Here is a 56,158-nt window from a genome sequence, read left to right as displayed (position 1 = left end):
ACGGGCGTCGCCCTGCTGACCTGCGTCCTCGCCGTCGTGGGCGTGCACTCCTACGCCATGGGCAAGGCGCAGCGGCAGGTGCTGGTGGACCGGCTCTCGGCCACCGGCCAGATCCCCGTCGTCGGCCGCCGGCGCCACTTCCACGGCCTGGACCGCCGCCTGCGCCGCACCAGGACCGGCAAGAAACTGGAACTGCGCCTGGCGGCCACCGGTCTGGACATCACCCCGGGCGAGTTCTTCGTCTCCATGCTCGCCACGGTCGCCGGCCTCTGGCTCACCGGCCAGGCCGTGCTGGCCCCCTTCTTCGGCCCGCTCGCCGGACTCCTGGGCATCTGGGCGGCCTTCCAGTTCCTCAACTGGCAACGCCAGAAACGCATCGAGAAGTTCATCAACCAGCTTCCGGAGCTGTCCCGCATCCTCGCCAACGCCACCCAGGCCGGCCTGGCCCTCCGTACCGCGATCGGCATGGCGGCGGAGGAACTGGAGGCCCCGGCCGGCGAGGAACTGGCGAAAGTGGCCGACCAGCTGGCGGTGGGCGCCTCGATGGACGACGCACTGGGCGAACTCACCGACCGCCTTCCCTCCCGCGAGCTGGTCGTCCTGGTCACCACCCTGGTGCTGGCCAACCGGGCCGGCGGCCAGGTGGTGAGCGCGCTGCGCAACCTGACGGAGACGCTGGAGGAGCGCAAGGAGACCCGGCGCGAGGTCCGCACCCAGCTCTCCCAGGTCAGCATGACGTCGTACGCCGTTCCCGTGCTGGGCGTCGGCTCCCTGTTCCTGATGAACGGGGTGAAGGACGGCGCGCTGGAACGCATGACCGGCTCCCCGGTCGGCCAGGCCGCGGTCGTCATCGCCTTCGGGCTCTACGCCGTCGGCTTCGTCCTCATCCGCCGCATGTCCCGCATCGACGTCTGAGCGGAGAGGAGCAACCGACATGGCACTTCTGCTCGCACTGACCATGGCCGTCGGCGTCTGGGGCGTCTTCGCCGGCATCCGCATGTACCGGGCCGAGGCGAAGCTCCCCAGCGACCTGGCCCTCGCCCTGGAGGTCGGCTCCACCCGCACCGGTGCGGTCGACTCCCTGGTCGACCGCCTCGGCATGCGCTACGCCCCGGCCGTACTGCGGGCCATGGGCCCCAAGCAGGTCGCCAAGTACCGCCGCAAGATCGACCTGGCGGGCAACCCCGGCGGCCTCACCATCGACCGCTACGCCGCCCGCCGCGCGGTCTACGGGGCCCTCGGCGGCGTCGGCTTCCTGGTCTTCCTCATGCGGGGCCAGCTCTTCGTGGCCCTGCTGCTGCTCGCCTTCGGCGCGTTCTGGACGGAGGTCGGCATCTGGTCGGCGATGCGCATCCGCAAGGACGAGATCGAGCGCACGCTGCCCGACTTCCTGGACGTCCTCGCGGTCGTGGTGAGCGCGGGCCTCGGATTCCGCCAGGCCCTGGACCGCGTGGCCTCGCGGTACGAGGGCCCCTGGGCGGACGAACTGCGCATCACCCTGCGCCAGATGGACCTCGGCATGAGCCGCCGCCAGGCCTTCGCGGAACTCCGGAAGCGGAACGACTCCGAACAGGTCGCCATGTTCGTCACGGCGCTGCAGCAGGGCGAGGAGCTGGGTGCCCCGATCGTCGACACGCTGGTGGCGCTGGCGAAGGACATGCGCCGCACGGACGCGCAGAACGCCCGCCGCAAGGCCGCCCGCGCGGTCCCCAAGGCCACCATGATGATCACCACGTTCATGGTCCCGGCCACGATGATCCTCCTCGGCGCCGGCCTGATCCTCGGCTCCGGCACCGACTTCGGCTCGATCACGGGCGAGTAGGACGGGGGCAAGGTGCCATGACGATCGAGAGGGAACGCACGGTGCGGCTCCGCCGCCTCCCCAGGGCCGCGGAGATCACCACCCCACCGGCGGGCACGGTCCTCCCGGAGCACGTCCGCACGGGAGCGTCGGACATCCCGGTGACGTCGGTGACGCCGGCGCTGCCACCGGGCTGGGAGCCGACGGCAGCGGGCCGGATGAACGCCCCGGCGGCCGACGCCGACGCCCGGCCCTCCCAGGGACCACCCGCGGCCGACGGCGAAAGCCGCAGAGGTGGTGCGGGTGGGAACGAGATCCCGCCGGCCGGAAACCGGGGCACCCTCCACGCACCCGCACCGGACGTCGACATCCAGATCAACGCCCTTCAGGCCCTGTGCCGACAGGTGTTCGGTTTCCGGCTGGCGATGATCGCACTGGCCACCCCCGCCGCCCTCCTCAACGCGAGCCCCGGCTGGGGCACCCGCCTGGTCGGCATCGCCGTGGTGGTCACCTTCATGGCCTCCTACGTCCTCTTCCGGGACTGGGAACGCTTCGGCCCGCTCCTGCTGCGCCACCCCACGCTGCTCGCGGTGGACACCGCCTTCGGCGCCCTGCTGCTCATCTCGGCCGGCCCGGACACCACCCTCGCCTACGTCAGCGTCTGCACGCCGCTGCTGGCCGGCCTGGTCTACGGCTGGCGGGGCGCGGCCGTCTTCGCGTCCCTCCAGGGCCTGATCCTGCTACTGGTCTACGCGGCCGTGGAGAACCCGCACGCGAGCCTGGCGGAGACCTCGCTCCTGCCCGGCCTCTGCGTGGTCGCGGGGGCGGCCGGCTCCACCCTGCGCGGCCTGATGCTCCGCTTCGGCGCGGCGACCCAGGCCCTCACCACCGTCCAGGCCCGTCTGGCCGTCACCGAGGCGGTCAGCGCGGAACGCGCCCGCCTGGCCCGGGAGATGCACGACTCGGTGGCCAAGACGCTGCACGGGGTCGCCCTGGCGGCGGACGGACTGGCCGGTTCGGCGGGCGCACGGCACATGGGCCCCGAGCTGGTGAAGCAGCAGGCGGAACTCGTCGCACGCTCGGCCCGCCGCGCGGCGGCGGAGTCCCGTGAACTGCTGGCCGACCTGCGCCGCGAGTCGGACCCGGCCCAGGGCACGGACGTCCTGGAGGAACTGGCGGCGCGCACCCATGACTTCAGCACGCGCACCGGTCTGCCGGCGACCTACCGCCCGACCGGCGACCACACGGTGGTCCCACCGGTGCCGCCGGCTGTGGCCCGCCAGATCCTCACCATCGCCTCGGAGGCCATGGAGAACGCCCACCGCCACGCGGAACCGACCCGGGTCGACGTCCGCGCGGGCGTCCACGGCGGCCTGCTCCGCATCAGCGTCCACGACGACGGCCGCGGGCTCCCGTCCGGCACCAGCCTCGAACAGCTCCGCCGGGCAGGCCACTTCGGCCTGGTCGGCATGGTCGAGCGGGCCGCGTCCGTCGGGGCCCGCATCCGCATAGGCCGGGGCACACAGGCCCACGGCACGGAGGTCCGACTGGAACTCCCGCTGGCGGCCGTGACGACGCCGGGCCCGAATCCGGCGGAAGGCAGGGCCGCATGACCGAGCAGACGCCGTACCCGTCCCCCCACTTCCGGACAGGAGGCAGCCCCGTGCAGCCGCCGTCGAACCCCTTCGAGGACGTCCCGCCGCCCGCCGTGCTCCGGGTGGTCGTGGCCGACGACAACCCGGTGGTCCGCGCAGGCCTGACCGCCCTGCTCTCCGGCCGCGAGGACATCTCGGTCGTGGCGGAAGCGGCGGACGGGAGGCAGGCGTACGAGGCGGCCCACGAACACCGCCCCGACGTCGTCCTCCTGGACGTCCGCATGCCGGGCGTGGACGGCATCTCCGCCCTCCCGTACCTGGTGCAGATCGCCCCGGTCGTGATGCTGACGTACAGCAGGGAGTCGGAGATCGTCCAGGAGGCCCTGCGCAGGGGAGCGGGCGGCTACCTGGTCCACGGCGAGTTCACGGCGGACCAGCTGGTGTCGGCGGTACGGGACATCAAGCACGGCAGGCCGCACTTCACCCCGACGGCGGCCGGAGCATTGCTGGCGCAACTGCGTCAGGGGGTTGGTACGGGGCAGGCATTGCCGGAGGAGCTGGGCCGGACTGGGGTCATCCCGCCAAATGCGCAGGCGAGTTCAGGTGAGATCGGACTTCCGCACATCCCGACTCCACCTACTTCTGCAGAAAACCTTTCGCGACTGCAACCGGATGTGGCACAGTCGACGTCTGGGTGGGCAAGCGGCCGCCCGGCCGCTCCCGACAGGTCGAGGTTCCAACTGAGCACCAGGGAAGCGGAGATCATGGACCTCATCGCGTCCGGCATGACCAACCAGCAGATCGCCGCCACGTGCTTCATCAGCGAGAAGACGGTCAAGAACCACATCAACCGCATCTTCGCGAAACTCCACAGCACGAGCCGTTCCGAGGCCGCAGCGAAGTGGCTCGGCACGGCACCGGGTTCGGACCGAGGGACGGGTGACCTGCGGTGACGGTACGGGGGACGAGGAACCGGGCCGGTGATTGGGCCCGGAATTGGGCCCTGGGGCCCTCTGGCGGGCGGGGGAATTCGCCGTACCTTACTGATGTCGAAAGCGGCACTGCGAAGAAAGCGGAAGCCGCAACCGCGTCAGCCGGAGGGGAACACCATGAGCAACTGGATCAACACGACGGTCACGTACCTCCAGTCCCGCGCAGCCCGCAACGACAAGGGCCAGACCGCGGTGGAGTACCTGGGCATCATCGCGGTGGTCGTGGCGATCGTACTGGCGATCACGGGCACGGATCTCGGTCAGTCGATCTACGACGCCATCGTGGAGCAGGTCGACAAGGTCACCGGAACCTGATGCGGCTTCGCAAATTCGGCGACGCAGGGCAGGCTTTCCCCATCTACATCACGGTGGTGGGGGGCCTGCTCTTCCTCGCGTTCGCGTACTTTGCGGTCGGCCAGGCCGCGGCGAACCGGAACGACGCCCAGACAGCCGCTGACGCCGCCGCCCTCGCGGCGGCCCAGGACAGACGGGACAAGCTCGTCGGCGCCTGGGTGGAGAGCCTTCTCGACCCGACCAAATGGCAGGACATCTTCGACGGCAAGGGCCTCGGGCTCGCCCCCTCGTGTTGGAGGGCGGATCAACTCGCGGCGCGGAACGATGCCGTCGTGCTGAGCTGTGCTCCAGACGGCCTACTGGGTTACACGGTTGAAGTCGAGACGAACGACACCGTGGGAGACTCCATCGTGCCCGGCACGGAGGCCAAACGGTCGAAAGAGACCGCCACTGCTGTGATCGAGCCGCGTTGCACGTTCCAGCTTCCCGTTGAGGAAGCGGAGGATGACACCCTGCCCCTGCTCGCCTGCAAGGGGGGCAGGGATTGGGACCTGGACCCGAAGGCGCCCAAGGACCTCCTTCCCAAGCCTGAGGACCTCTTCGATGTTCACCTGGCCGACTGACAAGCGAACGACGAGTCACTAAGGAAGCAGAGTCATGAGCATTCGGTTCACTACGCAGGCCCGCAGGGGGATGGTCGCGCTGACCGTTGTGGCCGGACTGGCCCTCGGAGTGGCCAGCTGCAGTGGAGGCGACGGCGACGACAAGAAGCCGAAGGCATCGGCTTCTGCCTCCAAGGACGGGGGGTCCAACCCGAGTGCTCAAGAAGGGGCGGACGATGTTCTTGCTGAACTCAAAGGCGAGGAAGGTCTGATGCTTAAGATCACCTCAGCCGCGAGGGATGCGGGCGGCTTCGTGACGGTGAGTGGTGAGCTGAAGAACGACGGTTCTGAATCGGCCCGTGTGTCCGTACGAACCGCGGGTGACGAGACGGAGATCATCAGGCATGGGTCCTCGCTCGGCGGCGCGACACTTGTCGACTCGAAGAGTAAGAAGCGCTATTACGTACTGCGTGACACTGACGGCCGCCCTCTGACGACGACGAACATGCCGAGGATCAAGGCGGGCGCATCCATTCCGGTATTCATGCAGTTCCCCTCCCCTCCGTCGGGCACAAGCGAAGTCGCCTTTCAGCTGCCGACGTTCTCCAGCGCCACGATCATGATCTCCGGGTGAGGCGCTCCATGACCATCACGCACACGTCGACTCAATCGGGTGCGCCCTGCCTTGTCAGGGCTCTGACCGCAACTACCGTCCTCGTCGTAACGAGTATTTTCGGCGCCGCAGTGGCCTCAGCTGACGACGGCCCCAGCGTCCCCCCAGGCACCGAAGCCACCGCCTCCGCCCCCGTGGAACTCGACCCCAACGACCCGGACCTCAAGCTTCCGGACGGCGCCACCCTCGCGGAGCCCAAGGTCCTGGACATCAAGCAAGTCGTCGAAGACCAGAGTGGCGACGAACGTCGCGAGGACACCAACTCGGACGTGAAGTTCGCGCTCCAGGCCGAAGTCCTGTTCGGCAAGGACAGCGCCAAGCTGAGCGCGCAGGCGAAGTCCCGTATCTCCACGATCGCCGAGGAGATCAAGACGCAGAACGCGACGAAGATCCGCGTCTTCGGCTTCACGGACAACCTCGGCTCCTCCGCGCACGGCGACGTCCTGTCCCGCCGGCGCGCGAACGCCGTACACGGTGTCCTCGAGCAGGAGCTGAACGACTCCGACCTCACGTACGAGGTGCGCGGCTACGGCGAGCAGTACCCGATCGCCGACAACTCGACGGAGGCCGGCCGCAAGAAGAACCGCAGGGTGGAGATCTCCTTCCCCCGCACGGAGAGCTGACTACAGCAGATGATCGGCCTTGCCCGCCTTGATCTCGAGGATCAGGGTGCGCAGGGCCTCTCTGCTGTCGGTCAACGGGTGCTCCTCCTGCCCGGCGACGGCGATGCAGGCGTTGCCTTCGGTGGCGGATGAGATCTCGCGAGGCCGCCGGAGGCAGCGCCGCATACGTGGACGGAAAGCCGTAGCGGCTCCGTCACTCCCCTTCCCGCACCACCTCTACCCGCACCCCCGCCCGCAGGCTCCACCCCGCCATGGCCCCGGCCTCCGCCTCGATCACATGCCGCGCCCGGATCCTCGGCAGCCCGAGCCGCCCCGGCGGCATGGTGCGCACGGCGATGACGCGGAGACGCCGGTCGAGGTAGGCGACGTCGATGGGCATGCGCATACGGAAGGTGTGGATGCTGTTGGCGGGGGAGAGGAGCAGCGCGCCGTCGAGGGTGCCCCGCCCCAACAGCCCCTTGGTGCGCGCCCGATAGGAGCCGGCGATCTCCAGCGGCACGCGCACGGCAGGCCGGTCGTCGTCGCCGGGGACGACCAACTCCCCACGCCCGTCGTGCCAGCGCGCCATCAGCGATCCACCCCACCTCTTCGCTCCATCACCGAACGATCAACCGTTCCCACCGAACCTATCCCCGCCAGGCCCCGGAAGTCAGCTCCCGAGCGCTTGCGGGCAGGGGGACGACCGGGACCACCCCGGCGGTCGCGACGGACGACCGAGACATTCACACACGCGCCACAAATCGCTCCAGTGTTTGCCGCCTCTCCATAAGTGGCGGAATTCCTTCAGCAGGAGCGTGATCATCAAACCGAATCGTGATCCAAGTGGTCTCGCCGATGCCCTCGAATGTCCGGACAAGAGAGATGGGTGGGCGATATTCATCGCTTGGCGCAACTGGCCGCGTGCTGTCAACTGGTCTGCGGGAAAAGCTTCCTGAAGTTGCCCGTGATGCCGGAACAGTGATTGCATCTCGCCTGAACATGGTGACGGAAAGTCGAAGTACGGCGTTGCGCCTGCATTCTGGACTCTTTGAGATCGTCGACCGAACGCAGCCAGGACAAACACCGAGAACGGCGACCGCCCACCCCGAACGGGTGGTGTGCGCCGGTCAGGAGGGAGCGACGTGAGTTGCTCGCACGCCGCAGGATGCCCCCTTTTCCCGCTCCTCAGGGCGAGCTTGCAAGGTTGGCGCGACTACTACTGCGACAGCGTGGGCCAGTGGCACGACTGCGCGCGCTACCAGTTGGCACTCACCGGCGAGCCCGTGCCCATCAGCCTGCTGCCCAACGGAGCCCGTGCCCGGCATCTCGAACCCGCGGCCGACGCGAACGGGCCCGGCGTGGACGGGTCCGGTGCGAACGGGGCCGGCGCGGCCACCCCGAGCCAGGCGCCCCGGCAGACCCCGCCCGCGGCGCCGGGGAGCGTGCCCCCGTTCGAACCGGTACCCCCGCCGGCCCCCGTTCTGCATCACCAACCGTCCCCGTTCGCACAGACACCCCACCCACCGGAGCACGTCGCCCGGCACACGCGGAGAGCCCCCCGCCCGAAGCGCGGCTGGTGGGCGCGGTTCGCCGACTGGATGAGAGGCCCCGCATGAGTACCTACTGGCCCTGGTGGGCAGGCGCTGTCGGACTTGCCCTGGTCACCATCACCTACACCCTCCTCACCGATCGGTCTTTCGGGGTGTCGTCGGCGTGGGACCGCGTGTTGCACTGGCGCAGCGAACGCCGTATCGAGCGGATGGACGAGGAGTTCGCCGACGATCGGGCTCTCGCCGACGCGCTCGCCGCAGCCACCGCGGAGCACTTCGGCACCCGCCCCGGTCCCGGCCCCGTCTCCGGCGTCACCACCTTGCCGCCGGTCGCGTACGGGAAGCCGCAGCCGCTCGAGTCGGACGACGAACCGACGCCGGGTGAGAGCCCGTCGGCCGCGAGCCTGCGTCCGGTCCCGCTGGTCACCCAGGCCGCCCTGCTGGTGTCGATCTTCCTCGGCGGACTGATCGCCGCGGTCACCTCCGGGCGGTTCCAGCTCCGCTTCGACATGGGCCCGGGTTTCAAGGACCTGGTCACCGCCGACTCGGCTGCCATGGTCGGCCTGTTGTTCCTGGGCGGCGTGCTGGTCGGCTTCGGCACCCGGCTGGCCGGCGGGTGCAGCTCCGGCCACGGGCTCAGCGGCTGCGGCCGACTGCGTCCGGTCAGCATCGTGGCGACCGCTGTCTTCTTCGGCACCGCCGTCGCGGTGTCGTTCCTCCTGTGGAAGGTGATCTGATGCGTACCCGGGGCACGATCCTGCTGGCCAACATCATCACCGGACTGGCCCTCGGCTACACCGTCACCAACATCGGCTTCGGGGACTACGCCGAGCTGAACCGCATGTTCACCTTCCAGGACCTGCGCATGTTCTTCTCCTTCGCGGGCGCCGTCGGGATCATCGTGTGCGTGTTCGCCCTGCTGCGGGTCCGCCGCACCCCGGGGCGCATCCACGCCGGTGTGATCCCCGGCGCGGTGCTGTTCGGTACGGGCTGGGCGATCTCGGGTGGCTGCCCGGCGATCCCGATCATCCAGGTCGCCAGCGGATACCTGCCCGCCCTGGTCACCATCGTCGGCGTCGTCGTCGGTATCGGGCTGTGCCGCTGGGCCAACGCCCGGTACTTCCACCTCGACCGAGGCTCCTGCGGGCTGTGACCCAGGGCTCCGGCCGGCGCCGCGTGGTTCGGGCGTAGGCCGTCGGTCGGACGGTGTTCACGTTGCCGCAGTTCACGTGGGCAAAGCTGCGCGGAAGGGGAGCGCGCAGTGGAGGGGACTGCGCGACCCCTCCATCACTCTCACCGCCTCCGGCGCCTCCGCCGTCGTCCACACCTTCGTCCCGTCGCTCCGTCATGGGGGCGGGGTCAAGGGGCGTTCCTGGTGGGGTCACCCGTCGGGGGGACGGCTGGAAGGGTTGATGCGGTGGAGGCCGGTCGCGGATGGGCCGCGCCACGCCGGGCGTGATGTCCGTGTATTGCCTGTTTCTTCCCGGAGGAACGGCTTCATTTCGGCCGTCGAAGTGCCTGGAATGCGGGGTTCCGTGGTCGTCAGGGCGTCGCCGGGCGATTTCGGAGAGTAGTTGTTGCCCGCCGATGTACGCAGCATCACTTACGAAGGGTTATGGTGGAAACCCCCCCTCGGGCCGGTCCGTATCCCCCCCCACGGACCGGCCCGTTTTTCTGGGCCCTCCCCCTGCGGGGGTAGGCTTCGCGTCCGGGGGCTGCCAGAGGGACAGGATTCGCCCGCGGCTGAGAGCGTGCCGCATGCCGTGGATCGCGGCGGGTGCCGCTCCTGTCCGATCCGTACGGAGGGGCTGACGATCACGTGAACCTGCGCGACAAGCTGCGCGGCCTGCTGGTCAGGTTGTACGCACGCCGGGTGGAAGGCCACCTGGACCCCGCTCAGGTGCCCAAGCACATCGGCGTCATCATGGATGGCAACCGCCGTTGGGCGAAGGCCTCCGGCTCCAGCACCGTCCACGGCCACCGGGCCGGCGCGGACAAGATCGGGGAGTTCCTCGGCTGGTGCACCGAGACCGACGTCAAGGTGGTCACGCTCTGGCTGCTGTCGACGGACAACTTCGACCGGCCGGAGGAGGAACTCGTCCCGCTCCTCGGCATCATCGAGGACGTCGTGCGCACCCTCGCCGCCGACGGCCGCTGGCAGGTGCACCATGTCGGCACGCCGGACCTGCTGCCGCCCGGGATGCAGACCACGCTCAAGGAGGCCGAGGAGGCCACCGCGCAGGTCGACGGCATAGTGGTCAACGTCGCCATCGGGTACGGCGGTCGCCAGGAGATCGCCGACGCGGTGCGCTCCATGATGCTCGAGGCCCACGAGAAGGGCACCTCGATGGAGGAGCTCGCCGAGGCCGTCGACGTCGACATGATCGGGCGTCACCTCTACACCAAGGCCCAGCCCGACCCGGACCTCGTCATCCGTACGAGTGGCGAGCAGCGGTTGTCCGGATTCATGCTCTGGCAGACCGCTCACGCGGAGTACTACTTCTGCGAGGTCTTCTGGCCGGCCTTCCGCAAGGTCGACTTCCTGCGGGCCCTGCGTGACTACGCCGCTCGTCACCGGCGTTTCGGCGGCTGAGGCCGTCCCCGCGTAACGGGGAGTTCATCAGGGCGCCGCTGTACGGCCTGGCATGACGGCGATTGTTCGAGGGCATAACTCAGACAGGTCGACACCCGAACCACGGGTGTCGGATCTCAGCGGGCGGCCCGGGGCCGCCCGCCCGGGAGGCCCTTTGCACCAGCCCGACCGTGCGGTCACGGCACGGACGAAGCAGCGGAGGGCCGGTTCTCGGCCCGTGCATCGGCGCCGTCGACCGGTCCAGCTCCGCTCCGTCGCTCCCCGACCTCTTCCGAGGGGGTACGTCCTTCCGTGGTGACCAGCACACAGCGCCACAAGCCCGACCGGCGCACCTATGTCATCGACACCAGCGTTCTGCTGGCCGACCCCAACGCCCTGAGCCGCTTCGACGAGCACGAGGTCGTGCTTCCCGTCGTCGTGGTGACGGAGTTGGAGGCCAAGCGGAACCATCCCGAACTCGGCTACTTCGCCCGGCAGGCGCTGCGCCTGCTCGACGACTACCGGGTGAGGTACGGCCGCCTCGACGCTCCCCTCCCGATCGGAGACCTCGGCGGAACCCTGCGTGTCGAGCTCAACCACTCGGACCCCAGCGTGCTGCCCAGTGGCTACCGCCTGGGGGACAACGACTCCCGCATCCTCGCGGTCGCCCGCAACCTGCAGGCCGAGGGATTCGACGTCACCGTGGTGTCGAAGGACCTCCCGCTCAGGATCAAGGCGTCCTCCGTGGGCCTCCTCGCCGAGGAGTACCGGGCGGAGCTCGCCGTCACGGACGCCTCCGGCTGGACCGGGATGTCCGAACTGAACCTGCCCGCCGAGCAGGTGGACATCCTCTTCGAGGAGGGGCACATCCACGTGCCCGAAGCGGCCGACCTGCCCGTGCACACGGGACTGACCATCCACTCCGAGCGCGGCAAGGCCCTCGGCCGGGTCACGCCCGAGGGCGACGTCCGTCTGGTGCGCGGCGACCGGGAGGCGTTCGGTATCAAGGGCAGGAGCGCCGAGCAGCGGATCGCGCTCGACCTGCTGCTCGACCCGGACGTGGGGATCCTGTCCCTGGGCGGCCGGGCCGGCACCGGCAAGTCGGCGCTGGCGCTGTGCGCGGGTCTGGAGGCGGTGCTGGAGCGCCGGCAGCACCAGAAGGTGATGGTCTTCCGCCCGCTGTACGCGGTGGGCGGGCAGGAGCTCGGTTATCTGCCCGGCAGCGAGGCCGAGAAGATGAGCCCCTGGGCGCAGGCCGTCTTCGACACGCTGTCGGCGGTCACCAGCCGTGAGGTCATCGAGGAGGTCACCGCGCGCGGCATGCTGGAGGTCCTGCCGCTCACGCACATCCGGGGCCGCTCGCTGCACGACGCGTTCGTGATCGTCGACGAGGCGCAGTCACTGGAACGGAACGTACTGCTGACCGTGCTGTCCCGGATCGGCGCCAACTCGCGGGTCGTTCTGACCCACGACGTCGCCCAGCGGGACAACCTCCGGGTGGGCCGGTACGACGGTGTGGTCGCCGTCGTCGAGAAGCTGAAGGGACATCCGCTCTTCGCGCACGTGACCCTGAACCGGTCCGAGAGGTCCCAGATCGCCGCCCTTGTGACCGAAATGCTGGAGGACGGGCAGCTCTGACACCTCCGCTCCGATATGCACCTGATCCGACCCTGATGGGCCGTCCGGGTTGTATCAGGTGCGTCGCGGTCTATCGGGTTCATTGAGGCGATAGGACGGGAGGGTCCTTCAAAAGACCCTGTGGGTCGGATGGGTCCTTTTGGTCCCGCCTCCGAACAGGGTTCGACAGTACGGCAGTTGACGCCGTCCGGAAAGGCGAGGAGCCTAGCCGGGCGGCGTCGGCGCGCGTGCGGCTTTCCGGGAATCTCCAGGGACAAACGAGATGTGAGCTTTCACACGCGCGATGGAATTGCCTCGCGCCTCCGGATTACGGCAGAGTCTCACTCCTGTCAGGCCCCGCATGCGACACAGCCTCACCCCCAGCGGTAGGGCACCCCACAGGCACCAGCGCCAACTGCATAGCGTCGTCGTATGCCGCCCGAGCACCACGCGGCGCTCCCGTTCGGGAGTTGCCCACCGGGCCCGTGCCTTCCGTGACCCGAGTTGGGGAGGCCAGTGCCAGGGGCACGATTGCGTCCGCGAGGGTCACCGAAGCGGTCGATGCTGGAAGGAAACCGTGTGAGCCGGATTTCGGTCCGGGGATTCGCAGTGGCTTCGGCCACGGCGGTCACCGCTGTCGGAAGCGTCGTCGGTGTTGCGTCGGGCAGTACCGCGCAGCCCAACGACGACCTCGAGGCGACGGCAGCCGGCACCACGCTGCTCGCGGACATCCCCGCGGGCCAGCAGGCCCAGGTGCAGACCGCATCCCTGACGCAGCAGGCCGAAACCATGGCCATCGCCGCGGACACGAGTGCCAAGAAGGACGCGGAGGAGGCAGCCCGCAAGGCCGCCGCCGAGACCGCGATCGCCAAGAAGAAGGAAGCCGCCGAGCAGGCGGCCAAGGAAGCCCAGGCCGAGAAGGAGGCCAAGGAGCGCGCGGAGGCCGAGAAGGCCGCCAGCCGCACCAAGACGGCGTCCGCCTCCGCCTCCGCCTCCGACTTCGCGGTCCAGAGCTCGTACACCGTCGCCCAGGTCCAGGCGATGGCCCGGCAGATGATTCCGGGCGACCAGTTCCAGTGCTTCAGCAACATCGTGCAGCGCGAGTCCACCTGGAACTACAAGGCCATGAACCCCTCCTCCGGTGCCTACGGTCTCGTCCAGGCGCTGCCGGGCTCCAAGATGGCCTCGGCCGGCGCCGACTGGCAGACCAACCCGGCCACCCAGATCAAGTGGGGCCTCGGCTACATGAACGAGCGCTACGGCAGCCCCTGCGGCGCCTGGTCGTTCTGGCAGGCCAACCACTGGTACTGAGATCTTCCGGATCGTGCCGGACCCACCGTCCCGCGGTCCCGCTCAACCTCGGCAGAGCCCCACACCGTCCTCAAGGTGTGGGGCTCTCGCCATGTACGGTCGGAGCGACGACTCCAGGGGGAGTGGTGTGCGAAACGGGGGCAAGGGACGGTTCATGTCACGAGTGCCAGGATGGCTCGGCCGGGTCGGAACCCGACTGACCGAAGTGAGCAGGCGGTTGGAAGAGCGCCGCGCCGAGATGGAACGGGAGAGCCGGGACACTCCGGAGCACGCCGAGACGACCGAGCCGGCCGCCGCCCCCGCGCTGCCGAGCGGCCACACCCCCGCAGCCGATTCCGGGCACGCTTTCGCTCCGGCTCATGTCGCTCCCTCCCGTCCCGACCCCGCCCAGGCCGTGCCGTGGGGCGTACGGGTGGCTGCCGAGGCCGGCTGGCGCCTGCTGGTGCTCGCGGGCACGGTCTGGGTGCTCATGCGGGTCATCGGCGCCGTCCAACTGGTGGTGCTGGCCTTCGTCTCCGCGCTGCTGATCACGGCGCTGCTGCAGCCGACGGTGGCCCGACTGCGGCAGCTCGGGCTGCCGCGCGGCCCGGCCACGGCGCTGACCGCGCTGTTCGGGTTCGTCGTCATCGGCCTCATAGGCTGGTTCGTGACCTGGCAGGTCATGGAGAACATCGACACCCTCTCCGACCAGATCCAGGACGGCATCGACGAGCTGCGCAACTGGCTGCTCAACAGCCCCTTCCACGTCACCGACAAGCAGATCAACGAGATCGCCAAGAACCTGCGTGAGGCGGTCGGCGCCAACACCGAGCAGATCACCTCGGCGGGCCTGGAGGGCGTGACCGTCGTCGTCGAGGCGCTCACCGGTATCCTGCTCGCGGTCTTCTCGACGCTGTTCCTGCTCTACGACGGCAAGCGCATCTGGGAGTGGACACTGAAGCTGGTGCCCGCCGCCGCCCGCCCGGGTGTCGCCGGTGCGGGGCCGGCCGCCTGGCGGACGCTGACGGCGTATGTGCGCGGCACGGTGATAGTGGCGCTGATCGACGCGATCTTCATCGGCCTGGGCATCTACTTCCTGGACGTGCCGATGGCGGTGCCGCTCGCCGTCTTCATCTTCCTGTTCGCCTTCATCCCGCTCGTCGGTGCGGTGGTGTCGGGGGCGCTGGCCGTCGTCGTCGCGCTGGTCACCCAGGGCGTGTTCACGGCGGTCATGACGCTGGTGGTGGTCCTGGCGGTGCAGCAGATCGAGGGCCACATCCTCCAGCCGTTCATCCTGGGCCGCGCGGTGCGCGTCCACCCGCTCGCGGTGGTGCTGGCGGTCGCGACCGGCGGGATGGTGGCCGGGATCGGCGGTGCGGTGGTCGCCGTACCGCTGGTCGCGGTGACGAACACCGTCGTGGGCTATCTGCGCGCGTACTCCCAGGAGCCGGCCGCACGCCTCGCTCCCAGGCCCCGGGGTGCCACGGCGGTTTCGGCGGCCATGAGCCACCAGGGGCCGCCGGTACCGCAGATGCCGGAGGCGCCCCCGGCACCTCCGGAGCCGCCGGCCCCGCCGGGTCCGGTTCCGCCGGAGGACGCACGGGGGTAGTGCGGGAGCGGTACGGGGCCGGTACGCGACAGCGGGCCCGGTCACCGTCGTGGTGACCGGGCCCGCTGCGGATGAGGAGAGGGGCCGCGGAGTTACGGAGTTACTCCGAGAGAGCCGCCTCCGCGTCCAGCGTGGCGGCGACGGCCTGGACCACCGCGGCGATCTTGAACGCCTCCTGGATGACCTCGCGTTCGACGCCGGCCTTGCGCAGGACCTGCTCGTGGGAGTCGAGGCACTGTCCGCAGCCGTTGATCGCGGACACCGCGAACGACCAGAACTCGAAGTCGACCTTGTCGACGCCCGGGTTGCCGATGACGTTCATCCGCAGGCCGGCGCGGAGCGTGCCGTACTCGTCGTCCGACAGCAGGTGGCGGGTGCGGTAGAAGACGTTGTTCATCGCCATCACCGCGGCGGCGGCCTTCGCCGCCGTGTACGCCTCGGGCGACAGGTTCGCCTTCGCCTCGGGCTCCAGCTCGCGCAGCACGATGGCCGAGCGCGAGGCGATCGCGGTCGACAGCACCGTGCCCCACAGCTGCTGGGCGGGAAGGCCGGAGTTGCCGATGACCGAGCCCAGGTTGAGCTTCAGGTCCTTGGCGTAGTCCGGGAGGCGGGACTTCAGGGAGTCGAGCGACATGTCAGGTCACTCCCCGGCCAGCAGCGCGACCGGGTCCAGGGTCTCGTCGCCCTTGGACCAGTTGCACGGGCAGAGCTCGTCGGTCTGCAGGGCGTCCAGGACCCGCAGGACCTCCTTGGGGTTACGGCCGACGGAGCCGGCGGTCACCATGGTGAACTGGATCTCGTTGTTCTGGTCCACGATGAACACGGCGCGCTTGGCGAAACCGTCCTCGCCCTCGATGCCGAGGTCGCGCATCAGCTCGTGCTTGGAGTCCGCCATCATCGGGAACGGCAGGTCGCGCAGGTCGTCGTGGTCCTTGCGCCAGGCGTGGTGGACGAACTCCGAGTCACCGGAGAAGCCGAGGATCTGGGCGTCGCGGTCGGCGAACTCGTCGTTCAGCTTGCCGAAGGCGGCGATCTCGGTCGGGCACACGAAGGTGAAGTCCTTGGGCCACGCAAAGATGATCTTCCACTTGCCCTCGTAGGTCTTGTGGTTGATCGTGTCGAACTCCTTGCCCTTCTCCAGCGAGACGCAGGCCGTCAGTTCGAACTCGGGGAACTTGTCACCGACAGTGAGCACAGGCTCTCCTTGCAGCGAGGAAACACCCGGATTGCAGGGGTTTCCCATGGGTTGGACATGATTGATGTTGGCACAGGGTGCATTGATTAGTGAAATAGCTACAATCGGTCAGGTTGATCGGAGGGACCTATGAGTGACCGTGGGTAATCGGCGCAGACGGCAGCCCAGTCTGGCGCAGCTGCGCGCGTTCTCCGCGGTGGCCGAGCATCTGCATTTCCGGGACGCCGCCGCGGCCATCGGGATGAGTCAGCCCGCCCTGTCGGGAGCCGTGTCGGCACTGGAGGAGACACTGGGTGTCACCCTCGTGGAGCGTACGACGCGCAAGGTGATGCTCTCGCCCGCCGGCGAGCGCCTCTCGGTGCGGGCCAAGGCGGTGCTGGAGGACGTCGGGGCACTGATCGAGGAGGCGGAGGCGCTGCGGGCGCCGTTCACCGGGGTGTTCCGGCTCGGGGTGATCCCGACGGTGGCGCCGTATCTGCTGCCCACCGTCCTGCGGCAGGTCCGCGCCCGCTATCCGCACCTCGACCTCCAGGTGCACGAGGAGCAGACCGCGAGTCTGCTGGAGGGGCTGGCCGCCGGCCGGCTGGACCTGCTGCTCCTCGCCGTGTCGCCCCCGGCGGCGAAGGACCCTCCGGTGGCGAGTGCGTCTTCGGCGGCGGCTTCCCCGGCCGCGGGCGGGTCCGGGCGGGGGCACTCGTACGGGACGCCGGGCGTGACCGAAATGCCGCTGTTCGACGAGGACTTCGTGCTCGTCACACCGCCGGACCATCCGCTCGGCGGCCGGGTGCGGCTTCCCCGTGCGGTCCTGCGCGAGCTGAACCTGCTGCTGCTCGACGAGGGGCACTGCCTGCGCGACCAGGCCCTCGACATCTGCCGCGAGGCGGGCCGCGCCGGAGTCGCGGCGACCACGACGGCGGCGGGGCTGTCCACGCTGGTGCAACTGGTGGCGGGCGGCCTGGGTGTGACCCTGCTGCCCCGCACCGCCGTCGAGGTCGAGACCAGCCGCGCCGGCCGCCTGCGCACCGCGTGCTTCACCGACCCGGCACCCTCCCGCCGTATCGCCCTCGCCATGCGCACGGGCGCGGCCCGCGCCGCGGAGTACGAGGAACTGGCGGCGGCCCTCCGGGAGGCGATGGCGGACCTGCCGGTACGGATCGTCCCGGACGCCGCCTGACCACCGCCCCGCCCCGCACCACGGGGCGGGGCGGGGTCGGGTCACTCCGTGCGGAGGCCGTCCGGGCGCATCATGCGCAGCAGGGGCGGCAGGCTCAGCAAGGTCACCGCCAGGACGACGCCCGCACCGATGCCCGTCATCCGGAACAGGCTCGCCCAGTCCACCCGTACCGATGTCCCGGCCATCCGCAGCAGGACCGCGCCCAGCGCGACGCCCACCGCCGCGGCCAGCAGCAGCCCCAGGCCGATCGGGACGGCCGTCTGCCACAGCACCGACAGGCTCAGCGTGCGCCGCCGGGTGCCGAAGGCGACCAGCGCCGACAGCAGCTTGCGGCGTTCGCGCAGCTGTTCCAGCTGGGAGACCAGCAGGCTCGCCCCGATCAGCAGCAGGACACAGGCCGCGCCGACGAACAGGCCGGTGCGGATGGACTCGTAGCGGGTGGAGCTCTCGCTCTCGCGCCATGCCATCGGCTCGGACAACGGATCGATCGCGGCGGCCGTGTTGCGCACGTGCTCGCGGGCGTACGGCACCGAGTCGTCGACCGCGATGTAGAGCTTGCCGGAGACCGCGCCCGCCACCTCGGCCGGCACCGCGCCCGGGGTCATCAGGAAGCCGCCGCGTTCGTTGTCCGTCGGGTCCGGGATCGACCGGGCCTGCTTCACACCCTCCGGGACGGTCCAGACGACGTCCTCACCGTAGCTCGAGGGGTCGGCGGGGTCGGGCACCTCCAGGTACAGCTTCCGACCCGGCCTGTTCAGCGCCGGGGTGTCGGTGTCGTGCTCGGCGCCGGAGAGCGCGAACACGTCGCCGTCACGGCAGGAGGGGAGCTCCGCCACCACGCGCAGGCTCGCACAGTCGGCGACGGTCAGGGCGGTGCCGCGCTCCGGTTCCTCTCGCCAGGGAGCGCTGCCGAAGTAGCCCTCGGACAGCGCGTAGACGTGTTGTACCCCTTTGGTTTCCGTCAATTTCTGTGCTGCCGGGGCGAGTTCCGTGCCCTTCGGCACGTTCACCTGCATCTGGGCCCGTGACACGTCGTACCCGGTGGCCCTGGTGTAGTCGTCCTCGACGCCGGCGAACAGCATCTGCAGCGCGATCGCCCCGGCCACCGCCACCGCGATGCCGTTGACCGTGCGGGCCGCCGTGCCGCTGCTCAACTGGAGTCGACGCACCGCCAGTTGCCAGGAGACGCTGCCCTTGCCGAGCCGGGCGACGACCGTCTCCACGACCCACGGCAGCAGCGCGGTGACCCCGATGAGCAGCAGCAGGACGCCGCCGACGACCAGGTACTGGTTGAACTCCCCCTCGTCCCGGCCCTGTCCGACCATGGGGTAGAGCATCACGATCCCGGCCAGCGGCAGCAGCAGCCGCCACCACAGCCGGCGCCGGGCCGGCCGTGCCGTGCGCACCACGCCCAGCGGTTCGATGACGACCCCGCGCAGCGCGAGCAGGGTCACCAGCACCGCGGCGGCCGGAACCGCCACCGCGACCAGCAGCGCCAGCAGCGGCGAGGGGTTCAGATAACTCGGGAACACGCTGACGCCGAACACCTCGAAGGAGGCGGCGACCTCACGCCCGATCAGGAAGAAGACCGTGCCGAGGACCAGCCCGAGCAGTGACCCGGCGAACGCCTCGCCCGCCGCGATCCGCCGGGTGGCCGCGGCGTCGGAGCCGACCAGCCGCAGCGCCGCCAGCCTGCGGTCGCGCCGCTCGCCGCCGAACCGTACGGCGGTCGCGATGAACACGGCGACCGGCGTCAGCAGCACCACGAAGACGACCAGGACCAGCAGCATGAGTACCGGGTCGAGTTCCTCGGGGGTGAGTTGCTCGGGTGAGCCGAGCGCGGTGAGGCGGACCGTGCCCGAGCCGATCCGGTCCGCGAGGCCCGTGCCGCCGGCGTAGTAGGCGAGTTCCTGGGAACCGACGAGTCCCTGCTCGCCGATGGTCCCCACGATGTCGTACGGCAGCCGCTCGCGCAGCAGCCGTGCGTCGTCCGAGGCGAGGAACTCCTCCAGGGCGGGGGAGACGACCATGTCACCGGCTGCCGGGAACTCCGTCAGGCCCGGCGGCAGCGGCGCCTTCGGACCCTCCGGCTCCAGCATCCGGCCGCGGACCCCCCGGTCCCGGAACTGGGTGTCGACACGTGCGACGAGCAGGGTGTTGTCTGAGCCGGACTCGGCCATCTGGCTGTTGAAGGGCCAGTCGAGGCGCGCCTCCTCCCGTCGGTCCCGCTCCTCCAGTGCGGCGGGGACGGCGGCGGTGAGCAGCAGCAGCGCCACCCCGAGGCCCACGCCGACGCCGGTGAGCAGGGCCCGGACCCATCCCTCACGCCCACCGGCCAGGGCGAACCGCAGGCCCATGCCCAGGTCCCGGGCCACGGCCCGGAGCTTGGACTCGGAGCGGACGGCGGGGGCGGGTATGGCGGGGGCGGTCTCCCGGGTCCCGCTCATACGGCGTGCTCCATGTCCCGGGACTTCCCGTCGCGCACGACGATCTCGCGGTCGGAGTACGCGGCCACCCGCGCCTCGTGCGTGACGAGGACGACGGCGGCGTTGGTGGACCGCGCGGCGTCGGTGAGCAGTTCCATCACGCGCTCGCCGTTGAACGAGTCCAGCGCGCCGGTCGGTTCGTCGGCGAACAGCACCCGCGGGCCGGTGACCAGCGACCTGGCCACGGCGACCCGCTGGCCCTGACCGCCGGAGACCTCGCCGGGCCGCTTCCCGCGCACGTCGTCCACCTCGAGACGCTCGAGCCAGGACAGGGCGGCCCGCTCGGCCTCCTTGCGGGGCGTGCCGTTCAGCCGCATCGGCAGGGCGACGTTCTCCACGCAGGTCAGCTCCGGCACGAGCTGACCGAACTGGAAGACGAAGCCGAACTCCGAGCGCCTGAGCCTGCTGCGCTCGGAGTCGTTCATCGCGGTCAGTTCGCGCCCGTCGTACGTGATGGAGCCGGAGTCGGGGGTGACGATCCCGGCGAGGCAGTGCAGCAGGGTCGACTTGCCCGACCCGGAGGGACCCATCACGGCGACGACCTCGCCGGGGTGGATGGAGAACGCGGCGCCGTCCAGCGCGGTGGTCGGGCCGTACGCCTTGCGCAGGTCCCGGGCGGCGAGCAGGGATCCGGCGGGGATCGTCATCGGGTGACCGCCTCACGGAGCTTGTCGAGGCGCGCCGCGGTGAGTTCCAGCCAGCGCAGATCGGCCTCCAGGTGGAAAAGGGCGTGGTCGCAGATGAGCTGGTCGGCCAGGTCGCCCTGGCGTTTGCGCTCGGTGAGGACGCGCATGCCGCGCAGATGCTCGGAACGCTGCGTGTCGAGGATGTCGGCGGCGTCGCGGCTGGTGAGCAGCGCGAGGACCACCTTGGTGTAGAGCGTCGACTGGAGGTACGGCTCCGGCTTCTCCGGTGTGGCGAGCCAGCGCGCGACGTCGGTGACGCCGGCCTCGGTGATCGCGTACCGCTTGCGCTCGGGGCCGTCGCCGGCCTCGATGCCGTCGACTTCGACGAGCCCGTTCTTCAGCAGGCGGGACATCGTCGAGTAGACCTGGCCGTAGTGCAGCGGCCGGTCGTGACCGAACGTCGCGTCGAAGGTCCGCTTCAGGTCGTAACCGTGGCGGGGGCCGGACTCCAGGAGCCCGAGAAGGGTGTGACCGATGGACATGCGGAGGACTCTACACACGGTGTATACGCTCCATGTATACACCGCGTGTGCAGAGCGCCGGGGAGGGTGCGGGGGAGGGGGTGGAGGCCCAGGTGGGGGCCCATTGTCACGGTTCTGTCACTGGGGTGCCGTGGGTCCGGGCGGGGCGTCGCCGGGGGGCTGGGCGGGCGGTTGCGCGCCGGGCGGCCGGGCCGGTGGGCGGCCTCGGCGGGGGAGGGGGCCCGCCTCGCCGGGGAGGCGGCCCGCCTCCGCGAGGGCGCGGCGCAGCAGGAACTCGATCTGCGCGTTGGCCGAGCGCAGCTCGTCGTTGGCCCACCGCGCCAGCGCCTCGTACACCAGCGGGTCCAGCCGCAGCAGCACCTGCTTGCGCTGCTGCGGCCTGCGCCGAGGGGCCTTGCCCTCGGAGGGGTCGGAGGGGGCGGTCACTGGTAGAGGGACCCCGTGTTGAGGACCGGCTGCGCGGCGCGGTCGCCGCAGAGCACCACCATCAGGCTGGACACCATCGCGGCCTTGCGCTCGGGGTCCAGTTCCACGATGTCGTGCTCGGTGATCCGGGCCAAGGCCGTCTCGACCATGCCCACGGCGCCCTCCACGATCAGCTGCCGGGCCGCCACGACCGCGCCCGCCTGCTGCCGCTGGAGCATCGCCGAGGCGATCTCGGGCGCGTAGGCGAGGTGGGTGAAGCGGGACTCGATGATCTCGACGCCGGCCGCCTCCACCCGGGCGCGCAGCTCGACCGCGAGCTTCTCGGTGATCTCCTCGGCGTTGCCGCGCAGTGAGAGGCCGCCCTCCTCGTGGGCGTCGTAGGGGTACTCGATGGCGATGTGCCGGACGGCGGCCTCGGTCTGGGTGGAGACGAACTCGACGTAGTCGTCCACCTCGAAGGTGGCCTGCGCGGTGTCCTCCACCCGCCACACCACGACCGAGGCGAGCTCGATGGGGTTGCCGTAGGCGTCGTTCACCTTGAGGACGGCGGTCTCGTGGTTGCGTACCCGGGTCGAGATCTTGGTGCGCGAGGTGAAGGGGTTCACCCAGCGCAGGCCGTCCTGCCGGATCGTGCCCCGGTACCGCCCGAAGAGCTGGACCACGCGGGCCTCGCCCGGCGCCACCATGTTCAGCCCGCACATCGCGAGGAACGCGGCTATCGCGATCAGGATGCCGCTGATGATCAGCAGGGCCTTCAGCCCGCCCCCGGTGACCGCCGCGGAGCTGATGGCCAGTCCGACGCCGAGCAGCAGCCCGGCCAGTCCGAGGACCAGGGCCAGCCCGCCGCCGATGCTGTGCGCAGCCTTCTCCCGTACGCGCGGTGCGGGCATCTCCGGCACCACGGCCGTGACCTGCGCGTCATGTGTGGACATGGGTGATCCCCCGCCTTTCGGGGCGCCCGCCGCACGGTGCTCGTGCCGCTAGCGCCTGCCTATCTAAGTGATATCACTTTAGCGGGTTACGGCAACCTTGACCACCCTTCGCACGTCGGTTCCAGTGGGGCGGGTGCTGATTGTCACGTCCGTAAAGACCTGATCGGCAGCCGTTTGTCATACCTCTCGGTGTTAGCTTGCGGAGTCGACCCGAGTGGCGAACCCGTGTGGCAGTCGCGCACACATGAACGAAGCGGAGCAGAGCGGACCCATGGGACGAGCGGAAGAACGACGCGCACGACAGCGCGGGGGGCACCGTGCGGCATCCGGGGGCCGTTCGCCGGACGGGCGGGGGCAGGGCCGGATACGCCGCCTGTTCACCTGGAAGAAGATCCTCGGCACGTTCTTCGGGTTCTGCCTGCTCGGCATGGGCGCCTTCATCGTGCTGTACATGGTGATCGACATCCCCGAGGGGAACGCCGACGCCCAGGAGCAGAGCAACGTCTACAAGTACAGCGACGGCTCGATCATGGCCCGCGACGGCAAGGTCAACCGTGAGGTCGTCGAGCTGGCGCAGGTTCCCAAGGAGGTCCAGCGGGCCTTCGTCGCCGCCGAGAACAAGACGTTCTACAAGGACGCCGGCGTCGACCTCAAGGGCACCGCGCGCGGCCTGCTCAACACCGTCTCCGGCAAGGGCGCGCAGGGCGGTTCGACGATCACCCAGCAGTACGTGAAGAACTACTACCTGACCCAGGACCAGACGGTCTCCCGCAAGCTCAAGGAACTCGTCATCTCCCTGAAGCTGGACCAGGAGAAGTCCAAGGACTACATCCTCGCCGGCTACATGAACACCAGCTACTACGGCCGCGGAGCCTACGGTGTCCAGGCTGCCGCGCAGGCCTACTACGGCGTCGACAGCGAGGACCTCGAGGTCGAGCAGGGCGCCTACCTCGCCGCGCTCCTCCAGGCACCGAGCCAGTACGACTGGGCGGTCGCCTCGGAGACCGGCAAGAAGCTGGTCAAGAACCGCTGGAACTACGTGCTGGACAACATGGTTGAGGAGGGCTGGCTGGACGGCTCCGAGCGGTCCGGCATGGAGTTCCCGGTGCCGGAGGACCCCAAGGGCAACCCGGGCATGGCGGGCCAGACCGGCTACCTGGTGAACGCGGCCAACAGCGCCCTGAAGAGGCAGCTGGTCGCCGAGGGCGCCGTCGAGGACGCCAAGCAGGCCGACGCCCTGGTGGACCTCGGCGGCTGGACCATCACGCTCAACATCGACCAGAAGAAGCAGGCGGCGCTGGAGAAGGCGGTCAAGACCCAGCTGACCGACAAGCTGGACCCGAAGGAACGCAAGGTCGACGCCGACGTCCAGGCCGGAGCCGTGTCCGTGGACGCGAAGACGGGCGCGGTCGTGGCGATGTACGGCGGCGTGGACTACCTCAAGCACTACATGAACAACGCCACCCGCCCCGACTACCAGCCCGCCTCCACCTTCAAGCCGGTGATCCTCGCCGCCGCGATCGAGGAGCAGGCCGAGACCCAGGACGGCGAGCCGATCACGGCCAACACCGTCTACGACGGCACCAGCAAGCGCCCCGTCGAGGAGAACGGCAGGAAGGTCGGGTTCACCCCGGAGAACCAGGGCGACGTCGACTACGGAGACATCACCGTCCAGACGGGCATGAACAAGTCCGTCAACTCCGTCTTCGCGCAGATGGGCGTCGACGTCGGGATGGAGAAGGTGATGGAGACCGCCGGCAAGCTCGGCATGGACGTCGAGAAGCTGGAGGCGGTGCCCGCCCAGACCCTGGGCTCGATGGGCGCGAGCCCGCTGGACATGGCCGGCGTCTACGCCACCCTCGACAACCACGGCAAGAAGACCACCCCGACGATCCTCAAGTCGGCGGAGCACCTCGACCGCACCGTCACCGCCCCGGACGCGGTCGGCGAGCAGGTCATCAGCCGCGAGGCCGCCGACACCGTGACCTCGGTCCTGACCGGCGTGGTCGACGACGGCACGGCCCGCGCGGCCGTCCGGGACCATCCGCTGCGCGGCGGCCAGCAGGTCGCCGGCAAGACCGGCACCTCCGACAACAACAAGTCGGCGTGGTTCGCCGGCTACACCCCCGACCTGGTCACCGCGGTCGGTCTGTTCGGCGAGGACGACAAGCCCCCGCACCCGCAGGTCGAGATGTACGGCGCGGGCGGCCAGGACCGGGTCAACGGCGGTGGTTTCCCGGCGCAGATCTGGTCCGCGTACACCTTCGGCGTGATGGAGAAGACCAGCAGGTTCGACCTGGAGACCAGCCAGGGCGCGGCCGTCAAGCCGCCCCCGTCGCCGTCGTCCTCCACCCCGACGCCGTCGGACTCGCCGACCGAGGAGCCGACGACCGAGGCGCCCACCACCGAACCCCCGACCGAGGAGCCGACGACCGAGGCGCCCACCACCGAACCCCCGACCGAGGAGGCGACAACCACGCCGCCGACGTCTCCGCCCTTCACCCCGCCGACGATCGAGGTCCCGGAGGACCCGGACAAGCCGACGGACCGCGCGGAGGAGTAGGCGGGGCGACGAAGAGGGGTGGGGCGCCCGGTGACGACACCGGGCGCCCCACCCCTCTTCGGGCCGTACGGCCGCCGTGCTTCAGCCGCTGTGCTCAGTTGCCGTGGTTCAGCTCGAACCACACCACCTTGCCCGTGCTCAGCCGGGTCGCGCCCCAGCGCCGGGCCAGCCGGTTCACCAGGTACAGGCCGCGTCCGCCCTCGTCCGTGGCGCGCGCCTGCCGGAGCCGGGGCAGCTGCGGCACGTCGTCACCGACCTCGCAGCGCAGTACGTCGGTGCGCAGCAGCCGCAGCGTGACCGGCCGGGAGGCGTACCGCACCGCGTTGGTCACCACCTCGCTGACCAGCAGCTCCACCGAATCGGTCAGCTCCTCCAGGCCCCACCGGGACAGCGCCTTGCGGGCCAGCCGGCGGGCCCGGCCGGGAGCAGCGTCCTCCGGCTCCAGGAACCAGTACGCCACATCGCTCGGCGCGATCCCGTCGAAGCGGGCGGCGAGCAGCGCGATGTCGTCGTCCCGGTCGCCCGGACCGAGCATGTCGAGCACCTCGTCGCACAGCGCCTCCAGCGGCGGCGGATGATCCGGGCCGGTCAACTGCGCGGTCGCGGCGAGCTTGTCGCGCAACTGGTCGATGCCGGTCCACACGTCCCGCAGCCGGGACTCGACCAGCCCGTCGGTGTAGAGCAGCAACGTCGCCCCGGCGGGCGCCTCCAGCTCCACGGCCTCGAAGTCCACGCCGCCGACCCCGATCGGGGCGCCCGCGGGCACCCGCAGCACCTCGGCCCGGCCGCCCAGGGGCAGCAGAATGGGCGGCGGATGACCGGCGTTGGCGATGGTGATGCGGTGCGCGACCGGGTCGTACACCGCGTACAGACAGGTGGCCATGCGGTCCGCGCCGAGCCGCTGCGCCTGCTCGTCCAGGTGGTGCAGCACCTCCTGCGGGGGCAGGTCGAGCCCGGCCAGGGTCTGGGCGGTGGTGCGCAGTTGGCCCATGATCGCGGCGGAGGTCATGGAGTGCCCCATGACGTCGCCGACCACCAGCGCGACCCTGCTGCCGGGCAGCGGGATGGCGTCGTACCAGTCACCGCCCACCCGCGCGGTCTCCGCGGCCGGCAGATAACGGGAGGCCAGCCGCACACCGGTGCAGCGCGGCAGGTTCTCCGGCAGCATGGTGCGCTGCAGCTCGTCGGCGATGTACGCCTCCCGCCCGTACAGCACCGCCTTGTCGATGCCGAGGGCGCTGTGCGTGGCGAGTTGGGCGGCGACCAGCAGGTCGTCGGCCTCGAAGGCGGTGCGCTCGGGGCCGCGCAGGAACAGGGCCGCGCCGATGACCCGGCGCCGGCCGCGCAGCGGCGCGAGGATCGCCCGCTGCCCGTCGGGCACGGCCGACCCGCCCTCCTCTCCGAGGAGTTCGGGCAGCGCGGCCCGGGCGGCGGGCGCGTCCGTGAACACCGGCCGTACGCCACGCAGCACTTCGGCGAGCGCGCTGCCGGGCCGCACCGTGCACCGCTCCGCGCCGACCGAGTCCAGTGCGGACGGCTCGGGTGGGAGGGCCGGCACGAACCCGTTCTCGGTGTCGCGGGCGGCCGGGATCCGGTCGCTGCGACGCAGCCGCAGCACCAGCGGACCGGTGGGCCGCTCGTCGCCGACCGGCAGCGGCTCGCGCAGGTAGACCAGGATCGTGTCGGCGAAGGTGGGCACGGTGGCCCGGCACAGCCCCATGACGATCTCTTCGAGATCGATACCGCGGGCGATCCGCCGGGTCGCGGCGCCGACGAACCTCAGCCGGTCCCCGTCCCGTCGCATCGGAGTGGGCCGCCCGGGCGCCGTCACCTGCCCGGTGCGGCGCTCCAGGCCGTCGGGAAGCCGCGCGGAGCGGTCCTGCGACGGGAGGTTCCGGGCCGGGCCGTCCGATGCCGGGCCGTCCGGCGCGTCGGGCTTGTGGCTCTGTGCCCCGGGCTCTCCGGCCGGCTGGAGCGGGATGCCCTCGGGCGCGGGCCGGGGCCGGTGCGCGTCCGGTTCGGCGTCCTGCCCGGCGCCCGGCTGGGTGTGCTCGGCGCCAGGTCCGCCCGCCGGGCCCGCCGCCGACGCCGACGACGATGCGGAGGGCGGTGCCGACGACGATGTCACGCCCGGCCCGTGAGCCGGTGTCGAGGCGGGCAGGAGCGCCCCGCGGGCATCCGCGGGGGTGACGCCCGGTTCCGGGCGCTCGTAGGAGGTCGGCTGCTCCGTCACGCGTGTCGAGTCCATCCGTCCGGGGCCATGTCCCTGTCCTTGCCGTACTCGTAGCACTCGCAGTACCCGTGGTGCCCGTGGTACTTGCAGTACTCGTGTTCCCGCCCGCCCCGTGAGTGTGGGGGCAGGGGCGTACGCCGTGCGCGCGGTACGTCCCGCCGGAACTCCGATACCCGGATCATGTGTCCCCGGAACGGAATTCCCGCGTGGTCAGAGGTTGTTCCTGTGTCGCCTGCCGACCGTCCTCGGCCCGCACCGGTGGTGCCGTACCCCTTGCTCACGTCCTGCCGCCCCTCGGTGACGTCCGGTCAAGCCCAGCGCGCGTTACGGAAGTTGCTACCGCTTCGTGCCTTGCGGAGGACGATCCTACGTTTCTTGCCCCGGGGTGCATCAAGAGTCTCATGAGGACAGATGCACGGGAGTGCGGTCCCAGTCCGGCGGCAGTGACGGTACCGTCCAGGCCGGGTCCGGGCGCCAGTTCTGCCAGCCGTCCGAGAACGGCGCACCCCACCGGGCGATCACGCCCACCGCGTCCCGGCCGGCCTTGCGCACCCTTTGGGCCAGGGCGGCGTCCACGAGCCCGTCCCGCTGGGCCTGTGCGAACTCGTCCTCGTCCCGCCAGTGCCAACTGCGGTCGGGGTGCACGGAGATGTCCAGGAAGTGGTCCTCGGAGTCCACCCCGCACGCCCAGCGGGTCAGCGGCTCCTCCAGGTTCACGTACCAGTTCTTGAACCGCCAGCCCGCATCCCAGAACAGCCACACCGACCAGGGGTCGCCGGGCCGGGCCAGCTTCAGCACACCGGTCCCGGACCAGCGGTCGTGCCGCACCGTACGGGGCTTGGTGTACCGGGTGGGGAGCGGTTCCTGGTGCACGGGCGTTCCGTCGGCGAGTGCCGGCTTCACACACTCGGTGCCGGGCGCCATCCACACGGCGAGCAGTTCGGGATCGTCGCGTACGACCGTGACGGGGCGCGCGATGTGAATGTGCGCGCCGCCGTTCTCCCGGTAACGCCACAGCACCTGCGTCCCGGGCGCCCAGTGGCCCCCGGGACCGCCGAAGCCCTTCAGGGTGCTCGCCGCGGCGTCCGCCGCCCCGTCCCCGTGCCGTGGGCCGCCCGCTTTCCCGCGTCCTGCCGCTCCGCCCTCTGTCATCAGGTCCCTCCGTGGATACCCCCGCCGTGCAGCGGGAGTTGGGTGAATTGGGTGGTAGGGTCGGCTTCGCCCGGTTGGCGAGAACCAAGTCAGTCGGGTCTACCGCCGGGCCGGCGGGATGTCAGGTCTGTGGAGCTGGCGTAAGTCCGATGGCTGGTACACCAGCCCCTGCCGTTTGTTCGGGTCGGCTGCTGTCGATGAAGCAGAAAGCTCAACCCGCGAGGGCTGAATCTCCCTGCTCCGGCCGGGAGAGATGTCAAGGGCAGATATTAGGTGCCCACGGCACCCGGTGCTGCGGCCCCGTCACGGTTCACCCATGCGGCAGAGCAGGGACATGACGGGGACACACGTCCGAGCCGCACGGGTTCAGGGGCGGGTCATCCGCAGGACGTCCAGGGCCTCGTCGAGCTGCTCCAGGGTGAGGTCGCCGCGCTCGACGTACCCGCTCTCCAGGACCACCTGGCGGATGGTCCTCCGCTCCGCCAGCGCCTTCTTGGCGACCTTCGCGGCTTCCTCGTAGCCGATGTACCTGTTGAGCGGGGTGACCACGGAGGGGGAGGACTCGGCGTACTCGCGGGCCCGCTCGCGGTCGGCGACGATCCCGTCGACGGTACGGTCCGCGAGCAGCCGGGAGGCGTTGGCGAGCAGTCGGATCGACTCCAGGGTGTTCTTCGCGATGACCGGCAGCATCACGTTGAGTTCGAAGTTGCCGGAGGCGCCCGCGGTGGCGACCGCCGCGTCGTTGCCCATGACCTGCGCGCAGACCATGAGGACGGCCTCCGGGACGACCGGGTTGACCTTGCCGGGCATGATCGAGGAGCCGGGCTGCAGGTCGGGCAGGGTGATCTCGGCGAGGCCGGTGCGAGGACCGGAGGCCATCCAGCGCAGATCGTTGGTGATCTTCGTCAGCCCGACGGCGATCGTGCGCAGCTGACCGCTGGTCTCCACGATCCCGTCCCGGGCGCCCTGCGCCTCGAAGTGGTCGCGGGCCTCGGTCAGCGGCAGCCCGGTGGCCCGGGCGACCTCCTCGATGACGGCGGCCGAGAAGCCGGGCGGGGTGTTGATGCCGGTGCCGACGGCGGTCCCGCCCAGGGGCAGTTCGGCCAGCCGGGGCAGGGAGGCGTGCAGCCGCTCCACCCCGTACCGCACCTGGGCGGCGTACCCGCCGAACTCCTGACCCAGGGTCACGGGCGTGGCGTCCATGAGGTGCGTCCGCCCGGACTTCACCACGTCGGCGAACTCCTCGGCCTTGCGCTCCAGCGAGGCCGCGAGGTGCTCCAGGGCCGGCACGAGGTCCCGGACGACGGCGGCGGTGGCGGCGATGTGGATCGAGGACGGGAAGACGTCGTTGGACGACTGGGAGGCGTTGACGTGGTCGTTGGGGTGCACGGCCCGCCCGAGCCGCTCGGTCGCCAGGGTGGCGATGACCTCGTTGGTGTTCATGTTGGACGAGGTGCCCGAGCCCGTCTGGAACACGTCGACCGGGAAGTGCTCGTCCCAGGTGCCCTCGGCGACCTCCCCGGCCGCCGCGCCGATCGCCTCGGCGATGTCCTCGTCCAGCACCCCGAGGTCCGCGTTCACCTTCGCGGCGGCGCCCTTGATCCGGGCGAGGGCCTCGATGTGGGCGCGTTCGATGCGCTGCCCGGAGACGGGGAAGTTCTCCACGGCCCGCTGCGTCTGCGCCCGCCACTTGGCGTCGGCCGGTACCTTCACCTCCCCCATGGAGTCGTGCTCGATGCGGTAGCGCCGGTCGTCGTCCGTGGTCGTCATCGTCGTACCTCCGAAGGTCACAGCAGTGGTGCGGGCCGGGGGTATTCCCGCCGGCCCCTTGCCAGCATCGCGCGTGGGTACCCGGAACGGACTCCGCCCCGCCGCGAGGGGGCGGCGGGGCGGAGTACCGCGTGGGGGCCGGCGTCAGGAGACGGCCTGCTGCCAGAGGGTGTGGGCGATGCCGTCGGCCGCGCGGTTCAGGCCGGTGGTGTTGATGTTGGTGAGGGTGTCGCAGGACCGGTGGTAGCAGGGGTCGTAGGCGGAACCGGCCGTGCCGCCCCATTTGGCGGCCTGTGCGGACGTCTTGCGGGCACTGGCGCCCATCGCGTAGCCGGAGGTGGGGATGCCGGCCTGCTCGAAGGGGTAGTCGTCGCTGCGCCCCGCGCCCTCGGTGTTCTCCTCGGGCCGCAGGCCCAGCGAGTCCCAGTACGCCTTCATCGGCGCGGCGGCCGACGAGGTGATGTGGTTGATGAAGTAGCCGCCGTTGGTCGAGGCGACCATGTCGAAGTTGTAGTACGCCCGGATCTGGGAGCGCTGGGTGGAGGACAGCGAACGGACGTAGAACTTCGAGCCGTTGAGGCCCTGCTCCTCGTCGGTCCACCAGGCGAAGCGGACCCGGTTGCGCATGGTCGGGTTCTGCTGGGCCAGGGTCAGGGCGTTCTCCAGGAGTGCGGCCGAGCCGGAACCGTTGTCGTTCATGCCGGGGCCCGCCGAGACGCCGTCGAGGTGGGCGCCGAACAGGTAGACGTTGTTCGCGTCGCCCCGCGGCCACTCGGCGATCAGGTTGGGCCCCGCTCCGCTGGTGCAGCCGGAGGTGCAGGGCTGCTCGGTGACGGTGTAACCGGCCGCCTGCAGTCTGCCCTTCACGTAGGCGACGGAGTCGCGGTACCCCTGGGTGGTGGAGCGGCGGTTGCCGCCGTTGCGGCCGGCGATGGCGCTGAGCTCGCTCAGGTGGGCCTGCACCTTCGTCACGTCGACGTCGGGCGCGGCGAGCGCGTCCACGGCGGGGGCGGCGGGGCTCGTGTCCGCGGGAGCGGCGGCCGCGGCGGGGAGTGTTCCGCAGCCGAGCACGACGGCGAGGGAGAAGCTCGCCACGGCGAATCGTCGTCTCACACTGTCTCCTTCGGGAGGTGGCCGTGGGGCGGCCACACGGAGTCCGACATTGCATGGGCATGTCAGATTGGCGAGAAGGCTCACAGCGGAGGTTGACGGAGTCAACGGAAAGGGGGCCCGCGCGGGCAGGTTGTCCAAAAAAGGAACACGGCGCCCGCTATCCGGGCATGCGGAACCCCGCGGCAGCCCTCACGGGCACTTCCGGGGCCGGGGTCCGCCGTGAAGGCTCGGTCGGTGTCGAGCCGTCCCGGCCGGTCGAGGGTGAACTGCGGGCGACGGGCCGCCCCCCGGCCCGTCCGGCGTTCGGGGGCGGGACCCGCTCGGGGGCCGGAGAGGGACCGGGGCGCGGCCCCGGAGACGGGAAGGGGCGGCGGGAGCCGAAGCGCTCGACCGCCGCCCCCGGGGCACTACGCCAGCCCGGGCCCCCGCACCGGGATCGTCGTGAAGGTCGGGGCCGGCGCCGGGTCCTGGAAGAAGTCGTTGCCCTTGTCGTCGACGACCACGAACGCCGGGAAGTCCTCGACCTCGATCTTCCAGACCGCCTCCATGCCGAGCTCCTCGTACTCCAGGACCTCGACCTTCTTGATGCAGTCCTGGGCGAGCCGGGCGGCCGGGCCGCCGATCGAGCCGAGGTAGAAGCCGCCGTGCGCCGCGCACGCGTCGGTGACCTGCTTGCTGCGGTTGCCCTTGGCCAGCATCACCTTGGAGCCGCCGGCCGCCTGGAACTGCTCGACGTAGGAGTCCATGCGGCCGGCCGTCGTCGGGCCGAAGGAGCCGGACGCGTAGCCCTCGGGTGTCTTGGCCGGACCGGCGTAGTACACCGGGTGGTCCTTGAGGTACTGCGGCATCCCCTCGCCCGCGTCCAGCCGCTCCTTGATCTTGGCGTGCGCGATGTCGCGGGCCACCACCAGCGGGCCGGTGAGCGAGAGCCGGGTCTTGACCGGGTACTTGGTGAGCTCCGCCAGGATGGCGTCCATCGGCTGGTTCAGGTCGACCTCGACGACGTCCGAGTTGCTTGCGTCCGACTCCAGCTGCTCGTCCGTGGTCTCGGGCAGGAACCGCGCGGGGTCCTTCTCCAGCTGCTCCAGGAAGACGCCCTCGGCGGTGATCTTCGCGACGGCCTGGCGGTCGGCGGAGCAGGAGACGGCGATGGCGACCGGGCAGGACGCGCCGTGCCGCGGCAGGCGGACCACGCGGACGTCGTGGCAGAAGTACTTGCCGCCGAACTGCGCGCCGATGCCGATCTTCTGCGTCAGCTCGAAGACCTTCTCCTCCAGCTCCTTGTCCCGGAAGCCGTGGCCCAGCGGGGAGCCCTCGGTGGGGATCTCGTCGAGGTAGTGCGCGGAGGCGTACTTCGCGGTCTTCAGCGCGTACTCGGCGGACGTGCCGCCGACGACGATCGCCAGGTGGTACGGCGGGCAGGCGGCCGTGCCGAGCGAACGGATCTTCTCCTCCAGGAACTTCATCATGGAGGCCTCGTTCAGGACGGCCTTGGTCTCCTGGTAGAGGAAGCTCTTGTTGGCCGAGCCGCCGCCCTTGGCCATGAACAGGAACTTGTAGGCGTCGCCGTCGGTGGCGTAGAGCTCGATCTGGGCGGGAAGGTTGGAGCCGGTGTTCTTCTCCTCCCACATGGTCAGCGGCGCCATCTGGGAGTAGCGCAGGTTGAGCTTCTGGTAGGCGTCGTAGATGCCCCGGGACAGGGCCTCCTCGTCGCCGCCCTCGGTGAGGACGTTCTGGCCGCGCTTGCCCATGACGATCGCGGTGCCGGTGTCCTGGCACATGGGGAGCACGCCGGCCGCCGCGATGTTGGCGTTCTTCAGCAGGTCCAGGGCGACGAACTTGTCGTTGGACGAGGCCTCGGGGTCGTCGATGATGCGGCGCAGCTGGGTGAGGTGCGCGGGGCGCAGGTAGTGCTGGATGTCGCGGACGGCCTCTTCGGCGAGCTTGCGCAGCGCCTCGGGCTCCACCTTGAGGAAGGTCCGTCCGTCGGCCTCGAAGGTGGAGACACCTTCGGAGGTCACCAGCCGGTAGGGGGTGGTGTCCTCTCCCATGGGGAGCAGATCGGCGTACTCGAACTCAGGCATCTCGCCCATTCCTCACTCGACAGACGGCCGCCCGCCTCCGTCGGCGGGCGCTCACCAGCGTATGGCCTGCCGCCGCGGGTGGGCCTGTGAGGTTGTCCTCAGTGGTTTCCGAAGGTCCCGGCGGGTTCGCGGACGGGTTCTCACAGGGGTCGCGGGGTCGCGGGGCGGGTTTCCGACGGGTTCCGGACTCGTTCACGAGCAGTTCGCGACAGGGGCTGGTCGCGATCTATCGCGTTTGGGTACGCTGCTGTCGTGGACCTTCAGAAGCACGCCCAGCCCCGGGGCGGCGCCGCGCCGGCCGCCGACCTGCGCGTCTCGGACGCGGACCGTGACCGCATCGTCGACCTCCTGCGCGAGGCCCTCGCGGAGGGCCGGCTGACCGCCGACGAGCACGCGGAGCGTATCGAGGGCGTGCTGGCCGCCAAGACGGCCGGAGAGCTCGAGGTGTTCGTCCGGGACCTGCCGGCCGCCCATCAGGGGCGCGCGGTCCACGCCTCGGCGCCGAGCCGCCCCACCGCCGGCGCCATCCCGGTGGACCCCGACGAGAACGTGGTGGCGATCTTCAGTTCCGCCACCCGCAAGGGCCGCTGGCGGGCCGGTCGCCGCATCCACGTGTACGCGATCTTCGGCAACGTCGAGATAGACCTCAGCGAGGCGCTCTTCGACCACCAGCAGGTCGTGATCAAGACCTTCTCGGTCTTCGGCAACGTCGAGATCCGCGTCCCGCAGAACGTGTCGCTGCGCGGCATGGGCGGTGGCGTGCTCGGCAACTTCGAGATCGCCTCGCTGGACGCGGAGGACCCCGAGGCCCCGGTGGTCTACGTGGACGGCTGGGCGGTGCTGGGCAATGTCGAGGCGCAACCCAAGCGGGGCAAGCTGGTGGCGGACATCCTCGACCGGGTGCAGCGCTCGGTGGACAAGCGCAAGGGTCCGGACCGCTGACGTCCTGACGCTCCGGTCGCCCGTACGGCGGGGTGGACGGAGGCGCGGCGTCCGCGGGGCGCGGAGGCGGTCCGTGCCGAATCCCGGTGCCGGGAGAGGCGGTTCGGAACTCAGTGCATAGGCGTGCGCACAGCGGGTAGGCCTTGCTGCATCGTCTCTCGCTCGCGAAGCCGTCGTCAGGAGTAGACCCGTGCCGCAACCGCCGCATTCGTCCCTGCAGGTAGCTGCCGTTCCGACCCAGCGGGTGCCGACGCGAGACAGGGGCCAGGACGCGCCCTGGCACACCGAGGCGGTGTGCCGGCGTGACGAGGCAGGACTGTTCTTCGCCCCCTCGAAGGAACCCACGGCCGCCCGGCTCTCCCGGGAGGAGGCCGCCAAGCGGGTCTGTGGCCGTTGTCCGGTGATGGTCGAGTGCCGGGAGCACGCCCTGCTCCAGCCCGAGCCCTACGGCGTCTGGGGCGGTCTGACCGCCGCCGAGCGCCGGGTGGTCCTGGCCCGGCGCCGCCGCCGCGACCTGGAACTGCAGAAGGCGGCGCGCACGACGGGATCCATAGCGGCGGCCGGCTGAGGCACGCACCGGCAGGGCACCCCGCCGCACCGGGGGGCTCCCTGCCGGTGTGCCCCTCGAGGGGCGCGGAGTGCGCTTCCGCCCCGGGGTGCCTCAGCAGGGGGCGCGGGGAACCGCGAGCCCGGCCCCCGTCAAAGCCGTACCGTTCGACGAGACCCACGGGACCGGGGGATCCACGGACCGCACACCCGTGGGCCCCCCGGCACAATCCCTGGCGAACCCCGCGGAGCTACCTCGCCCGGTCGAAATCCACCGCGCTGTAGGCGCGCAGCTTGCTCAGCCGGTGCTCGGAGTCGATCCGGCGGACCGTGCCGGACTTGGAGCGCATCACGATGGAGTCGGTCGTGGCGGTCTCGGGGCGGTAGCGCACCCCGCGCAGCAGTTCGCCGTCGGTGATGCCGGTGGCCACGAAGAAGACGTTCTCCCCGGTGACCAGGTCGGCGTCGGTCAGCACCCGGTCGAGGTCGTGCCCCGCGTCGATCGCGCGCTGCCGCTCCGCGTCGTCCTGCGGCCACAGCTTGCCCTGGAGGGTGCCGCCGAGGCACTTCACGGCACAGGCCGAGATGATGCCCTCGGGGGTGCCGCCGATGCCGAGCAGCAGGTCGATGCCGGTGCCCTCGCGCAGGGCGAGGATCGAGCCGGCCACGTCGCCGTCGGAGATCAGCTTGATGCGCGCCCCGGTCTCCCGGATCTCCTTGATGATGCCGTCGTGCCGCGGCCGGTCGAGGATCACCACGGTGACGTCCTCGGGCGTGACCCGCTTCGCCTTGGCGACCCGGCGGATGTTCACGGACACCGGCGCGTCGATGTCGACGAAGTCGGCCGCCTCGGGTCCGGTGACCAGCTTGTCCATGTAGAACACCGCGGACGGGTCGAACATCGAGCCGCGTTCGGCGGCGGCGAGCACGGCGATCGCGTTGGTCATGCCCTTCGCGGTCAGCGTGGTGCCGTCGATCGGGTCGACGGCGATGTCGCACTCGGGTCCCGTCCCGTCGCCCACGCGCTCCCCGTTGAAGAGCATCGGGGCCTCGTCCTTCTCGCCCTCGCCGATGACGACGACACCGTTCATCGAGACGGTGGAGACGAGGGTGCGCATGGCACGTACCGCGGCGCCGTCGGCGCCGTTCTTGTCGCCCCGCCCGACCCAGCGCCCCGCGGCCATCGCCGCTGCCTCGGTGACCCGGACGAGCTCCAGGGCGAGGTTGCGGTCGGGAGCTTCGGAGGGCACATCGAGCTCGGACGGCAATTGATGGTGCTCGGTCATCGGAGCGCACCTTTCTGTACGACGACGGCCGGATGAGGGTGTGGGGTCGACTCTATCGCCGGGATGACAAAATGAGCAGGGGACCCCACGGATGAGCGCGACGGGCACCTGCGACGATAGGGGCGTGGCAGGAACGAACAGCACGCAGAAATCGGCCCGGGACATGGTTCTCTCCCTGGGCCTCATCTTGCTCGCCGCGGGAGTGATCTGGCTGTTCAGCCCGCACGACGAGTCGGAGCCCGATCTCAAGCGGGTGGACTACCGGGTCGACCTGTCGACCGCACGCCGCGCCGCCTCCTACGCGGTGGCCGCGCCCGAGGGGCTGCCCGAGGAGTGGAAGCCCACCTCCGTCCGCTTCCGGAGGGAGGACTTCGAGTCCTGGCACCTCGGCTACCGGGCCCCCGACGGGCAGTACGTGGCGGTCGAGCAGTCCACCGAGAAGCCGGTGGTCTTCATCGAGGACGCGACCCAGGGCGCGGAGAAGACCGGCACCACCCAGCAGATCGACGGCAGGACCTGGACCCGGTACGAGGGCGATGACTACGACGCGCTGGTGCACGAGGGCCCCGAGGGCTCGACCACGGTGGTGACGGGCACGGCCTCCTTCGGCCAGCTGACGCGGATGGCCGAGGCCCTGCGCACCGAATCCGCCGACTGACCGGTTCGCGACGGCAAGGCATACGGCAGGACCCCCCGACACGTCGTGTCGGGGGGTCCTGCCGTATGCCGCGAGGCGCGGTCAGACGGTGGTGACGACCGCGTCGTACTCCAGGCGCGGGCTGCGCGGGAACCAGGCGTTCTCGCCGGGACGGCCGATGTTGACGACCATCAGCGGGGTGTGGTCGTCGTCGAGGAACTCCTTGCGGATGCCCTCGAAGTCGCAGCCGGTCATCGGTCCGGCGGCCAGACCCGCGGCGCGGACGCCGACGATGAAGTACGCGGCCTGCAGGGCGGCGTTCAGGGAGGCCTGGCCCTCCCGCATCGAGCGGTCGCCGGCGAACATGTCCTTGGCCCCGGGGAAGTGCGGGAAGAGCTGCGGCAGCTCCTCGTGGAACTCGTTGTCCGCGGAAAGGATGGCGACCAGCGGGGCGGCGGCCGTCTTGGTCGCGTTGCCCTCGGCCATGTGCTGGACGAGGCGCTCGCGGGCCTCGGGGGAGCGGACCAGGGTGACGCGCAGCGGCGACTGGTTCATGGAGGTCGGGCCGTACTTGACCAGGTCGTAGATCGCCTGAATCTGCTCGTCGGTCACCGGCTCGTCGGTGAACGTGTTGGCGGTGCGCGCCTCGCGGAACAGCAGGTCCTGGGCGGCGGGGTCAAGAACGAGAGACATGAGGGAACCTTCTCGGGATATACGTCGGATTCGTGAGCCGAGTCCGTGGGGGTGCCACGTATCGGCTGACGGGAACGACGTTACGCCAATGAAGTTCAACTTTCAATTAAGCGTGGACCCGGTGACCCGCTTCACGGCCGCGGTCAGCCGGTGCCTTCCCGCCCGGAGCCCCCGGAGTCCCCGGAGCCCTCTCCCTCGGCCTCCTCCGCGAGCGCCGCGTCCAGTCGGGCCCGCGCCCCGTCCAGTCGACGCCGGCACACCTTGGCCAGCTCCTCGCCCCGCTCCCAGAGCGCGAGCGACTCCTCCAGCGTCGTACCGCCCGTCTCCAGGCGGCGCACGACCTCGATCAACTCGTCCCGCGCCTGCTCGTAACCGAGCGCCCCGGCCTCGGCCGAGGCTGCCGTCGACTGGTCCTTCTTGCTGGTCATCCGCCCACCCTACGCATCGACTCGGACTGTGAACTCACCCTCGGACACCCGTGCCCGCAACACCTCGCCGGACTCCACCTCGCCCGGGTCGCGCACCGCGTGCCCGTCGGCCCGCTGCAGCACGGCGTACCCGCGCCGGAGCGTCGCGGCGGGGGACAGGGCCACCACGCGTGCGTGCGTGTGCGTCAGCTCGGAGGCGGTCCGGTCCAGCTGGTGCCGCAGAGAGCGCCGGGCCCGGTCGAGCAGTGCCGTGACCTCCTCGGCCCGCGCGTCGACCATCCGGTGCGGATCCTCGATCGACGGCCGGGCCAGGGCATGGGCCAGTCCCCGCTCCTCCCGGTCGACGAACGCCTGGACGCAGCGCCGCGCGCGGTCGCGCAGCAGCCGCACCCGCTCGTACTCCTCACCCACGTCCGGGACGACCTTCTTGGCGGCGTCCGTCGGGGTGGAGGCCCGCACGTCGGCGACATGGTCCAGGAGCGGGCTGTCCGGCTCGTGCCCGATCGCGGAGACGACCGGCGTGCGACAGGCCGCCACCGCCCGCACCAACTGCTCGTCGGAGAACGGCAGCAGGTCCTCCACGCTGCCCCCGCCCCGCGCGACGACGATCACGTCCACCTCGTCGACCGCGTCCAGCTCCTTCACGGCCTGGACGACCTGCGGTACCGCGTGCACCCCCTGCACGGCGACGTTGCGCACCTCGAAGCGGACGGCGGGCCAGCGACGCCGGGCGTTCTCCAGCACGTCCCGCTCGGCGGCCGAGGCGCGTCCGCAGACCAGCCCGATCAGCCGCGGCAGGAACGGCAGCGGCTTCTTCAGCTCCGGCGCGAAAAGACCCTCCCGTGCGAGGGACTTCTTCAGCTGCTCCAGCCGGGCGAGCAGTTCCCCGACCCCGACCGGCCTGATCTCGGCCGCCCGCAGCGACAACTGCCCGCGCGGGGCGTACCACTCGGGCTTGCAGTGCACCACGACGCGCGCGCCCTCGCTCACGACGTCGGCGACGGCGTCGAACACCTGCCGGTAGCAGGTGACGCCGACGGAGATGTCGTGCGAGGCGTCCCGCAGCGTCAGGAACACCACCCCGGCGCCCGGGCGCCGCGACAGCTGGGTGATCTGCCCCTCCACCCACACCGCGCCGAGCCGGTCGATCCACCCCCCGATGAGCCGCGACACCTCACCGACCGGGATGGGCGCTTCCGCAGACGTGTTGAGAGCCATGCCGCGAGAGTAGTGCGCGCCACCGACAACGCAGACCCTCCCACCCGCCGGCGACGCAGGCTCTTCAGCCCACCGCCCGCACCGCTTCCCGGACGCGATCACCGGCCCGCCGGACGTGGCCCTTACGATGGGACGCATGACCGCTTCGCCTGGCCGCCGTGTCCTGCTCGCCGCCCCCCGGGGCTACTGCGCGGGCGTGGACCGCGCCGTGATCGCCGTCGAGAAGGCCCTCGAGCAGTACGGGGCCCCCGTCTACGTCCGGCACGAGATCGTGCACAACAAGTACGTCGTGCAGACCCTGGAGAAGAAGGGCGCCGTCTTCGTCGAGCAGACGGAGGAGGTCCCCCCGGGCAACATCGTCATGTTCTCCGCGCACGGTGTGGCCCCCGTCGTCCACGAGGAGGCCGAGCGCGGTCGGCTCGCCACCATCGACGCGACCTGCCCGCTGGTCACCAAGGTGCACAAGGAGGCGGTCCGGTTCGCCAAGGAGGACTACGACATCCTCCTGATCGGGCACGAGGGCCACGAGGAGGTCATCGGCACCTCCGGCGAGGCGCCCGACCACATCCAGCTCGTCGACGGCCCCGAGGACGTCGCCAAGGTCGAGGTCCGCGACCCGTCGAAGGTCGTCTGGCTCTCCCAGACCACGCTCTCCGTCGACGAGACCATGGAGACCGTCGACGCGCTCAAGGACAAGTTCCCCCAGCTGATCTCCCCGCCCAGCGACGACATCTGCTACGCCACGCAGAACCGCCAGCTCGCGGTCAAGCAGATGGGCGCCGAGGCGGACCTGGTGATCGTGGTCGGCTCGCGCAACTCCTCCAACTCCAAGCGGCTGGTCGAGGTCGCCAAGCTCGCCGGCGCCCGCGCGGCGTACCTGGTGGACTTCGCCGACGAGATCGACGAGGCCTGGCTGGAGGGCGTCTCCACGGTCGGCCTGACCTCGGGCGCCTCGGTGCCGGAGGTGCTGGTCGAGCAGGTCCTGGAATGGCTCGCGCAGCGCGGCTTCGAGGACGTCGAGATCGTCAAGGCCGCCGAGGAGTCCATCCTCTTCTCGCTGCCGAAGGAGCTGCGCCGCGACCTGCGCGAGGAGGCGGCGGCGCTGGTGGCGGAGCGCGGCGGCACCGGGTCGGACGGGCCGGGGGCGAACTCCGCGGGGTGACCCCGTGAAGGTTCCGGAGGGTTCCGGAGGGCGGCGGTATCCGGTTCGGTGACCGTCCGCCGTCCGGCATACCGTAGGTTCATGCAGATCTTCGGTGTGGACATCGGTGGTTCCGGGATCAAGGGTGCCCCGGTCGACCTGGACAAGGGGGACCTCGCGCAGGAGCGCCACAAGGTCCTCACCCCGCAGCCGTCGACGCCGGACGCGGTGGCCGACGGCGTCAAGCAGGTCGTCGACCACTTCGGCTGGTCCGGGCCGGTCGGGGTCACCTTCCCCGGTGTGGTCACCGACGGCACCACGGTCCGTTCGGCGGCCAACGTCGACAAGAGCTGGATCGACACCGACGCGCGCATGCTGCTCGGCGACCGCCTCGGCGGCATGCCGGTGACGGTGGTCAACGACGCGGACGCGGCGGGCATCGCCGAGGTGCACTTCGGCGCCGGCCGGGGCCGCCGGGGCACGGTCGTCCTGCTGACCTTCGGCACGGGGATCGGCAGCGCCGTGTTCGTGGACGGCCTCCTCGTCCCCAACACGGAGCTCGGCCATCTGGAGCTGAACGGCCACGAGGCGGAGAAGCGGGCCTCCAGCAAGGCCAAGGAGGACCACAACCTGACGTGGGAGCACTGGGCGCGCCGGGTGCAGAAGTACCTGGCCCATGTGGAGATGCTGTTCTCGCCGGAGCTTTTCGTCATCGGCGGCGGCGTCAGCCGCAAGTCCGACAAGTTCCTGCACCACATCCACGGCATCAAGGCCGAGATCGTCCCGGCGCAGCTGCAGAACAACGCGGGCATCGTCGGGGCGGCGATGAGGGCGGCCACGGGCGTGTGACGCGACGCCCGACGGCCCCGACGGACCAGGCCCGGAGCCGGCTCCGGGCCCGGGAGCCGCTCAGGCCCGGAGCCGGCTCCGGGCGGCGGCGGCCCGGCGGTTGATCACGCGGATCATGCGCATCCTCCGGCCGAGCACGATCGCACCGGCGACGAGGGTGCCCCCGTACAGCCAGCCGGCCTGGGTGGCGAGGCCGGTCACCATGCCCATCAGCCAGCCGCCGCTCCCGCCGTCGTCGACCAGGGGAAGCAGCCCCAGGGCGAAGGCGATCGGGACGATCACGGGCGCGGTGAGCAGGTCCTCCTCGCGCACCCACAGCGCCGTCAGCACGCACACCGGCAGGAACAGAACGCCGTACACGGTCTGGACCGGCCCGAACAGCAGCGCGACGAGGAATCCGAGCGTCAGCATCACGAACCCGCAGAACAGGCCTCCGCCCAGTCCGGTGAGCCGGGGGTTCGGCAGGTGCCGGGCGGCAGGGGGAGCGGGCCGCCGCGCCTGGGCCGGCCGGCCCGGTACCGGGCGGGCGGCGGGCCGGGCGGACCGTGCGACCCCGCCCCCGGGTGCCCGCCCCGCCTGAGGGGGCAGCGGCGGCCGGGGCGGCCTGTCGCGTCGCGGTCCGTACCGGGCGGGTCGCGTCCTGTGTTGCTCCACTGGACCAACTTAGGTCTGTTTATGTGCCGAATAGCCCGTCAGACACGCCGGGAAGCGAAGACCGTCCAGACGTTCGACGGATCGCCGGGGCGGGGGCGGGCACGCCGTAGACTGGTGGATCGGCCCACGCAGCACAGTCGGCGGGCCCTCGTCCCCCAACCTCACGTACGGGAAGTCGCAACGTGTCGCTCACGATCGGAATCGTCGGCCTGCCGAATGTCGGCAAGTCGACCCTGTTCAACGCCCTGACCAAGAACGACGTGCTGGCGGCCAACTACCCGTTCGCCACCATCGAGCCGAACGTCGGCGTGGTCGGCGTCCCTGACGCCCGCCTGACGAAGCTCGCGGAGATCTTCGGCTCCCAGCGGATCCTCCCGGCGACGGTCGACTTCGTCGACATCGCGGGCATCGTGCGCGGCGCCAGCGAGGGCGAGGGGCTCGGCAACAAGTTCCTGGCGAACATCCGCGAGTCCGACGCGATCTGCCAGGTCATCCGCGCCTTCAAGGACGAGAACGTCGTCCACGTCGACGGCAAGGTCTCGCCGAAGGACGACATCGAGACGATCAACACCGAGCTGATCCTCGCCGACCTGCAGACCATCGAGAAGGTCCTGCCGCGCCTGCAGAAGGAGTCGCGGATCAAGAAGGACATCGCGCCCAAGGTCAAGGCGGTCGAGGAGGCCAAGGAGATCCTGGAGAAGGGCGACACGCTCTTCGCGCACGGCATCCTCCAGGGCAGCGAGCGTGACGAGCTCCTGCACGACCTGCACCTGCTCACCACCAAGCCCTTCCTCTACGTCTTCAACGTCGACGAGGACGAGCTGACCGACGAGGACTTCAAGAACGAGCAGCGCGCCCTGGTCGCCCCCGCCGAGGCGATCTTCCTCAACGCCAAGCTGGAGGCGGACCTCGCCGAGCTGGACGAGGAGGACGCGATGGAGCTGCTGGAGTCGGTGGGCGCCGAGGAGCCCGGCCTCGCCACCCTCGCCCGCGTCGGCTTCAACACCCTCGGCCTGCAGACGTACCTCACGGCCGGCCCGAAGGAATCCCGCGCCTGGACCATCAAGCGCGGCGCCACCGCCCCCGAGGCCGCCGGAGTCATCCACACCGACTTCCAGAAGGGCTTCATCAAGGCGGAGGTCATCTCCTTCACCGACCTCGTCGAAACCGGCTCGGTCACCGAGGCCCGCGCCAAGGGCAGGGCCCGCATGGAGGGCAAGGACTACGTGATGCAGGACGGCGACGTGGTGGAGTTCCGCTTCAACGTGTAGCGCCTGATTCCTTGATCGCCGGAAGCGGCTGGTCGGGGTAGGGAACCCCAGGTCAGGGGCCAGGTCTTCGGGTCTGGCCCCTTCCTGTTTTCTCCTGCGGATTTGGGTCGTTTCCGGGTCGTGTGCTGACTTGGTGCTGGCCCTCCGGCCGGGTGTCGGCCGGGGATCACGGGAGGTCAGACGGTGCGGATGACGGGGGCGGGCTTGATGTCCTGGGCGTCGATGAGGGTGCGGATGTCGTCCGGGTCGGAGGTCCAGATGATGGCGCCGAGGGTGGCGGCCATGACGACGACGGTGGCGTCGACGACGTCGGCAGTGCCTGCCTTGCCGCACAGGATGCCCGCAGCCTTGGCGGTCTCCAGACCCACGGGCGCGACATCGCATCCGGCGAGGAACTTGCCGAGCCGGACCTGGCGCCGGGCGTCCCGCCACGCTTGGCTCACGACGACAGAGGGGACGTGGATGTCCCGGCCGTCCTCCAGAGCCAGATGGTGGCGGGCCCACATGTGCCGGTCACCGTTGTCGATGGCGATGAGCGCACCGGCGTCGTACAAGTAGGGGATGTTCACGCGGCCGAGGCCCTCGAGCTGCTGAGGTACTCGGCGTCGGCGTCGGCCATCTCGGAGCGGGCGGCGGCGAGCTCTTCGGGGGTGAAGCCTCCGTGCTCCGCTTGCCACTCCTGGACCACGGCCCGTCCGGCTCGCAGCCGCAACTCTCGCTCAGCTGCTCCGGCGACGAGCCGGGACAGCGGGATGCCTTCTTCCTCGGCGGCGCCCGCCAGGGCCGCGACCAAGGATTCATCGAGGGTGATCGTCACCTTCTTGGTAGCCATACCAACACCATACCCCTATATGGCGTCGATGTGGGGCGGGTTTCGAAGGGGTGGGGGGGATGACCCCCTGAGCCTCTTCCGCTCGACCGCCGGGTCTGGGTGTGTCAATTTAACGGCCCTGTCTCACATGCGGTGGTAACGGAAAGCCATTGCTGATGTGCCTGGTCCGAGCTTCAAGGGGGAGCAGCCGCAGACACGCCATCGAGCAGGACCAGCACGGTGCCGACGGTCGGTCGTTCGCGCGGGAGCGGTGCCCGCCGTCACGACGATCGTCAGGGAAGCCGGAGTGTCCCCGGTGGCACGAAGCCGGGCATGGACGTGAAAAGGGGACGGGGCATGGCGATCTCGGCACGGGAGCGGCTGGCGCGACTGCTTGGTGGCTCGGACCCGGGCGGCTCGTTCGCCGCCCGGATGAACGCGCCGGCCGACGCGTTCCGGCTGGACGTGGAGGGCGTTGGGCCGGTGGCGCTTCCGCTGCGCGCGCCGCGTACGAAGAAGCTGATCGAGGTGGCGCGGTCGGCGAAGTTCGGGCGCGGTGAGGAGGCGTTGAGCGACCCCGGTGTCCGCGACACCTGGGAGATCACTCCAAACCGGTTCGAGCTGGGCGGGACAGGGTGGGTGCCGATGCTGGACGCCGCCCTGGAGTACTTCCGTGACGAGCTCGGGCTGCCGGCGAAGACCCGGCTGCGGGCCGAGCCGCACGCGCTCCTCGTCTACGGCAAGGGCCAGTTCTTCCTTCCCCACCAGGACTCCGAGAAGGACGACGCGATGGTGGGCACGCTGGTGGTGTCGCTGCCTTCGGCGCACACCGGCGGCGAACTGGTGGTGGAGCACAGCGGTGAGAGCAGGGTCTACCAGGCGTCGAAGGAGCGGCTGACCTTCGTCGCCTTCTACGCCGACTGCCGGCACGAGGTCAAGCCGGTGAAGTCGGGCTATCGGGTGACCCTCACCTTCAATCTGCTCGCCGAAGCCGAGGACGAGGACGAGGACGCGTCCGGGGACGTCGGCCCGGTCGCCGACCTCGCGGTTTGCCTGACCGAACACTTTGCCGAGCCGGCCCTCCCGCGCTGGGGAGGCCGGGAACTGCCTCCGCCGAACCGGCTGGTCTACCTGCTCGACCACGAGTACACCCAGCGCGGACTGTCCTGGAGCCGCCTCAAGGGTGCGGACGCCGAGCGCGCCGCGCTGCTGCGTGCCGCCGCGGCGCGGGCCGGCTGCGAGGCGGTGCTCGCGCTTGCCGAATGGAGGAGATCGAGCGGGGACGGGGCGATCTGAGCTTGGCGCGGGTCCGGGAGAATTGGACCAGCTGGCGCGGCCGGGCGATCGAGCCGCTCATCCGCGAGGCGCTCGCCCGGATACTGCCCGACGACCAGCTCCCCGCGGCCCCCGCAGTGGGCGGCTACTGGACCCGTACCAACGACGTCGAGATCGACATCGTCGGGGCGGACCGCGCCCCCATCGCCGAGGAGCTGCTCTTCGTCGGCTCCGTCAAGTGGCTGGAGCAGTCGCCCTTCGACCGGCACGACCTGGCAGCCCTCCATCGACACCGGGCCGCCCTCACCGACGCCCCTGTTCCCGTCGTGGCGGTCTCCCGCAGCGGAGTCGACTGTCCGGGGCTCGATGCCGCCTACGGCCCCGGCGATCTGCTGACCGCTTGGCCGCTGTGAGTGGCGGATGGCAGGCGAAGCACGGGAGTCGGTGAGCGGGATCAGGCCGCAGACGTTGCGGAGAAGTCCCACGGACCTCGTCTCCTTGTCGGCGCTGTTGTGCAGCGTCGGCGATGCCGAGTCTTCTCGTACTCCGTTGCGGATCCCGTGCTGGGACGGTGCTGGGAAGGCCCCCTCGAACGAACCGCCTCGACCGTGCGGACCGGGCGCCAGGGGAGGCAGAGCGCCGGCAGGATCAGGACGAGGTCGACCGTGTCGAGATCGATCGCCCGGTGGTCGACGCCGCGGACGACGAGGGCGATCTCCTTCGCCAGGATGGCGGTGCCCGTCCGGCCCGCGGTCGGGCGTTGTCGGCACCGGCCGGACCCGCTGTCCGAGGGGCACTGCTGCCCATGAGGCGCCGGATCGGATTGTCAGTCCGGCCTGCCATGATCGCGTCATGCCGTTTCCACCCGACCCCCGCACCGCGACCGCCGGCGTGACGCCCCTGTGCCCGGTACGGAGGAGCGTCTGATGGACTTCGCCACTCAGCTGCTGCACGTGATGACCGATCCGGACTGCGCATGCGACATCAGGTACCGCGATGTGCCGCGGATCTCCGACCAGGAGCTCGGCGCTCTGCTCCCGGCGGCCTACACCGTGAGCCTCTCCGCCGGCCACTCGGCCAGGGTGATCGGCTCCGCCGTCAGGGGCGAGGGCCGGGAGCGGCAGCCGCGCTACACGACCGAGGCGTGCCGCCGGATGTTCGAGGCGCTCGTCGCGCAGCTGAAGGAGCGCCTGGGGGCGGACCTCGCGTTCGGAGCGTCCGCCGTGGTGCGCTGCACGGGCCCCTTGCCCGACCTCGCCGACCTCGCCCGCACACTGGTCGACTTCGGTGTGCAGAAAGGTGACATGCGCCAGCCGTACGCACTGCTCGCGGTGGCGGGGCTCGCCGGTGACAAGGTGCTGCGCCGTGCCGCGGAGCGCCTCTGCCGGGACCAGGGCCCCATCGCCGTGGACGAGATCGTGGTGCTCGCCGGCCTCGACGTCGACCCGGTCGACCGGGCGCTGCTGGCCGAGACCGAGCGCGCCGGTTCGTTCAACGCGCCGCCGCCGCTCCCGGACCTGTGGCGGCGGATCGCCGGCATACCGGCCTACGCCGCGTTCGCCCACCGTGCCCTCACGGCGGCGGTGGACCGCGCCGACGCGATCCACGCGGGCGAGATCCCGTACCGGGCGGACAAGGCCTTCACGGCCCGGGAGGTCGTCGTGCTCGGGCACGCCGCGCGGGTGGCGCTGCTGCGTGACGAGCCGTGGCTGCCGGAGCTGCTCGACCGGTTGCTGCCCCGGATCGCCCTCGCCCCGACGGCTGCCAGGACCCTGCCGTCGCAGGCGCTGCTGTACGAACTGGTTCGCGCCGGGCAGGACTTCCCCACTCCGGAACTGGTGACCGCGATCCGTACCGTGCGTACGGCCGTACGGCACGCCGGAGTGCCCAAGCAGCTCGACAAGATGCTCAAGAAACTCGAGGCGGCCCTGGCCGAACGGGCCGAAGTGGCGCTGCGGCTCCCGATGTCGGGGTTCGAAGCCGACGGTGTGCTGCGCAGGGAGGCGGGCGACTGCACTGCGGTCGTCACGGTCGCCGAGACCGCCGAACTGACCTGGCACAAGGACGGCCGCCCGCTGCGCGGTGTCCCGGCCGCCGTACGCCGCGACCACGGCGGCCTGGTGAAGGAGCTGCGGGACCTGGTCAAGCGAGTGGCCGTCCAACTCTCCACTCTTGCACGTGCGTTGGAGGGTGGTTTCACTGTCGAAGCCGTCCACCCGTACGGGTGGTGGCGCACCGAGCTGGCCGGGCATCCGCTCGCGCGGTCCGTCGTACGGCGACTGATCTGGGAGATCGAGGTCGCCCCCGGTGAATGGCGAGCTGTGCTCCCCGAGGCCGGGGATCTCCCCGTCGCGCCCGACGACGCCTCGGTACGGCTCTGGCACCCGGTCCGTTCCGAGCCCGACGCCGTGCGGGTCTGGCGGGACCTGCTCATCGAGCGGCGGATCCGGCAGCCGTTCAAGCAGGCGTTCCGCGAGATCTACCTCCTCACCCCGGCCGAGGAGGAGACCCGTGTCTACTCCAACCGCTTCGCCGCGCACCTCGTCCACTACCGCAGGATGTTCGCCCTGTTCAGGTCTCGTGGGTGGTCGAGCGACCTGCTGGGCCCCTGGGACGGCGGCAGCGAGGACGAGGCCGTGCGGACCCTGGCGGCGGGGCAGTGGCAGGTCCGCTTCTTCCACTCCCTGGCGGACGGAACGCACGACCACGAGTTGGCCGCGACCGATCAGGTGCGCTTCTCCCGCCGCACGGACGGCGCATGGCGGGAGGCGCCGCTCGCCGACGTGCCGGCGATGGTGTTCAGCGAGGCGATGCGCGACGTGGACCTTTTCGTGGGCGTGACCTCGATCGCGGCCGATCCCGACTGGAGCGACCGGGGCCCCGAGCGCGCCTATTGGGAGCAGGCCTCTTTCGCCGAGCTGACGGAAAGCGCCGAGGCGCGCCGCGACGCCCTGGAGCGGATCCTGTCGCGCCTGAAGATCGCCGACCGGTGCTCACTCGACGGCCGCTTCCTCGTCGTCCGCGGAGACCTGCGTACGTACCGGATCCATATCGGTTCGTCCAACATCCTCATGGAACCGGACGACGCCTATCTGTGCATCGTTCCGTCACGCCCCAAGGGAGGCGGCACGGTGTTCCTGCCGTTCGAGGACGACCGCCTCTCGCTGATCCTCAGCAAGGCGTTCCTTCTCGCCGCCGACACCGCGATCACCGACGAGTCCATCCGCAGGCAGATCGAGCGAGGCGCCTGATGGCCACCGTGACGTTCCGGGACGAGACCGCGGCGGGCAGGCCGGTCACCGAGTGGCAGGTCGCCGGACTGCCGGAACGGATGACCGTACGGGAGCTGATCAGGCTCCGGGTCCGCGAGGAGGTCGCCCGGCACAACGCCCGCCCGACCGATCGCTTCGACGGACTCGTCCGCCCCGACGACGCCGAGACGGAACTGAACGGCTACCGCCTCCGCGAGCCCCGCCGCATCGACTGGGAGCGCCAGGCGGAGATCGCCGAGCACGCCTTCCTGGTCAACGGGTTCTTCGTGCTGGCCGGTGACCGCCAGGTGGAGAGCCTCGACGAGACCGTGGACCTCACGGCCGACCCGGGCCTGGTCTTCGTCAAGCTCGTAGCCCTCGCCGGCGGCTGATGCCGGGCCGTTCGTCTCCGCCTGGGCGGACGGACAGCGGTCCGGTACGCGCCGGAGAAAGATGTGAGATACAAGTACATTATTGACGTCGCAACTACTCGCGCTTAAGTTCTCCGTTGCGGAATGCATCATTCCGCGATGGTGGGCGGCGATACGGCTGGGTGTCGCGTCCGATGCCGACAGTCGTGCCGTTCGGCAGGCCGCGTGTTGTCCGACCGACGTCGGCTCCACCCGTGGCCGGACGCTGCCCTGACACCAACCCGCCGACCGGCTACGAGAGAAGCAGGGAACGTAACAGTGCGCAGATTCAACCCCGCCCAAGTGGCGATCTGGGCGGCCGTCGCCGCGCTCGGCGCAACGGGCTGGTCCGTGCTCGCGCTCTCCCGTGGTGAGAAGGTTTCCGCGATCTGGATCGTGGCCGCCGCGATCGGCTCGTACCTGATCGCCCAGCGCTTCTACGCGCGGTTCATCGCGCGCAAGGTCCTCAAGGTCGACGACCGGCGCGCCACCCCCGCCGAGCGGTTCAACGACGGCGTCGACTATCACCCGACGGACAAGCGCGTCCTCTTCGGCCACCACTTCGCGGCCATCGCGGGCGCCGGCCCCCTGGTCGGTCCCGTGCTCGCCGCGCAGATGGGCTATCTTCCCGGCACCATCTGGATCATCGTCGGTGTGATCTTCGCGGGCGCGGTCCAGGACATGGTGGTCCTGTTCTTCTCGATGCGCCGCAACGGCAAGTCGCTCGGGCAGATGGCCCGCGACGAGATCGGTCGCGTCGGTGGCATCGCGGCCCTGATCTCGGTCTTCGCCATCATGATCATCATTCTGGCCGTGCTCGCGATGATCGTGGTCAACGCACTCGCCGAGTCCGCGTGGGGCACCTTCTCGATCGCGATGACCATTCCGATCGCCCTGTTCATGGGCTGCTACCTGCGCTATCTGCGGCCGGGCAGGGTCACCGAGGTCAGCGTGATCGGGTTCGTCCTGCTGATCGCGGCGATCCTCGGCGGCAACTGGGTCTCGGAGTCCTCGTTCGCCGACGTCTTCGTCCTGTCGCCCACCGCGCTGGCGTTCTGCCTGGTGGCCTACGGCTTCGTGGCTTCCGTCCTGCCCGTGTGGCTGCTGCTCGCACCGCGGGACTACCTCTCCACCTTCATGAAGGTCGGAGTGATCGTGCTGCTCGCGCTCGGTGTCCTGTTCGCGATGCCGGAGCTCGCGGTCGACCCTGTCTCCAGCTTCGCCCGCGAGGGCAACGGGCCGGTCTTCGCCGGCGGGCTCTTCCCCTTCGCCTTCATCACCATCGCGTGTGGCGCCCTCTCCGGCTTCCACGCGCTGATCTCCTCGGGCACCACCCCGAAGATGATCGAGAAGGAGTCGCACGTCCCCCTCATCGGCTACGGCTCGATGCTGATGGAGTCCTTCGTCGCGATCATGGCTCTGGTGGCCGCGTGCATTCTCGACCCGGGCCTGTACTACGCGATGAACGCCCCGGCGGGAGTCCTCGGCGACACCTTGCAGTCCGCGTCCGACGCGGTCGCCGGCTTCGGCTTCCACATCACCCCCGAGTACCTGCAGCAGATGGCGGACTCGGTCGGTGAGGAGTCGCTCGTCTCCCGTACCGGCGGCGCGCCGACGCTCGCGGTCGGTATCGCGGTGATCCTCGCGGATGCTTTCGGCAGCACCGGCATGATGTCGTTCTGGTACCACTTCGCGATCATGTTCGAGGCGCTGTTCATCCTCACCGCGGTGGACGCCGGCACCCGCGTGGGCCGCTTCATGCTCCAGGACACGCTCGGCAACGTCGCACCGCGGTTCCGGGACAAGGACTGGCGGCCCGGCATCTGGATCACGTCGGCCGTGGTCGTCCTCGCCTGGGGTTATTTCCTCTGGGTCGGTGTCACCGATCCGCTCGGCGGCATCAACCAGCTCTTCCCGCTCTTCGGCACCGCCAACCAGCTGCTCGCCTCCATCGCCCTGGCCATCTCCACCACCCTGCTGATCAAGTCGGGTCGCCTCAAGTGGGCCTGGGTGACCGGGGTTCCGCTGGCCTGGGCGCTCGCGATCACCATGACCGCCTCCTGGCAGAAGGTGTTCTCCGACGACCCGGCGATCGGCTTCTTCGCGCAGCGCGCCAAGTACCAGGACGCGCTCGACCAGGGCACCGTCCTGGCCCCGGCCAAGTCCCTGGACGACATGGCGACCGTCGTCACCAACTCGACGGTCACCGGCACGCTGTCGGTGGTGTTCGCGGTCCTGACCATCGTCGTGGTGCTCGCCTGCGCCCGGACCGCCGTCAAGGCGATCCGCAACGGCGGATCACTGCCGCTCGCGGAGTCCGAGTACGTGGAGTCCCGGATTCCGGGCCGGCCCGAAGCGGAGACCGCCGACGCCGTGCGCACCCCGGCGGGCTCCCGGTGACCGCCCCCGGCGCCGTCGCGTCCGCCACGGCACGGGGCGGTGCCCTCGCGCGCGCCCGCCGCGGTGCGGCGTGGCTCCGCTGGTACCTGGGTGAACTCAACGGCGAGCACGCATACGACCGTTACGTCGAGCGGGCCCGGGCGTCCGGCCAGCGGGTCCTGAGCCGCCGGGAGTTCGAGCACGACCGGACCGACCGCCGGGACAGCGACCCGCGTGAGGGCGGACGCTGCTGCTGACGGAACGGCGCCGTTCGCGGAGCCGGGGTGTGGAATGCCGGGCCGCGTTCAGTCCGCGTGGGGTGACCAGTGGCGGGCGGAAAGGGGATCGTCATCCTTGCCGTCCGTCGTCTACGAGGCCGTGTGAGCGCAGTTCGACCCGCAGCTCGGGTACATACTGCGTCCTTTCCCTCGCATGCGAGCCCGGCGTAACGAAGTCAAGTACCGGTCTTCGGAAGCTCCAGCCGTGACGCCGGAGGAGGTCGAGGCCGACTCGACGGAGGTTGAGGCGCTCATCGAGCTCGCGGAGAAGGTGATTCCGAACATGCCGGGCCATGGAGGCTGCCCCACCTCTGTGGGGTGCCCGGCGGTCCGCAGACAGTCCGCAGGGCACTCGTAGAAGTTCGTCGAAGGCCACCGCAACCAAACGGTGAAATGCCTGGTCAGGGGCTCGATTGCGGCTCCGCCGCAGGTCAGGGTCGGACGGCGGACATTCCGCTTCAACGTGTGATTGATTGCCCACTGTCAGCTAAGGGCTTCGTCGAGCCCGTAGGTGGCAAGGGGCCGGTCTCTTCGGGGCCGGCCCCTTGTTGTTACCCGTGCCGGGGCGGTGCTGGGATGTCTGCTCCTTCGCCGGGCGTCTGCTCTGGCCATGAGCAGTGAGAGTGGTACGTTATTCGGTACCACTGCCGGAAAGGGTGAGGTCATGTCCATAACTGCGAGCGAAGCCCGCAAGGCTCTCTTTCCGCTGATCAAGAAGGTCAACGACAACCACGAGGCCATCGAGATCGTTTCCAAGCACGGCAATGCCGTGCTCGTCTCGGCCGAGGACTATGCGGCGTTGCGTGAGGGCTCGTACCTGCTGCGCTCGCCGGCGAACGCCCGCCGGTTGCTCAAGGCGTACGAGAACGCCCTGGCCGACATCAATGTGGCAGAGCGCGAGCTGATCGACCCCGACTCGCCGGATGCGGCCGGTGAGGGTGCTGAGTGAGGCTCGTCTTCGAAGATCAGGGCTGGGAGGACTACACGTCCTGGCTCAAGAACGACCGCAAGATGCTCGCTCGGATCAACAAGCTCATCGAGGACGTCAAACGCGACCCCTTCACCGGAATCGGTAAGCCCGAGCCGCTCAAGTACCACTTGCCAGGTGCTTGGTCGCGGCGGATCGACGACGAGCATCGCCTGGTCTATCTGGTCACGGACAAGGGGATCGTGATCCTCGCGGCCCGCTATCACTACTGAGTTCTCGGTCGGAGTCGGCATGAACGACCCTCGGCGCGTCTCGCAGCGCTCCTCGACGTCATGGACGCGTCCACCCGTGCGGAGGTCGGTGCGGGGGAGGTAGTGGTCGAGGTAGGCAGTGAGGATCTCGGCGTCGGCGTGGGTGCCGAGGCGGGCCAGGGCGAAACAGCAGGCACTGCCGGAGTGGCAGACCTCGCTGGCGAGGAGGAGGTCGCCGAGGTGCTCGCGGAAGCTCGCCCGCCGGCCGACACCGATCAGCCAGGCGGCGGTGAGGCGCGAGCGTCACTCGTAGCTGAGGAGGGCTTCCAGTTCGGCGTCGGTGATCGTGGCGGCGTCCTCGATCACGTGGCGGGCGAAGCGTTCGGCGTGCGGCCACCCCGGCCGCAGGACGCGCGCGCTGTTCAGTTCGAGGTAGCGCGGGTGGTCCGAGTCCTTCCTCGTCACGTAGCGCTCGATCGCGTAGCCGTAGCCGGTCTCCTCGGGGTGCTGGGACGGCATGGGCCACCTCTCCGGGTACAGGTCGGTACGGTCGATCCAGGTGGGGGCGACGAAGACGTTGTCGCCGGCGGGGGCTTCGGAGGCTTCCAGCAGGGACCAGGTGCGGGACTCTTCGACCAGGTGCTCCCAGGGCGCGGTCCAGTCGAGTTCCCAGTCCAGGGCGGTGCCGGAGATGCCGTACGTGCGGCCGGCGTCCACCCGCCAGAACTGGGAGTGGAGGATCACCTGGGCGTGGTCGGCCAGGTCGTTGACGATCTCGGCGAAGTGGGCCGAGGGCCGGCCAGGAGCGCCGTCCGCGGTGCTGGCTCGTAGGCGCGCGGTGAGCGGCGGGACGACCGGGGTGCGGGCGCCGAGTTCCGTCAAGGCCCAGCGGATGCCGCTGGGCTCGGTCCGGTCGGGCGGGGTCGCGCGTTGCAGGCATGCGTGGTGGGCGCGGCGCAGGGGCTCGACGGCGCCGTCGATCTCCAGGCTCGCCAGGGCCATGGCCGCCCATTCCCGGACGGTCGGGTCGTCGCTGTCCAGCAGTCTGATGAGGGCAGGGCCGCAACGGGGATCGCCCACTTCCTCAAAGACCTCGATGGCGGTCAGCTGCCCGAAGCCGCCGAGGGAGGGGAGCCCGTCGACGATGGCGGGGATGGCGTCGGAGCCGAGCCGGATCAGCTCCGCGCGGGCGTCGTAGGATTCGCCGGCTTCTCCGTCGAGCTGCTGGACGAGTCTCTTGATGTGGGCGGTCATGACACCGGCTGGTCGCGGCGCCAGAAGGTGGGCAGCCGCCGGCAGAGGCCGGAGGGGTCCGACGGCCACGGGGCCCAGTCCTCCGTTCCCCGGACCTCGAAGGAATCCCGCGCGAGGTCGATCGGGCGCCAGGCCTGATCGAGCGGTTCGTCCGCTGCCGGGGGTCGGACGAACCGTCGGCCGTGCTGGTCGCAGGCACCGAAGTCCTGGTGATTGTGCTGGGCCTCGATGAGGGAGACCTTGTCCGCCCCGTCATCCATGGTGGGCCCCCGGAACTGGATGGCGTCGTCCTCCCAGAAGCAGACGGGACAGATGGCGTACGAGCCGGGCATCTCGTCCAGGACGAGATGCCCGCAGCAAGGGCAGGGGTAGTGGCGGCTCACCTGCGCAGTCTCATTGACCTGCTGTCCCCGGTGCCATGTATTTCCAGGTCAGTGCGACTGTGGCTGGTGTTTCAGACCTTGATGACCTCTGCGGAAGGGCCACACAGGAGCGTCAGGTCCTCGGGGTCGGAAGTGAGGACGGTGACTGGCTGGGGCGCGTTGCGGGCGAGGACGGCGAAGGCGGCATCGATGGCGTACTTGTGGCCGTGGAGATGATGAGTGCGCAGAAGGGCGGCGGCTTCGTCGGTGACCTCTCTGGTGACGTCATGAACGTCGACGCGGGAGAGGACCCACTTGATGCGGGCCGGGTGGATCCGCTCGTAATCGGCCTCAAGAGTGGTCATGGCGCTGGTGGCTACGCGGACGCCTTCCTCTGATGCTGCCTGGACCAGAGCTACGACGGTGCGGTCCTTGCGGTAGAGCTTGGAGAGCCCTTCGCTGTCGAGCAGCAGGGTGCCGGGCATCAGGCGGCGGCCCCGCCGACCTGTCGGTGGTCATGGCGCAGCAGCGCGCGGGCGGCCTCGACCTCCTCGCGGGTGAGCTCGTCGTTGTCGGTCTCGAAGTCGGTGACGATCTCCCGAAGCTTGTCCATGGCGACCCGTTGTTCCAGGGCTTCGGCGACGTAGGCGGAGAAGCCGCCGGGCCCGACGTGGGCGCGTACGGCCTCGGCAAGGTCCTCGGGCAGACTGATGGAGTACTTTCTGCTACTGCTCATGGTGTCGATCCTACCGGCGGTCGTAACTCTGTGGGTGTGAATGGTCAGGGCAGCACGGGGGAGGCGGCTCGGCGCTCGCCCCCTTGCGGGAGGCTGCCCGGTCCGCGGACAGTCCGCGGTACGGCCGTAAACGCTCATCGGGGGCAACGCGGCCAAACGGTGAAATCCCAGGTCGGCGGCCTGGAGGGAAGCTCCGCCGCAGGTCAGGATCGGGACCTGGGTATTCCGCTTCAACGTGTGAGTGGACGCAGCATCGCCACGATGGTGCCTGGCGGGAACGAAGGACGCCAAGTACTGGCGATGATCAGTTCGTTCACGGCCGCTCAAGGGGCCATTTCTGCCGCCCGGGTGTGGTGGCCGGCGTCGATGAAGGAGTACGGGGGCCAGGGGCCCAGGAAGCGGATGCGGACGGCGGGCCGGCGGGCCCGCAGTTCGGCCAGCACGGTGCCGACGGTGTCGATGTCCTCCTGCCCGACGAGCAGGGCGGCGCACAGGACGTCCGTCTCGCCCGCGACGCGATGGGTGGGGCCGCGGTCGCGGTAGTCCTCGGCGACGGACAGCAGACGGTGCCTGGTTTCGGCGTGCAGGGCGTCGGCGAGTTGTCCGGCCGCGTCACGGGCCCGGTGCTCCCGCTGCTTGGCCAACAGCCTGCGCATGCCGGGCGACAGGTCGTCCGGCCGGTCCTCGGGTGCGTCCTCTCCCGCTTCGTCCGTGGTGACGGCCGTACGGTCCACGGTGATGCCGACCCGCAGTTCGCACCGGCCGGCCAGTTGCTCCAACCGGCCCGCGATGTCCGCCGCCTGCTCGGTGATCCACTCGGTCGGACGCCGTTCGGCGTTCCGCCCGGCCGCGGGCCGCCCCTCGGGCGGCGGTTCCTCGGCGACCAGGACGTTGAAGGTCATCGGCAGGACGCTGCCGGTGCGTTCCCACACGGTGTTCACCGCCCGGCTCTGCTCCTCCACCCAGCGGCGCACCTGTCCGTCGCTGCCCTGGAGGGGGGTCGGCGGAGCGTCGTGCACCGGTGCCGCTGTCCAGCAGGGTTTCCACCACGTGAGCGAGGCTGCC

At 70.3% G+C, this 56,158-nt stretch carries 53 protein-coding genes and 3 pseudogenes (1 of these 56 running past the window's edge); 30 read left to right on the top strand and 26 right to left on the bottom strand.

What is annotated here, in order from left to right; genetic code table 11:
* From JL475_RS07215 to JL475_RS07180, 8 genes are all read left to right on the top strand, one after another.
* On the top strand, nucleotides 1-915 hold the 3' portion of the coding sequence (locus JL475_RS07215) for a type II secretion system F family protein (protein ID WP_202276539.1). Its footprint begins 30 nt before the window's first position; 915 of the gene's 945 nt are visible here — the last part of the coding sequence; its start codon lies beyond the left edge, outside the window; its stop codon occupies nucleotides 913-915.
* Nucleotides 916-934: 19 nt separating this feature from the next.
* Entirely contained in the window at nucleotides 935-1,822 is an 888-nt protein-coding gene (locus JL475_RS07210; protein WP_202276538.1) for a DUF5936 domain-containing protein, read from the top strand.
* Between the two features lie 17 nt (nucleotides 1,823-1,839).
* Complete coding sequence (locus JL475_RS07205) at nucleotides 1,840-3,414, top strand: sensor histidine kinase (protein ID WP_237406455.1); 1,575 nt, start codon at nucleotides 1,840-1,842, stop codon at nucleotides 3,412-3,414.
* A complete protein-coding gene (locus JL475_RS07200; RefSeq protein WP_202276537.1) occupies nucleotides 3,411-4,349 on the top strand; it encodes a response regulator transcription factor in 939 nt (312 codons plus the stop codon). Before JL475_RS07205 ends, JL475_RS07200 begins: the two co-directional genes overlap by 4 nt.
* Before the next feature lie 156 nt (nucleotides 4,350-4,505).
* Nucleotides 4,506-4,703, top strand: a complete 198-nt coding sequence (locus JL475_RS07195; protein WP_202276536.1) for a Flp family type IVb pilin — start codon at nucleotides 4,506-4,508, stop codon at nucleotides 4,701-4,703.
* Complete coding sequence (locus JL475_RS07190; RefSeq protein ID WP_202276535.1) at nucleotides 4,703-5,305, top strand: pilus assembly protein TadG-related protein; 603 nt, start codon at nucleotides 4,703-4,705, stop codon at nucleotides 5,303-5,305. The genes JL475_RS07195 and JL475_RS07190 overlap by 1 nt, the downstream gene beginning before the upstream one ends.
* 34 nt (nucleotides 5,306-5,339) lie before the next feature.
* Entirely contained in the window at nucleotides 5,340-5,918 is a 579-nt protein-coding gene (locus tag JL475_RS07185) for a hypothetical protein (protein ID WP_202276533.1), read from the top strand.
* An 8-nt stretch (nucleotides 5,919-5,926) separates the two neighbouring features.
* Complete coding sequence (locus JL475_RS07180; protein ID WP_202276531.1) at nucleotides 5,927-6,580, top strand: OmpA family protein; 654 nt, start codon at nucleotides 5,927-5,929, stop codon at nucleotides 6,578-6,580.
* Here JL475_RS07180 and JL475_RS07175 read toward each other — a convergent pair whose 3' ends face one another.
* Nucleotides 6,581-6,745, bottom strand: a complete 165-nt coding sequence (locus JL475_RS07175; RefSeq protein ID WP_202276530.1) for a hypothetical protein — start codon at nucleotides 6,743-6,745, stop codon at nucleotides 6,581-6,583.
* A 28-nt stretch (nucleotides 6,746-6,773) separates the two neighbouring features.
* Nucleotides 6,774-7,148, bottom strand: coding sequence for a DUF192 domain-containing protein (locus tag JL475_RS07170; protein ID WP_202276528.1), 375 nt, complete (start codon nucleotides 7,146-7,148; stop codon nucleotides 6,774-6,776).
* A gap of 1,023 nt (nucleotides 7,149-8,171) precedes the next feature.
* Here JL475_RS07170 and JL475_RS07165 point away from each other — a divergent pair.
* The 6 genes from JL475_RS07165 to JL475_RS07140 all read left to right on the top strand — a co-directional run bounded on the left by JL475_RS07165 (nucleotide 8,172) and on the right by JL475_RS07140 (nucleotide 15,197).
* Complete coding sequence (locus JL475_RS07165) at nucleotides 8,172-8,846, top strand: YeeE/YedE family protein (RefSeq protein WP_202276526.1); 675 nt, start codon at nucleotides 8,172-8,174, stop codon at nucleotides 8,844-8,846.
* Nucleotides 8,846-9,262 carry a YeeE/YedE thiosulfate transporter family protein gene (locus JL475_RS07160; protein ID WP_202276524.1) on the top strand — a complete coding sequence of 139 codons (417 nt, stop codon included), beginning with the start codon at nucleotides 8,846-8,848 and terminating at the stop codon, nucleotides 9,260-9,262. Before JL475_RS07165 ends, JL475_RS07160 begins: the two co-directional genes overlap by 1 nt.
* 666 nt (nucleotides 9,263-9,928) lie before the next feature.
* The gene (locus JL475_RS07155) at nucleotides 9,929-10,702 is read left to right on the top strand and encodes an isoprenyl transferase (RefSeq protein WP_202276522.1); all 774 of its coding nucleotides are present in this window, start codon (nucleotides 9,929-9,931) and stop codon (nucleotides 10,700-10,702) included.
* Between the two features lie 291 nt (nucleotides 10,703-10,993).
* The gene (locus tag JL475_RS07150; RefSeq protein ID WP_202276520.1) at nucleotides 10,994-12,319 is read left to right on the top strand and encodes a PhoH family protein; all 1,326 of its coding nucleotides are present in this window, start codon (nucleotides 10,994-10,996) and stop codon (nucleotides 12,317-12,319) included.
* Nucleotides 12,320-12,877: 558 nt separating this feature from the next.
* Entirely contained in the window at nucleotides 12,878-13,609 is a 732-nt protein-coding gene (locus tag JL475_RS07145; protein WP_202276518.1) for a transglycosylase SLT domain-containing protein, read from the top strand.
* A 154-nt stretch (nucleotides 13,610-13,763) separates the two neighbouring features.
* Entirely contained in the window at nucleotides 13,764-15,197 is a 1,434-nt protein-coding gene (locus JL475_RS07140; protein WP_202276516.1) for an AI-2E family transporter, read from the top strand.
* A gap of 100 nt (nucleotides 15,198-15,297) precedes the next feature.
* On the opposite strand, the gene JL475_RS07135 is transcribed toward JL475_RS07140, so the two are convergent.
* Together JL475_RS07135 and JL475_RS07130 are read right to left on the bottom strand one after the other, a co-directional pair.
* The gene (locus JL475_RS07135; RefSeq protein WP_109376778.1) at nucleotides 15,298-15,831 is read right to left on the bottom strand and encodes an alkyl hydroperoxide reductase; all 534 of its coding nucleotides are present in this window, start codon (nucleotides 15,829-15,831) and stop codon (nucleotides 15,298-15,300) included.
* A gap of 6 nt (nucleotides 15,832-15,837) precedes the next feature.
* Nucleotides 15,838-16,392: a peroxiredoxin gene (locus JL475_RS07130; protein WP_109376779.1), complete on the bottom strand. Its 555-nt coding sequence runs from the start codon at nucleotides 16,390-16,392 to the stop codon at nucleotides 15,838-15,840.
* Nucleotides 16,393-16,525: 133 nt separating this feature from the next.
* Here JL475_RS07130 and JL475_RS07125 point away from each other — a divergent pair, with 133 nt between their 5' ends.
* Nucleotides 16,526-17,566 carry a LysR substrate-binding domain-containing protein gene (locus JL475_RS07125; protein WP_202276514.1) on the top strand — a complete coding sequence of 347 codons (1,041 nt, stop codon included), beginning with the start codon at nucleotides 16,526-16,528 and terminating at the stop codon, nucleotides 17,564-17,566.
* 41 nt (nucleotides 17,567-17,607) lie between these two features.
* On the opposite strand, the gene JL475_RS07120 is transcribed toward JL475_RS07125, so the two are convergent.
* The 5 genes from JL475_RS07120 to JL475_RS07100 form a co-directional block, all read right to left on the bottom strand.
* A complete protein-coding gene (locus tag JL475_RS07120; RefSeq protein ID WP_202276670.1) occupies nucleotides 17,608-19,923 on the bottom strand; it encodes an ABC transporter permease in 2,316 nt (771 codons plus the stop codon).
* 86 nt (nucleotides 19,924-20,009) lie between these two features.
* Nucleotides 20,010-20,699, bottom strand: a complete 690-nt coding sequence (locus JL475_RS07115; RefSeq protein ID WP_202276512.1) for an ABC transporter ATP-binding protein — start codon at nucleotides 20,697-20,699, stop codon at nucleotides 20,010-20,012.
* Nucleotides 20,696-21,220: a PadR family transcriptional regulator gene (locus JL475_RS07110; RefSeq protein WP_202276510.1), complete on the bottom strand. Its 525-nt coding sequence runs from the start codon at nucleotides 21,218-21,220 to the stop codon at nucleotides 20,696-20,698. Before JL475_RS07110 ends, JL475_RS07115 begins: the two co-directional genes overlap by 4 nt.
* Before the next feature lie 117 nt (nucleotides 21,221-21,337).
* The gene (locus tag JL475_RS07105) at nucleotides 21,338-21,646 is read right to left on the bottom strand and encodes a hypothetical protein (RefSeq protein WP_202276508.1); all 309 of its coding nucleotides are present in this window, start codon (nucleotides 21,644-21,646) and stop codon (nucleotides 21,338-21,340) included.
* On the bottom strand, nucleotides 21,643-22,578 hold the full coding sequence (locus JL475_RS07100; RefSeq protein ID WP_202276506.1) for an SPFH domain-containing protein: 936 nt from the start codon (nucleotides 22,576-22,578) through the stop codon (nucleotides 21,643-21,645). The genes JL475_RS07105 and JL475_RS07100 overlap by 4 nt, the downstream gene beginning before the upstream one ends.
* 271 nt (nucleotides 22,579-22,849) lie before the next feature.
* On the opposite strand from JL475_RS07100, the gene JL475_RS07095 reads away from it, so the two are divergent.
* On the top strand, nucleotides 22,850-25,141 hold the full coding sequence (locus JL475_RS07095) for a transglycosylase domain-containing protein (RefSeq protein ID WP_202276504.1): 2,292 nt from the start codon (nucleotides 22,850-22,852) through the stop codon (nucleotides 25,139-25,141).
* 94 nt (nucleotides 25,142-25,235) lie between these two features.
* Here JL475_RS07095 and JL475_RS07090 read toward each other — a convergent pair whose 3' ends face one another.
* The 5 genes and pseudogenes from JL475_RS07090 to JL475_RS07070 all read right to left on the bottom strand — a co-directional run bounded on the left by JL475_RS07090 (nucleotide 25,236) and on the right by JL475_RS07070 (nucleotide 33,502).
* Nucleotides 25,236-27,389 carry a SpoIIE family protein phosphatase gene (locus JL475_RS07090; protein ID WP_202276502.1) on the bottom strand — a complete coding sequence of 718 codons (2,154 nt, stop codon included), beginning with the start codon at nucleotides 27,387-27,389 and terminating at the stop codon, nucleotides 25,236-25,238.
* 384 nt (nucleotides 27,390-27,773) lie between these two features.
* A complete protein-coding gene (locus tag JL475_RS07085; RefSeq protein ID WP_202276500.1) occupies nucleotides 27,774-28,526 on the bottom strand; it encodes a DUF402 domain-containing protein in 753 nt (250 codons plus the stop codon).
* 366 nt (nucleotides 28,527-28,892) lie between these two features.
* Nucleotides 28,893-30,296, bottom strand: a complete 1,404-nt coding sequence (locus JL475_RS07080) for an aspartate ammonia-lyase (RefSeq protein WP_202276498.1) — start codon at nucleotides 30,294-30,296, stop codon at nucleotides 28,893-28,895.
* A gap of 150 nt (nucleotides 30,297-30,446) precedes the next feature.
* A pseudogene (locus JL475_RS07075) lies at nucleotides 30,447-31,409 on the bottom strand (M28 family metallopeptidase); the annotation flags it as partial.
* A 407-nt stretch (nucleotides 31,410-31,816) separates the two neighbouring features.
* The gene (locus JL475_RS07070) at nucleotides 31,817-33,502 is read right to left on the bottom strand and encodes a fumarate hydratase (protein WP_202276494.1); all 1,686 of its coding nucleotides are present in this window, start codon (nucleotides 33,500-33,502) and stop codon (nucleotides 31,817-31,819) included.
* Nucleotides 33,503-33,745: 243 nt separating this feature from the next.
* Between JL475_RS07070 and JL475_RS07065 the strand changes: the two genes are divergently transcribed.
* Nucleotides 33,746-34,435 (top strand): DUF1707 domain-containing protein, encoded by a 690-nt coding sequence (locus JL475_RS07065; RefSeq protein WP_202276492.1) that lies wholly within the window; start codon nucleotides 33,746-33,748, stop codon nucleotides 34,433-34,435.
* A 190-nt stretch (nucleotides 34,436-34,625) separates the two neighbouring features.
* A complete protein-coding gene (locus tag JL475_RS07060) occupies nucleotides 34,626-35,003 on the top strand; it encodes a WhiB family transcriptional regulator (protein ID WP_202276490.1) in 378 nt (125 codons plus the stop codon).
* Nucleotides 35,004-35,232: 229 nt separating this feature from the next.
* Here the strand turns inward: JL475_RS07060 and glpX are convergent, their stop codons facing one another.
* Nucleotides 35,233-36,267 (bottom strand): class II fructose-bisphosphatase, encoded by a 1,035-nt coding sequence (glpX, locus tag JL475_RS07055; RefSeq protein WP_202276488.1) that lies wholly within the window; start codon nucleotides 36,265-36,267, stop codon nucleotides 35,233-35,235.
* Nucleotides 36,268-36,391: 124 nt separating this feature from the next.
* Here glpX and JL475_RS07050 point away from each other — a divergent pair, with 124 nt between their 5' ends.
* Nucleotides 36,392-36,925 (top strand): DUF4245 domain-containing protein, encoded by a 534-nt coding sequence (locus tag JL475_RS07050; RefSeq protein WP_202276486.1) that lies wholly within the window; start codon nucleotides 36,392-36,394, stop codon nucleotides 36,923-36,925.
* A gap of 81 nt (nucleotides 36,926-37,006) precedes the next feature.
* Here the strand turns inward: JL475_RS07050 and JL475_RS07045 are convergent, their stop codons facing one another.
* The 3 genes from JL475_RS07045 to xseA all read right to left on the bottom strand — a co-directional run bounded on the left by JL475_RS07045 (nucleotide 37,007) and on the right by xseA (nucleotide 39,243).
* Nucleotides 37,007-37,597, bottom strand: coding sequence for a malonic semialdehyde reductase (locus JL475_RS07045; protein WP_202276484.1), 591 nt, complete (start codon nucleotides 37,595-37,597; stop codon nucleotides 37,007-37,009).
* A 143-nt stretch (nucleotides 37,598-37,740) separates the two neighbouring features.
* The gene (locus tag JL475_RS07040; RefSeq protein ID WP_202276482.1) at nucleotides 37,741-38,025 is read right to left on the bottom strand and encodes an exodeoxyribonuclease VII small subunit; all 285 of its coding nucleotides are present in this window, start codon (nucleotides 38,023-38,025) and stop codon (nucleotides 37,741-37,743) included.
* Nucleotides 38,026-38,034: 9 nt separating this feature from the next.
* The gene (xseA, locus tag JL475_RS07035; RefSeq protein ID WP_202276480.1) at nucleotides 38,035-39,243 is read right to left on the bottom strand and encodes an exodeoxyribonuclease VII large subunit; all 1,209 of its coding nucleotides are present in this window, start codon (nucleotides 39,241-39,243) and stop codon (nucleotides 38,035-38,037) included.
* A gap of 127 nt (nucleotides 39,244-39,370) precedes the next feature.
* Between xseA and JL475_RS07030 the strand changes: the two genes are divergently transcribed.
* A complete protein-coding gene (locus tag JL475_RS07030; protein WP_202276478.1) occupies nucleotides 39,371-40,405 on the top strand; it encodes a 4-hydroxy-3-methylbut-2-enyl diphosphate reductase in 1,035 nt (344 codons plus the stop codon).
* Nucleotides 40,406-40,486: 81 nt separating this feature from the next.
* Nucleotides 40,487-41,233: a polyphosphate--glucose phosphotransferase gene (gene ppgK / locus JL475_RS07025; protein WP_202276476.1), complete on the top strand. Its 747-nt coding sequence runs from the start codon at nucleotides 40,487-40,489 to the stop codon at nucleotides 41,231-41,233.
* A gap of 60 nt (nucleotides 41,234-41,293) precedes the next feature.
* Here ppgK and JL475_RS07020 read toward each other — a convergent pair whose 3' ends face one another.
* Nucleotides 41,294-41,887 (bottom strand): DUF6542 domain-containing protein, encoded by a 594-nt coding sequence (locus JL475_RS07020; RefSeq protein WP_202276474.1) that lies wholly within the window; start codon nucleotides 41,885-41,887, stop codon nucleotides 41,294-41,296.
* A gap of 182 nt (nucleotides 41,888-42,069) precedes the next feature.
* Between JL475_RS07020 and ychF the strand changes: the two genes are divergently transcribed.
* Nucleotides 42,070-43,158, top strand: a complete 1,089-nt coding sequence (gene ychF / locus JL475_RS07015) for a redox-regulated ATPase YchF (RefSeq protein WP_202276473.1) — start codon at nucleotides 42,070-42,072, stop codon at nucleotides 43,156-43,158.
* A 176-nt stretch (nucleotides 43,159-43,334) separates the two neighbouring features.
* On the opposite strand, the gene JL475_RS07010 is transcribed toward ychF, so the two are convergent.
* Complete coding sequence (locus tag JL475_RS07010; protein ID WP_065002042.1) at nucleotides 43,335-43,727, bottom strand: twitching motility protein PilT; 393 nt, start codon at nucleotides 43,725-43,727, stop codon at nucleotides 43,335-43,337.
* A complete protein-coding gene (locus JL475_RS07005; RefSeq protein WP_109376801.1) occupies nucleotides 43,724-43,990 on the bottom strand; it encodes a hypothetical protein in 267 nt (88 codons plus the stop codon). Before JL475_RS07005 ends, JL475_RS07010 begins: the two co-directional genes overlap by 4 nt.
* Before the next feature lie 312 nt (nucleotides 43,991-44,302).
* On the opposite strand from JL475_RS07005, the gene JL475_RS07000 reads away from it, so the two are divergent.
* From JL475_RS07000 to JL475_RS06965, 8 genes and pseudogenes are all read left to right on the top strand, one after another.
* A complete protein-coding gene (locus tag JL475_RS07000; protein WP_307824991.1) occupies nucleotides 44,303-45,265 on the top strand; it encodes a 2OG-Fe(II) oxygenase in 963 nt (320 codons plus the stop codon).
* Nucleotides 45,232-45,657 (top strand): annotated as a pseudogene (locus JL475_RS06995) (DUF234 domain-containing protein); the annotation flags it as partial. The gene JL475_RS07000 and the pseudogene JL475_RS06995, both read left to right, overlap by 34 nt.
* Before the next feature lie 513 nt (nucleotides 45,658-46,170).
* On the top strand, nucleotides 46,171-48,495 hold the full coding sequence (locus tag JL475_RS06990; RefSeq protein WP_202276471.1) for a DUF4132 domain-containing protein: 2,325 nt from the start codon (nucleotides 46,171-46,173) through the stop codon (nucleotides 48,493-48,495).
* Entirely contained in the window at nucleotides 48,495-48,887 is a 393-nt protein-coding gene (locus JL475_RS06985; RefSeq protein ID WP_202276470.1) for a hypothetical protein, read from the top strand. The genes JL475_RS06990 and JL475_RS06985 overlap by 1 nt, the downstream gene beginning before the upstream one ends.
* 297 nt (nucleotides 48,888-49,184) lie before the next feature.
* Nucleotides 49,185-51,305, top strand: a complete 2,121-nt coding sequence (locus JL475_RS06980; protein ID WP_307824990.1) for a carbon starvation CstA family protein — start codon at nucleotides 49,185-49,187, stop codon at nucleotides 51,303-51,305.
* Nucleotides 51,302-51,541 carry a YbdD/YjiX family protein gene (locus tag JL475_RS06975; protein ID WP_202276463.1) on the top strand — a complete coding sequence of 80 codons (240 nt, stop codon included), beginning with the start codon at nucleotides 51,302-51,304 and terminating at the stop codon, nucleotides 51,539-51,541. The genes JL475_RS06980 and JL475_RS06975 overlap by 4 nt, the downstream gene beginning before the upstream one ends.
* 685 nt (nucleotides 51,542-52,226) lie before the next feature.
* Nucleotides 52,227-52,511, top strand: coding sequence for a type II toxin-antitoxin system Phd/YefM family antitoxin (locus JL475_RS06970; RefSeq protein WP_202276462.1), 285 nt, complete (start codon nucleotides 52,227-52,229; stop codon nucleotides 52,509-52,511).
* Complete coding sequence (locus JL475_RS06965) at nucleotides 52,508-52,762, top strand: Txe/YoeB family addiction module toxin (protein ID WP_099931086.1); 255 nt, start codon at nucleotides 52,508-52,510, stop codon at nucleotides 52,760-52,762. Before JL475_RS06970 ends, JL475_RS06965 begins: the two co-directional genes overlap by 4 nt.
* 138 nt (nucleotides 52,763-52,900) lie before the next feature.
* Here JL475_RS06965 and JL475_RS41680 read toward each other — a convergent pair.
* From JL475_RS41680 to JL475_RS06940, 5 genes and pseudogenes are all read right to left on the bottom strand, one after another.
* Nucleotides 52,901-53,995 (bottom strand): annotated as a pseudogene (locus JL475_RS41680) (DUF6000 family protein); the annotation flags it as partial.
* Nucleotides 53,992-54,378, bottom strand: a complete 387-nt coding sequence (locus JL475_RS06955) for a CPCC family cysteine-rich protein (RefSeq protein WP_202276461.1) — start codon at nucleotides 54,376-54,378, stop codon at nucleotides 53,992-53,994. The gene JL475_RS06955 and the pseudogene JL475_RS41680, both read right to left, overlap by 4 nt.
* Before the next feature lie 71 nt (nucleotides 54,379-54,449).
* Nucleotides 54,450-54,842 carry a DNA-binding protein gene (locus tag JL475_RS06950; protein ID WP_202276460.1) on the bottom strand — a complete coding sequence of 131 codons (393 nt, stop codon included), beginning with the start codon at nucleotides 54,840-54,842 and terminating at the stop codon, nucleotides 54,450-54,452.
* Nucleotides 54,842-55,093 carry a hypothetical protein gene (locus JL475_RS06945; RefSeq protein WP_202276459.1) on the bottom strand — a complete coding sequence of 84 codons (252 nt, stop codon included), beginning with the start codon at nucleotides 55,091-55,093 and terminating at the stop codon, nucleotides 54,842-54,844. Before JL475_RS06945 ends, JL475_RS06950 begins: the two co-directional genes overlap by 1 nt.
* A gap of 323 nt (nucleotides 55,094-55,416) precedes the next feature.
* Complete coding sequence (locus JL475_RS06940) at nucleotides 55,417-56,112, bottom strand: GvpL/GvpF family gas vesicle protein (protein WP_307824989.1); 696 nt, start codon at nucleotides 56,110-56,112, stop codon at nucleotides 55,417-55,419.
* Nucleotides 56,113-56,158 lie beyond the last annotated feature (46 nt).

This window comes from Streptomyces sp. M2CJ-2, assembly GCF_016757295.1.
Lineage (GTDB): Bacteria > Actinomycetota > Actinomycetes > Streptomycetales > Streptomycetaceae > Streptomyces.
Note: the sequence above shows the minus strand (reverse complement) of the source record. Positions and strands in the feature narration are given on the sequence as shown.

Coding starts and splice junctions, on each gene's coding strand:
- JL475_RS07210 (WP_202276538.1), top strand. CDS start 935: ATGGCACTTCTGCTCGCACTGACCATGGCCGTCGGCGTCTGGGGCGTC.
- JL475_RS07205 (WP_237406455.1), top strand. CDS start 1,840: ATGACGATCGAGAGGGAACGCACGGTGCGGCTCCGCCGCCTCCCCAGG.
- JL475_RS07200 (WP_202276537.1), top strand. CDS start 3,411: ATGACCGAGCAGACGCCGTACCCGTCCCCCCACTTCCGGACAGGAGGC.
- JL475_RS07195 (WP_202276536.1), top strand. CDS start 4,506: ATGAGCAACTGGATCAACACGACGGTCACGTACCTCCAGTCCCGCGCA.
- JL475_RS07190 (WP_202276535.1), top strand. CDS start 4,703: ATGCGGCTTCGCAAATTCGGCGACGCAGGGCAGGCTTTCCCCATCTAC.
- JL475_RS07185 (WP_202276533.1), top strand. CDS start 5,340: ATGAGCATTCGGTTCACTACGCAGGCCCGCAGGGGGATGGTCGCGCTG.
- JL475_RS07180 (WP_202276531.1), top strand. CDS start 5,927: ATGACCATCACGCACACGTCGACTCAATCGGGTGCGCCCTGCCTTGTC.
- JL475_RS07175 (WP_202276530.1), bottom strand. CDS start 6,745: ATGCGGCGCTGCCTCCGGCGGCCTCGCGAGATCTCATCCGCCACCGAA.
- JL475_RS07170 (WP_202276528.1), bottom strand. CDS start 7,148: ATGGCGCGCTGGCACGACGGGCGTGGGGAGTTGGTCGTCCCCGGCGAC.
- JL475_RS07165 (WP_202276526.1), top strand. CDS start 8,172: ATGAGTACCTACTGGCCCTGGTGGGCAGGCGCTGTCGGACTTGCCCTG.
- JL475_RS07160 (WP_202276524.1), top strand. CDS start 8,846: ATGCGTACCCGGGGCACGATCCTGCTGGCCAACATCATCACCGGACTG.
- JL475_RS07140 (WP_202276516.1), top strand. CDS start 13,764: ATGTCACGAGTGCCAGGATGGCTCGGCCGGGTCGGAACCCGACTGACC.
- JL475_RS07135 (WP_109376778.1), bottom strand. CDS start 15,831: ATGTCGCTCGACTCCCTGAAGTCCCGCCTCCCGGACTACGCCAAGGAC.
- JL475_RS07120 (WP_202276670.1), bottom strand. CDS start 19,923: ATGGGCCTGCGGTTCGCCCTGGCCGGTGGGCGTGAGGGATGGGTCCGG.
- JL475_RS07115 (WP_202276512.1), bottom strand. CDS start 20,699: ATGACGATCCCCGCCGGATCCCTGCTCGCCGCCCGGGACCTGCGCAAG.
- JL475_RS07110 (WP_202276510.1), bottom strand. CDS start 21,220: ATGTCCATCGGTCACACCCTTCTCGGGCTCCTGGAGTCCGGCCCCCGC.
- JL475_RS07100 (WP_202276506.1), bottom strand. CDS start 22,578: ATGTCCACACATGACGCGCAGGTCACGGCCGTGGTGCCGGAGATGCCC.
- JL475_RS07095 (WP_202276504.1), top strand. CDS start 22,850: ATGGGACGAGCGGAAGAACGACGCGCACGACAGCGCGGGGGGCACCGT.
- JL475_RS07090 (WP_202276502.1), bottom strand. CDS start 27,389: ATGGACTCGACACGCGTGACGGAGCAGCCGACCTCCTACGAGCGCCCG.
- JL475_RS07085 (WP_202276500.1), bottom strand. CDS start 28,526: ATGACAGAGGGCGGAGCGGCAGGACGCGGGAAAGCGGGCGGCCCACGG.
- JL475_RS07080 (WP_202276498.1), bottom strand. CDS start 30,296: ATGACGACCACGGACGACGACCGGCGCTACCGCATCGAGCACGACTCC.
- JL475_RS07070 (WP_202276494.1), bottom strand. CDS start 33,502: ATGGGCGAGATGCCTGAGTTCGAGTACGCCGATCTGCTCCCCATGGGA.
- glpX (WP_202276488.1), bottom strand. CDS start 36,267: ATGACCGAGCACCATCAATTGCCGTCCGAGCTCGATGTGCCCTCCGAA.
- JL475_RS07045 (WP_202276484.1), bottom strand. CDS start 37,597: ATGTCTCTCGTTCTTGACCCCGCCGCCCAGGACCTGCTGTTCCGCGAG.
- JL475_RS07040 (WP_202276482.1), bottom strand. CDS start 38,025: ATGACCAGCAAGAAGGACCAGTCGACGGCAGCCTCGGCCGAGGCCGGG.
- xseA (WP_202276480.1), bottom strand. CDS start 39,243: ATGGCTCTCAACACGTCTGCGGAAGCGCCCATCCCGGTCGGTGAGGTG.
- JL475_RS07030 (WP_202276478.1), top strand. CDS start 39,371: ATGGGACGCATGACCGCTTCGCCTGGCCGCCGTGTCCTGCTCGCCGCC.
- ppgK (WP_202276476.1), top strand. CDS start 40,487: ATGCAGATCTTCGGTGTGGACATCGGTGGTTCCGGGATCAAGGGTGCC.
- JL475_RS07005 (WP_109376801.1), bottom strand. CDS start 43,990: ATGGCTACCAAGAAGGTGACGATCACCCTCGATGAATCCTTGGTCGCG.
- JL475_RS07000 (WP_307824991.1), top strand. CDS start 44,303: ATGGACGTGAAAAGGGGACGGGGCATGGCGATCTCGGCACGGGAGCGG.
- JL475_RS06990 (WP_202276471.1), top strand. CDS start 46,171: ATGGACTTCGCCACTCAGCTGCTGCACGTGATGACCGATCCGGACTGC.
- JL475_RS06985 (WP_202276470.1), top strand. CDS start 48,495: ATGGCCACCGTGACGTTCCGGGACGAGACCGCGGCGGGCAGGCCGGTC.
- JL475_RS06970 (WP_202276462.1), top strand. CDS start 52,227: ATGTCCATAACTGCGAGCGAAGCCCGCAAGGCTCTCTTTCCGCTGATC.
- JL475_RS06950 (WP_202276460.1), bottom strand. CDS start 54,842: ATGCCCGGCACCCTGCTGCTCGACAGCGAAGGGCTCTCCAAGCTCTAC.
- JL475_RS06945 (WP_202276459.1), bottom strand. CDS start 55,093: ATGAGCAGTAGCAGAAAGTACTCCATCAGTCTGCCCGAGGACCTTGCC.